The organism is Vibrio cincinnatiensis, assembly GCF_022113815.1.
Classification (GTDB): Bacteria; Pseudomonadota; Gammaproteobacteria; order Enterobacterales; family Vibrionaceae; genus Vibrio; species Vibrio cincinnatiensis_A.
The window spans coordinates 1-57,671 of record NZ_SGOM01000010.1; the positions used below are offsets into that span (position 1 = coordinate 1).

61 protein-coding genes and 2 tRNA genes (1 of these 63 running past the window's edge) are annotated in these 57,671 nt (G+C 43.5%); 20 read left to right on the top strand and 43 right to left on the bottom strand.

What is annotated here, in order from left to right; genetic code table 11:
- Positions 1-556 (top strand): DUF2938 domain-containing protein (locus EXA13_RS12640; RefSeq protein WP_430794489.1); only part of this gene is annotated, 556 nt, incomplete at its 5' end.
- A gap of 107 nt (positions 557-663) precedes the next feature.
- Here the strand turns inward: EXA13_RS12640 and EXA13_RS12645 are convergent.
- Positions 664-740, bottom strand: a tRNA-Arg gene (locus EXA13_RS12645).
- Between the two features lie 303 nt (positions 741-1,043).
- Between EXA13_RS12645 and folD the strand changes: the two genes are divergently transcribed.
- Positions 1,044-1,913 carry a bifunctional methylenetetrahydrofolate dehydrogenase/methenyltetrahydrofolate cyclohydrolase FolD gene (gene folD / locus EXA13_RS12650; RefSeq protein WP_238133483.1) on the top strand — a complete coding sequence of 290 codons (870 nt, stop codon included), beginning with the start codon at positions 1,044-1,046 and terminating at the stop codon, positions 1,911-1,913.
- Positions 1,914-1,982: 69 nt separating this feature from the next.
- On the opposite strand, the gene EXA13_RS12655 is transcribed toward folD, so the two are convergent.
- From EXA13_RS12655 to EXA13_RS12670, 4 genes are all read right to left on the bottom strand, one after another.
- Positions 1,983-3,188 (bottom strand): NupC/NupG family nucleoside CNT transporter, encoded by a 1,206-nt coding sequence (locus EXA13_RS12655; protein ID WP_238133484.1) that lies wholly within the window; start codon positions 3,186-3,188, stop codon positions 1,983-1,985.
- Positions 3,189-3,411: 223 nt separating this feature from the next.
- On the bottom strand, positions 3,412-4,359 hold the full coding sequence (locus EXA13_RS12660; protein ID WP_238133485.1) for a LysR family transcriptional regulator: 948 nt from the start codon (positions 4,357-4,359) through the stop codon (positions 3,412-3,414).
- Positions 4,360-4,427: 68 nt separating this feature from the next.
- Entirely contained in the window at positions 4,428-5,399 is a 972-nt protein-coding gene (locus tag EXA13_RS12665) for a lytic murein transglycosylase (RefSeq protein WP_238133486.1), read from the bottom strand.
- Positions 5,400-5,423: 24 nt separating this feature from the next.
- On the bottom strand, positions 5,424-5,699 hold the full coding sequence (locus EXA13_RS12670) for a YcgL domain-containing protein (RefSeq protein WP_238133602.1): 276 nt from the start codon (positions 5,697-5,699) through the stop codon (positions 5,424-5,426).
- A gap of 264 nt (positions 5,700-5,963) precedes the next feature.
- Here EXA13_RS12670 and minC point away from each other — a divergent pair, with 264 nt between their 5' ends.
- From minC to minE, 3 genes are read left to right on the top strand one after another with little or no spacing between them, the layout of a single operon-like run.
- Entirely contained in the window at positions 5,964-6,626 is a 663-nt protein-coding gene (gene minC, locus EXA13_RS12675) for a septum site-determining protein MinC (protein WP_238133487.1), read from the top strand.
- A 21-nt stretch (positions 6,627-6,647) separates the two neighbouring features.
- Complete coding sequence (gene minD, locus EXA13_RS12680) at positions 6,648-7,460, top strand: septum site-determining protein MinD (RefSeq protein WP_238133488.1); 813 nt, start codon at positions 6,648-6,650, stop codon at positions 7,458-7,460.
- A gap of 4 nt (positions 7,461-7,464) precedes the next feature.
- Positions 7,465-7,728: a cell division topological specificity factor MinE gene (minE, locus tag EXA13_RS12685; protein WP_238133489.1), complete on the top strand. Its 264-nt coding sequence runs from the start codon at positions 7,465-7,467 to the stop codon at positions 7,726-7,728.
- A 136-nt stretch (positions 7,729-7,864) separates the two neighbouring features.
- On the opposite strand, the gene rnd is transcribed toward minE, so the two are convergent.
- The 8 genes from rnd to EXA13_RS12725 all read right to left on the bottom strand — a co-directional run bounded on the left by rnd (position 7,865) and on the right by EXA13_RS12725 (position 15,663).
- Positions 7,865-8,983 (bottom strand): ribonuclease D, encoded by a 1,119-nt coding sequence (rnd, locus tag EXA13_RS12690; RefSeq protein ID WP_238133490.1) that lies wholly within the window; start codon positions 8,981-8,983, stop codon positions 7,865-7,867.
- Between the two features lie 113 nt (positions 8,984-9,096).
- Positions 9,097-10,794: a long-chain-fatty-acid--CoA ligase FadD gene (gene fadD, locus EXA13_RS12695; RefSeq protein WP_238133491.1), complete on the bottom strand. Its 1,698-nt coding sequence runs from the start codon at positions 10,792-10,794 to the stop codon at positions 9,097-9,099.
- A gap of 110 nt (positions 10,795-10,904) precedes the next feature.
- Positions 10,905-11,762 carry an alpha/beta fold hydrolase gene (locus tag EXA13_RS12700; RefSeq protein ID WP_238133492.1) on the bottom strand — a complete coding sequence of 286 codons (858 nt, stop codon included), beginning with the start codon at positions 11,760-11,762 and terminating at the stop codon, positions 10,905-10,907.
- Positions 11,762-12,316, bottom strand: a complete 555-nt coding sequence (locus tag EXA13_RS12705; protein ID WP_238133493.1) for a Slp family lipoprotein — start codon at positions 12,314-12,316, stop codon at positions 11,762-11,764. Before EXA13_RS12705 ends, EXA13_RS12700 begins: the two co-directional genes overlap by 1 nt.
- Before the next feature lie 16 nt (positions 12,317-12,332).
- Positions 12,333-12,629, bottom strand: coding sequence for a chromosome partitioning protein ParA (locus EXA13_RS12710; RefSeq protein WP_238133494.1), 297 nt, complete (start codon positions 12,627-12,629; stop codon positions 12,333-12,335).
- A 94-nt stretch (positions 12,630-12,723) separates the two neighbouring features.
- Positions 12,724-13,431, bottom strand: coding sequence for a tRNA (adenosine(37)-N6)-threonylcarbamoyltransferase complex dimerization subunit type 1 TsaB (gene tsaB, locus EXA13_RS12715; RefSeq protein ID WP_238133495.1), 708 nt, complete (start codon positions 13,429-13,431; stop codon positions 12,724-12,726).
- Positions 13,432-13,439: 8 nt separating this feature from the next.
- Entirely contained in the window at positions 13,440-15,368 is a 1,929-nt protein-coding gene (locus EXA13_RS12720) for an ATP-dependent DNA helicase (RefSeq protein WP_238133496.1), read from the bottom strand.
- Positions 15,369-15,459: 91 nt separating this feature from the next.
- The gene (locus tag EXA13_RS12725) at positions 15,460-15,663 is read right to left on the bottom strand and encodes a hypothetical protein (protein ID WP_238133497.1); all 204 of its coding nucleotides are present in this window, start codon (positions 15,661-15,663) and stop codon (positions 15,460-15,462) included.
- A gap of 179 nt (positions 15,664-15,842) precedes the next feature.
- Here EXA13_RS12725 and purU point away from each other — a divergent pair, with 179 nt between their 5' ends.
- Positions 15,843-16,676 (top strand): formyltetrahydrofolate deformylase, encoded by an 834-nt coding sequence (purU, locus tag EXA13_RS12730; protein ID WP_238133498.1) that lies wholly within the window; start codon positions 15,843-15,845, stop codon positions 16,674-16,676.
- 87 nt (positions 16,677-16,763) lie between these two features.
- Here purU and EXA13_RS12735 read toward each other — a convergent pair whose 3' ends face one another.
- Positions 16,764-18,767 carry an NADPH-dependent 2,4-dienoyl-CoA reductase gene (locus tag EXA13_RS12735; RefSeq protein WP_238133499.1) on the bottom strand — a complete coding sequence of 668 codons (2,004 nt, stop codon included), beginning with the start codon at positions 18,765-18,767 and terminating at the stop codon, positions 16,764-16,766.
- A gap of 184 nt (positions 18,768-18,951) precedes the next feature.
- Between EXA13_RS12735 and sppA the strand changes: the two genes are divergently transcribed.
- Complete coding sequence (gene sppA / locus EXA13_RS12740) at positions 18,952-20,802, top strand: signal peptide peptidase SppA (RefSeq protein WP_238133500.1); 1,851 nt, start codon at positions 18,952-18,954, stop codon at positions 20,800-20,802.
- 128 nt (positions 20,803-20,930) lie between these two features.
- Positions 20,931-21,944, top strand: a complete 1,014-nt coding sequence (gene ansA / locus EXA13_RS12745) for an asparaginase (RefSeq protein WP_238133501.1) — start codon at positions 20,931-20,933, stop codon at positions 21,942-21,944.
- A gap of 130 nt (positions 21,945-22,074) precedes the next feature.
- On the opposite strand, the gene EXA13_RS12750 is transcribed toward ansA, so the two are convergent.
- Positions 22,075-22,359, bottom strand: coding sequence for a YeaC family protein (locus EXA13_RS12750; protein ID WP_238133502.1), 285 nt, complete (start codon positions 22,357-22,359; stop codon positions 22,075-22,077).
- 102 nt (positions 22,360-22,461) lie between these two features.
- Here EXA13_RS12750 and EXA13_RS12755 point away from each other — a divergent pair, with 102 nt between their 5' ends.
- Positions 22,462-23,274 (top strand): DUF2989 domain-containing protein, encoded by an 813-nt coding sequence (locus EXA13_RS12755; RefSeq protein WP_238133503.1) that lies wholly within the window; start codon positions 22,462-22,464, stop codon positions 23,272-23,274.
- Between the two features lie 59 nt (positions 23,275-23,333).
- Here the strand turns inward: EXA13_RS12755 and msrB are convergent, their stop codons facing one another.
- On the bottom strand, positions 23,334-23,738 hold the full coding sequence (gene msrB / locus EXA13_RS12760; protein ID WP_238133504.1) for a peptide-methionine (R)-S-oxide reductase MsrB: 405 nt from the start codon (positions 23,736-23,738) through the stop codon (positions 23,334-23,336).
- Positions 23,739-24,076: 338 nt separating this feature from the next.
- On the opposite strand from msrB, the gene gap reads away from it, so the two are divergent.
- The 8 genes from gap to EXA13_RS12800 all read left to right on the top strand — a co-directional run bounded on the left by gap (position 24,077) and on the right by EXA13_RS12800 (position 30,769).
- Positions 24,077-25,072 carry a type I glyceraldehyde-3-phosphate dehydrogenase gene (gene gap, locus EXA13_RS12765; RefSeq protein ID WP_238133505.1) on the top strand — a complete coding sequence of 332 codons (996 nt, stop codon included), beginning with the start codon at positions 24,077-24,079 and terminating at the stop codon, positions 25,070-25,072.
- 117 nt (positions 25,073-25,189) lie between these two features.
- Positions 25,190-26,074: a D-hexose-6-phosphate mutarotase gene (locus EXA13_RS12770; RefSeq protein ID WP_238133506.1), complete on the top strand. Its 885-nt coding sequence runs from the start codon at positions 25,190-25,192 to the stop codon at positions 26,072-26,074.
- 86 nt (positions 26,075-26,160) lie between these two features.
- Positions 26,161-26,979, top strand: coding sequence for a 23S rRNA (guanine(745)-N(1))-methyltransferase (gene rlmA / locus EXA13_RS12775; RefSeq protein ID WP_238133507.1), 819 nt, complete (start codon positions 26,161-26,163; stop codon positions 26,977-26,979).
- 207 nt (positions 26,980-27,186) lie between these two features.
- Positions 27,187-27,549, top strand: coding sequence for a hypothetical protein (locus EXA13_RS12780; protein WP_238133508.1), 363 nt, complete (start codon positions 27,187-27,189; stop codon positions 27,547-27,549).
- Between the two features lie 103 nt (positions 27,550-27,652).
- Positions 27,653-28,174, top strand: a complete 522-nt coding sequence (locus EXA13_RS12785) for a DUF2058 domain-containing protein (RefSeq protein WP_238133509.1) — start codon at positions 27,653-27,655, stop codon at positions 28,172-28,174.
- 147 nt (positions 28,175-28,321) lie between these two features.
- Positions 28,322-28,412: transfer RNA gene (locus tag EXA13_RS12790), tRNA-Ser, on the top strand.
- Between the two features lie 251 nt (positions 28,413-28,663).
- The gene (locus EXA13_RS12795; protein WP_238133510.1) at positions 28,664-29,008 is read left to right on the top strand and encodes a YajD family HNH nuclease; all 345 of its coding nucleotides are present in this window, start codon (positions 28,664-28,666) and stop codon (positions 29,006-29,008) included.
- A gap of 216 nt (positions 29,009-29,224) precedes the next feature.
- Complete coding sequence (locus EXA13_RS12800; protein WP_238133511.1) at positions 29,225-30,769, top strand: methyl-accepting chemotaxis protein; 1,545 nt, start codon at positions 29,225-29,227, stop codon at positions 30,767-30,769.
- A gap of 122 nt (positions 30,770-30,891) precedes the next feature.
- On the opposite strand, the gene EXA13_RS12805 is transcribed toward EXA13_RS12800, so the two are convergent.
- The 5 genes from EXA13_RS12805 to EXA13_RS12825 all read right to left on the bottom strand — a co-directional run bounded on the left by EXA13_RS12805 (position 30,892) and on the right by EXA13_RS12825 (position 35,642).
- Positions 30,892-31,446 carry a DUF1440 domain-containing protein gene (locus tag EXA13_RS12805; RefSeq protein ID WP_238133512.1) on the bottom strand — a complete coding sequence of 185 codons (555 nt, stop codon included), beginning with the start codon at positions 31,444-31,446 and terminating at the stop codon, positions 30,892-30,894.
- Between the two features lie 346 nt (positions 31,447-31,792).
- Entirely contained in the window at positions 31,793-32,230 is a 438-nt protein-coding gene (locus EXA13_RS12810; protein WP_238133513.1) for a TIGR01244 family sulfur transferase, read from the bottom strand.
- A 16-nt stretch (positions 32,231-32,246) separates the two neighbouring features.
- Positions 32,247-33,110 (bottom strand): MBL fold metallo-hydrolase, encoded by an 864-nt coding sequence (locus tag EXA13_RS12815; protein WP_238133514.1) that lies wholly within the window; start codon positions 33,108-33,110, stop codon positions 32,247-32,249.
- Positions 33,111-33,279: 169 nt separating this feature from the next.
- Complete coding sequence (locus EXA13_RS12820) at positions 33,280-35,223, bottom strand: DNA topoisomerase III (RefSeq protein ID WP_238133515.1); 1,944 nt, start codon at positions 35,221-35,223, stop codon at positions 33,280-33,282.
- 83 nt (positions 35,224-35,306) lie between these two features.
- Positions 35,307-35,642 carry a Grx4 family monothiol glutaredoxin gene (locus EXA13_RS12825; protein ID WP_238133516.1) on the bottom strand — a complete coding sequence of 112 codons (336 nt, stop codon included), beginning with the start codon at positions 35,640-35,642 and terminating at the stop codon, positions 35,307-35,309.
- Positions 35,643-35,951: 309 nt separating this feature from the next.
- Here EXA13_RS12825 and sodB point away from each other — a divergent pair, with 309 nt between their 5' ends.
- From sodB to EXA13_RS12840, 3 genes are all read left to right on the top strand, one after another.
- Positions 35,952-36,536 (top strand): superoxide dismutase [Fe], encoded by a 585-nt coding sequence (gene sodB, locus EXA13_RS12830; protein ID WP_238133517.1) that lies wholly within the window; start codon positions 35,952-35,954, stop codon positions 36,534-36,536.
- A gap of 108 nt (positions 36,537-36,644) precedes the next feature.
- Entirely contained in the window at positions 36,645-37,148 is a 504-nt protein-coding gene (locus EXA13_RS12835; protein ID WP_269136945.1) for a VC2046/SO_2500 family protein, read from the top strand.
- A gap of 183 nt (positions 37,149-37,331) precedes the next feature.
- Entirely contained in the window at positions 37,332-38,000 is a 669-nt protein-coding gene (locus EXA13_RS12840; protein ID WP_238133519.1) for an SDR family oxidoreductase, read from the top strand.
- Between the two features lie 20 nt (positions 38,001-38,020).
- On the opposite strand, the gene EXA13_RS12845 is transcribed toward EXA13_RS12840, so the two are convergent.
- From EXA13_RS12845 to flhA, 22 genes are all read right to left on the bottom strand, one after another.
- On the bottom strand, positions 38,021-38,776 hold the full coding sequence (locus EXA13_RS12845) for an MlaA family lipoprotein (protein WP_430794490.1): 756 nt from the start codon (positions 38,774-38,776) through the stop codon (positions 38,021-38,023).
- A 112-nt stretch (positions 38,777-38,888) separates the two neighbouring features.
- Positions 38,889-40,115, bottom strand: coding sequence for a c-type cytochrome biogenesis protein CcmI (gene ccmI / locus EXA13_RS12850; RefSeq protein ID WP_238133520.1), 1,227 nt, complete (start codon positions 40,113-40,115; stop codon positions 38,889-38,891).
- Positions 40,112-40,594, bottom strand: coding sequence for a cytochrome c-type biogenesis protein (locus EXA13_RS12855; protein WP_238133521.1), 483 nt, complete (start codon positions 40,592-40,594; stop codon positions 40,112-40,114). The genes ccmI and EXA13_RS12855 overlap by 4 nt, the downstream gene beginning before the upstream one ends.
- Positions 40,591-41,145 carry a DsbE family thiol:disulfide interchange protein gene (locus EXA13_RS12860; protein ID WP_238133522.1) on the bottom strand — a complete coding sequence of 185 codons (555 nt, stop codon included), beginning with the start codon at positions 41,143-41,145 and terminating at the stop codon, positions 40,591-40,593. The genes EXA13_RS12855 and EXA13_RS12860 overlap by 4 nt, the downstream gene beginning before the upstream one ends.
- Positions 41,145-43,103 carry a heme lyase CcmF/NrfE family subunit gene (locus EXA13_RS12865; RefSeq protein ID WP_238133523.1) on the bottom strand — a complete coding sequence of 653 codons (1,959 nt, stop codon included), beginning with the start codon at positions 43,101-43,103 and terminating at the stop codon, positions 41,145-41,147. Before EXA13_RS12865 ends, EXA13_RS12860 begins: the two co-directional genes overlap by 1 nt.
- Complete coding sequence (gene ccmE / locus EXA13_RS12870; RefSeq protein WP_238133524.1) at positions 43,100-43,582, bottom strand: cytochrome c maturation protein CcmE; 483 nt, start codon at positions 43,580-43,582, stop codon at positions 43,100-43,102. Before ccmE ends, EXA13_RS12865 begins: the two co-directional genes overlap by 4 nt.
- A complete protein-coding gene (gene ccmD / locus EXA13_RS12875) occupies positions 43,579-43,785 on the bottom strand; it encodes a heme exporter protein CcmD (RefSeq protein WP_238133525.1) in 207 nt (68 codons plus the stop codon). Before ccmD ends, ccmE begins: the two co-directional genes overlap by 4 nt.
- A complete protein-coding gene (locus EXA13_RS12880) occupies positions 43,786-44,535 on the bottom strand; it encodes a heme ABC transporter permease (protein ID WP_238133526.1) in 750 nt (249 codons plus the stop codon). It lies immediately after the preceding gene.
- Positions 44,536-44,612: 77 nt separating this feature from the next.
- Positions 44,613-45,281: a heme exporter protein CcmB gene (ccmB, locus tag EXA13_RS12885; protein WP_238133527.1), complete on the bottom strand. Its 669-nt coding sequence runs from the start codon at positions 45,279-45,281 to the stop codon at positions 44,613-44,615.
- Positions 45,281-45,901, bottom strand: coding sequence for a cytochrome c biogenesis heme-transporting ATPase CcmA (gene ccmA / locus EXA13_RS12890; RefSeq protein WP_238133528.1), 621 nt, complete (start codon positions 45,899-45,901; stop codon positions 45,281-45,283). Before ccmA ends, ccmB begins: the two co-directional genes overlap by 1 nt.
- A 377-nt stretch (positions 45,902-46,278) precedes the next feature.
- Entirely contained in the window at positions 46,279-46,767 is a 489-nt protein-coding gene (locus EXA13_RS12895) for a DUF2802 domain-containing protein (protein ID WP_238133529.1), read from the bottom strand.
- Complete coding sequence (locus tag EXA13_RS12900; RefSeq protein WP_238133530.1) at positions 46,767-47,252, bottom strand: chemotaxis protein CheW; 486 nt, start codon at positions 47,250-47,252, stop codon at positions 46,767-46,769. The genes EXA13_RS12895 and EXA13_RS12900 overlap by 1 nt, the downstream gene beginning before the upstream one ends.
- A gap of 39 nt (positions 47,253-47,291) precedes the next feature.
- A complete protein-coding gene (locus EXA13_RS12905) occupies positions 47,292-48,293 on the bottom strand; it encodes a chemotaxis protein CheW (RefSeq protein ID WP_238133531.1) in 1,002 nt (333 codons plus the stop codon).
- Entirely contained in the window at positions 48,286-49,062 is a 777-nt protein-coding gene (locus tag EXA13_RS12910; RefSeq protein WP_238133532.1) for a ParA family protein, read from the bottom strand. Before EXA13_RS12910 ends, EXA13_RS12905 begins: the two co-directional genes overlap by 8 nt.
- Positions 49,063-49,071: 9 nt before the next feature.
- Entirely contained in the window at positions 49,072-50,187 is a 1,116-nt protein-coding gene (locus EXA13_RS12915) for a protein-glutamate methylesterase/protein-glutamine glutaminase (RefSeq protein ID WP_238133533.1), read from the bottom strand.
- Between the two features lie 33 nt (positions 50,188-50,220).
- The gene (locus EXA13_RS12920; RefSeq protein ID WP_238133534.1) at positions 50,221-52,479 is read right to left on the bottom strand and encodes a chemotaxis protein CheA; all 2,259 of its coding nucleotides are present in this window, start codon (positions 52,477-52,479) and stop codon (positions 50,221-50,223) included.
- 9 nt (positions 52,480-52,488) lie between these two features.
- Positions 52,489-53,208, bottom strand: coding sequence for a protein phosphatase CheZ (locus tag EXA13_RS12925; protein WP_238133535.1), 720 nt, complete (start codon positions 53,206-53,208; stop codon positions 52,489-52,491).
- Positions 53,209-53,333: 125 nt separating this feature from the next.
- Positions 53,334-53,702 (bottom strand): chemotaxis response regulator CheY, encoded by a 369-nt coding sequence (gene cheY / locus EXA13_RS12930; RefSeq protein ID WP_078925277.1) that lies wholly within the window; start codon positions 53,700-53,702, stop codon positions 53,334-53,336.
- A 45-nt stretch (positions 53,703-53,747) separates the two neighbouring features.
- Entirely contained in the window at positions 53,748-54,482 is a 735-nt protein-coding gene (locus tag EXA13_RS12935) for an RNA polymerase sigma factor FliA (protein ID WP_238133536.1), read from the bottom strand.
- Positions 54,475-55,362: a MinD/ParA family protein gene (locus EXA13_RS12940; protein ID WP_238133537.1), complete on the bottom strand. Its 888-nt coding sequence runs from the start codon at positions 55,360-55,362 to the stop codon at positions 54,475-54,477. The genes EXA13_RS12935 and EXA13_RS12940 overlap by 8 nt, the downstream gene beginning before the upstream one ends.
- Positions 55,363-55,375: 13 nt before the next feature.
- The gene (flhF, locus tag EXA13_RS12945) at positions 55,376-56,857 is read right to left on the bottom strand and encodes a flagellar biosynthesis protein FlhF (RefSeq protein WP_238133538.1); all 1,482 of its coding nucleotides are present in this window, start codon (positions 56,855-56,857) and stop codon (positions 55,376-55,378) included.
- Between the two features lie 30 nt (positions 56,858-56,887).
- A protein-coding gene (gene flhA / locus EXA13_RS12950; RefSeq protein ID WP_238133539.1) for a flagellar biosynthesis protein FlhA crosses the window boundary here: on the bottom strand, positions 56,888-57,671 show its final stretch. 1,310 nt of this gene lie beyond the right edge of the window; the window shows 784 of its 2,094 coding nt (coding positions 1,311-2,094); the start codon falls outside the window, past its right edge — the gene reads right to left on this strand; its stop codon occupies positions 56,888-56,890.

Here is a 57,671-nt window from a genome sequence, read left to right on the forward strand (position 1 = left end):
AACTTTAAGTTGTACCATGACTTTCCCATTACAACCAGTTAAACCTAGTGAAACTTTGGAGGAAAGAATGTCACTTTTAGTTTGGTTTCAAATTATAGTTATTGGCCTTGGCGCAACCTTTATTATGGATTTATGGGCTTGGATTCAAAAAAAACTATTGGGTATTCCATCTTTAAACTATGCCCTTGTCGCTCGATGGGTTCTCTATATTCCTAGTGGGCAATGGGTTCACACCCCAATAATGAATACCTCCCCAGCCACCAGAGAAACGGAGTTGGGTTGGTTTTTACACTACGCTATAGGGATAATGTTCGCCCTTATTCACGTGCTGATCATGGGTGCTGAGTGGCTGAAAAACCCAACTATGATACCGAGTTTAGTGACGGGTATCGTCACCATTATTTTTCCATTTTTCATCATTCAACCCTGCTTAGGGTTCGGAATTGCCGCCTGTAAAACACCGCATCCTTGGAAGTCACGCTTATTGAGCCTCTTGGCACACCTAGCTTATGGTGCAGGTATTTTTATTACGGCGTATATGATGAGCTTTTTATGATCATCGTTGTTTTTGCAGTACTGGTCGTGGATGGATCCATCATGCTAACAAAGAACAGAAATGAAAAAGGCGCTAGCAAGAATCTTCTTGCTAGCGCCTGAAATAAATGGCGCGCCCTACAGGATTCGAACCTGTGACCACATGCTTAGAAGGCACGTGCTCTATCCAACTGAGCTAAGGGCGCGCTACAGGGAGGGGATTATACGAGTTCAATGCGTTAAATCAACGGCTTTATCTTAAGTTTTGTGTTAAGTGTCTAAATTAGAAGCAAGAGGACATTCAATTCTCTTTTTTATCGCTCATTTTTCATGCTTTATTCCATCAACTCTTCACCGAGGGTGAACAACAGTATTTATCCATTTTTATCTCATGAATCATCATCGATTAAAACCCCAACAAAGCAAACGATTGCCTGTGGATATTTATTTTGATATCTGCGACAATTCGCGCAAAATTTTTGGCTACCAATGAGTAAGTAAGGAAAGTCATGACGGCTCAAAATATTGATGGAAAGTTAATTTCCCAAACGGTGCGTTCGGAAGTTGCCGCTCGCGTTAAAGCACGGATAGAGGCAGGGCGACGAGCACCAGGGCTCGCTGTGGTACTGGTTGGAGAAGATCCCGCTTCCCAAGTCTATGTCGGTAGCAAACGTCGTGCATGTGAAGAAGTCGGCTTTGTATCTCAATCTTATGACCTTCCGGCAAATACCAGCGAAGCTGAGTTATTGGCCTTAATTGATACCTTAAATGCCGATACCAGTATTGATGGCATTTTGGTCCAGCTCCCCTTACCAGCTGGTATTGACACCACACAAGTACTAGAGCGAATTCTGCCAGATAAAGATGTTGATGGGTTTCACCCCTATAATGTCGGTCGCTTAGCTCAGCGAATCCCAACCTTACGTTCATGTACACCAAAAGGTATCATCACGCTATTAGATCGTTACAACATTCCCTTGCGCGGTAAGCATGCTGTAATTGTTGGCGCATCTAATATCGTGGGTCGGCCGATGACGTTAGAGCTGCTATTAGCAGGTTGTACCACCACAACCTGTCACCGCTTTACCAAAGATCTAGAGCAACACGTTCGCCAAGCAGATGTATTAGTGGTCGCAGTCGGTAAACCTCACTTTATTCCAGGAGATTGGATAAAAGAAGGTGCGGTGGTGATTGATGTCGGTATTAATCGATTAGAAACCGGTAAATTAGTGGGAGATGTCGATTACGATGTAGCGAGCACTCGGGCCAGTTTTATTACGCCGGTTCCAGGAGGGGTTGGCCCAATGACCGTGGCCAGCTTAATTGAAAATACACTGATGGCTTGTGAGCAATTTCATACTCAAGACAGCCACCAATAATTCACTCGCCAATTCGTTACAGGGGCGAAAAAAGAACGGCGACCACATTCAGTGTCGCCGTTTGATGTTTTAAAAAGAAAGAATCACGCCAGCTAAAGCGGCACTCATTAAATTCGCTAACACTCCCGCACTGATTGCGCGAAAACCGTATTGAGAAATAAAACTACGTCGCTCAGGAACCAAACTACCGAGCCCACCAATCAATACGGCCATCGTTGAAATATTCGCAAAACCACATAAGGCAAAAGTCACAATCGCCTGAGAATGTTCACTCAATTGAGACTGTACGTTCATTAACTGAATAAAAGCCACAAATTCATTTACAATGATTTTATTACCAATCAAAGCCCCTGCCGTTATTGCTTCATTCCATGGGATACCCAACAACCAAGCGATAGGTGCGAATAAGTAGCCTAAGATCAGCTCAAAACTGAGCTCGATGCCCACCAAGTTGCCAGCCCAACCGAGTAAACCATTAAGTAATGCAATCACACTGACAAATGCCAGTAACGTTGCCCCCACCGCTACCGCAATTCTTAAACCTGACATCGCCCCATCGGCGACGGCTTCAACCACATTGGTCGCCTTCGGAATTTCAACCTCATCATCGGCCTGTTGCAAAGCATGAAGCTCTGTTTCTGGCACTAATATTTTTGCCATTAATAGGCCCGCTGGTGCAGACATAAATGCTGCCGCAATCAAATAATTCAAGTTAACGCCTAATGAGGCATAACCGACTAAAGTCCCTCCTGCGACCGAGGCTAGCCCACAAGTCATGACCGCAAAAAATTGAGAATCCGTCATGTGTTTTAAATAAGGCTTAACCACCAGCGGCGCTTCAATCATTCCAACAAAAATATTAGCCGTAGCAGATAATGACTCCGCTCGCCCTGTCCCTAAAAGCTTCTGTATTCCTCCGCCAATCAGGTTAATCACTTTAGGCATGATCCCAAGGTGATAAAGGCCAGAAATCAGTGCGGAAAAAAAGATGATAATCCCCAGCACATTAATCGCGAACACAAACCCAATGCTACTACTGGCTAGACCACCAAAAATAAAGTTAATCCCTTCTTGTCCATAATCAATCAGATGTGATACGGCTCCTGTCACCTGATTTAATACCCCTTTCCCCATCGGAACATACAGTACCAATAGAGCAAAACCCACTTGCAGCAAAAATGCTGGAATGACGGTTTTCAATTGAATATTTTTTCTATTTGTAGAAAGCAGCCAAGCGATACATAAAATCGCGGCAACACCAAGAAGTGAGCTCATGAAAAGAATCCGAAAGTTTATCAATAAGGGAAGGCGTGGGATTCTATTCTTCAAATAAGAATGCGCAAGTCGCAAATGTTAATAGAGTAGAAACAAAAATCATCGTCATGACAGTCAAACGCTAACTCATTGAATTTTAAAAAACTAAACGATTGCTTAATTATATTATTTCTATATAGAAACAGTATTTATCAGTGAGGAAATAATGTTTCCTTGCAATACGCTAGGAGAGCCCAGAGCGAAGGTATGGAGCCAGGCGAGCATCCCAATAACAGGGTGAACCAATTTTCGCTTTGATAAATTCGATCACTGCTGTGATTTTTTTTGGCATGTGTTGTCGGCTAGGATAGACCGCATAAAACGGCATGACTTGGTTAGCATGCCAATCTGGCAATAACTGAATCAACTTACCTTGGCGAAATTCATCTCGAATTAAATACGTCGCTAAGTAGGCAATCCCCCATCCTGCAACGGCGGCATCTCGCACAGCCTCAGCAAGATCGACAGAATAATTTCCGGAGACTTGGATGGTTAACTGATGTTGAGCATTCGCAAACGACCAATGGGTATAATCACGTTCCCAACTGCGATAAATTAAACAATTATGCGCGAGCAAATCATGGGGGGTTTTCGGTGCAGAATGTTGCAATAAGTAATCCGGTGAAGCGGCGACAACAAACTGACAATCAGCCAAGCGTTGAGCGACATACCCCTCAGGTATATGTTCATTACTGGTGATCCAGAGATCTAACCCTTCTTGTAACATATCCACTTTGTGATCGAATAAATGCACTTCAACTTGTAATTTAGGATACTGCTGACGCAATGCTTCCAAAGCCGGAAGAATATGCAACGTACCAAAGGATTGTGATAACCCCAGCTTTAATAACCCGGAAACTTCATCACGCCGACTTTCCACCTCAGACTGTGCAGTATCGATGATGTTTACCAGTTGATCACAATGACGATAAAATGCTTGCCCCGTTTCAGTGATCGTAAAACTGCGTGTGGTTCGCTGAATAAGTTTTGCATTTAATGACGCTTCCAGCTGTGCTAACTGCTTGCTGACATGAGACACCGATACACCCAATGTTTTTGCCGCTGCGGTAAATCCTTGTTGTTTCACTAATGCAGCAAAGATAACCATCTGTCCGGCACGTTCTGACAACACATTCACTCCTGCTTTCATGATCAAAAAGGGCTGTCTGCCAGCCCTTTAAATAAAAATACCCGTTTGAGTTAAAACTTAATTCTATCGGCGAGATGGCTAACTGCCAGTGCAAAATAATGTGAACGGTTCCACTTCATCAGTACATTATAATTGTTATAAACCAAATAAATTCGCCCCTGCTCATCATCTGGAATAATCAACCATGCTTGGATATCTTCTTTCAACTTAGGCAAAGGTTGACCGTCATAGCGCGTCACCCCAAGTTGACTCCACTCTTTTAGATACTTGCCTTTTTCTGGCTGCCGCCCTTCTAGGTTACGATCAAAACCTTTCGGGATTTTTACTTGTCGCCCCCACGTGTATTGATCATCCCACCCAGACTGACTCAGGTAATTCGCCGTGGACGCAAATACATCGGCTTTGGTACCCCAAATATCTTTTCGACCATCCCCGTCACCATCGGCTGCATAAGCCAAAAACGAGCTGGGCATAAACTGACATTGCCCCATCGCACCTGCCCAAGAACCTTTCATCTCTTGTGCGCTAATATGGCCTTGCTGCAAAATCTGTAACGCTGCTATCGTTTCTTTGCGAAAGAAAGCTTCTCTCCGCCCATCATAAGCCATCGTGGCCAACGCATCGACCACAGAGTAATTGCCAGTAAAGCGACCAAAATTACTTTCAACCCCCCACAGCGCCACAATAAAGCGAGGATGAACCCCATACTGTTTCCCAATGCGTTGCAGCTCATCATAATGCTTCTCATATAGCGATTGGGCCTGATCAACTTTCCAGTTCGGTACAGCACGAGGAATATATTCGTCTAGTGTTAAACGTTTCTCTGGTTGATTGCGATCAGCGGTCACGGCTCGAGGACGATGCTCTACATTAGCAAAAGCCTCCGTTAAAATAGATTCAGAAATACCTTCTTGACGCGCTTCTTGCTTTAACCCTTCAAGATATTGTTCAAAACTGACTGGATTGGCCAATAATGGAAATGAACACGTCAAACCAAGCATAACTGACAAGATTTTTTTCAAGATATTCTCCTCAAACCTTCCGAATCACGAAAGTTGTTCTTTTTGTTCTTTATAGCGTTCTAGTAAATTTTCTGGTGGTGGTGGCAGTTGTAAAAAGAACCCCGGCTGTTCTAGTGCCACTTTGACTTTTTCCACATCCACATGAGCCAATTGGCGACTCGCAAGGTTTACCAGCATCACAAAAATAGGTTTACCAAAGGTCTGCATTAAAGTGTCAGGAACCTGTGAAAAATCGTCTCTCTTTGGAATATAGAGATAAGTACCTTCTTTTTTAGAACTTTTATAGATAGAACAAAGCATGCCAACCCTTTTCATTGAATTTTCCCACATTGCGTGTGGATTTTCTCTCATTTCAGATATTCCCCACTAAAATTGCGAGGAAATCACTGAATTGACCGCAAGATAACTTGCTGTACCAAGGCGCTGAATATAACATGACACTTATAGTCTCCGACAACGCTAATTGTTGTATACCCAAGTAACCTCGCTATCGCTGGGGTGACTGTGCGCTGAAAATGTGTCTGCTTAGGTATAGAACAAGCGTTTATTGAGGTCAACGTTACGATGTCAAATATACCTGACCTAAAAGGCCGCAGTTTTACTTTGTCTGTGTTACACCTTTCTGATAACCAAGTAGACACCACGGTCGATTTTCTCAAGCAAAAAACCGAGCAAGCGCCCGCTTTTTTTGCGAACGCGCCCATTGTTTTAAATATTGATAAAGTGGTGGGTGACATTGATTTTGCTATGCTAAAGAATGGCATTCTTGAAGCAGGTTTTGTCCCCGTGGGTATTACTGGCTGTAGAGATAAACGTTGCCAAACGGAAGCCTTTAACGCTGGGTTCGCTGTGATGACGGCCAGTAATACCCCATTACAAGCGCCTGCACCAATGACACCGACAAAAATTATCCGAACCCCAATTCGCTCTGGGCAACAGGTGTATGCAAAAGATGGCGACTTGGTCATTTTAAACCATGTTAGCCCAGGGGCTGAGGTTATCGCCGATGGCTCTATCCATATTCATGGCACGCTACGCGGTCGAGCTATTGCGGGAGCCAGTGGGCAAAAAGAGGCCAGAATTATTTGTCATGATTTACAAGCTGAGCTGGTTTCCATCGCTGGAAATTATTGGCTAAGTGATCAAATTGATGGTGAGTTTTGGCAAAAGAAAGTGATGCTAAGTTTAAGCGAAGAATCACTGTATTTTGAATTACTTACGATTTAGATTCGAAAGGAAACTAATTAGATGGCACGCATTATTGTTGTAACATCAGGAAAAGGTGGAGTAGGCAAAACCACCTCCAGCGCAGCTATTGCGTCTGGGTTGGCTTTAAAAGGAAAAAAGACGGCGGTGATCGATTTTGATATCGGTCTGCGTAACCTAGATTTGATCATGGGTTGTGAACGTCGCGTCGTTTACGATTTCGTCAATGTACTTAATGGTGAAGCTACGCTAAACCAAGCGTTGATCAAAGATAAACGCAATGAAAACTTGTTTATTCTTCCCGCGTCACAAACACGAGATAAAGATGCCCTAACAAAAGATGGGGTACAGCGTATTCTTAATGAGCTCAATGATATGGGCTTTGAATTCATTATATGTGATTCGCCTGCTGGGATTGAACAAGGCGCATTGATGGCGCTGTATTATGCCGATGAGGCGATTGTCACCACAAACCCTGAAGTATCCTCTGTTCGTGATTCTGACCGCATCTTAGGGATTCTAGATTCTAAATCCTTGCGTGCTGAACAAGGGCTAGAGCCGGTTAAACAGCATCTTCTACTGACACGTTATAATCCAACACGTGTTAATCAGGGTGAAATGCTCAGTGTTGAAGATGTGGAAGAAATCCTGCATGTTCCTTTGCTCGGTGTCATTCCTGAAAGTCAGGCAGTATTAAATGCCTCGAACAAAGGCGTTCCCGTCATTTTTGATGATCAATCCGATGCAGGCCAAGCGTATGATGATACGGTTGAACGCTTACTGGGGCAAGAAATTGAGTTTCGTTTTTTAACTGAGCCAAAGAAAGGCATCTTTAAACGACTTTTTGGAGGCTAACACGATGTCATTACTTGAATTTTTTCGTCCACAAAAAAAGAATTCTGCAAGTTTAGCTAAAGAGCGCTTGCAAATCATTGTGGCAGAACGCCGCAGCCAAAGTGATCCTGCTCCTACTTATTTACCTCAACTTAAAGAGGATATTTTACAGGTAATCGCAAAATATGTGGCGATTGATCCTTCAATGGTCGAGCTTTCCTTTGAGCATAAAGGTGATGATATTTCCGTTCTGGAACTGAATGTCAAGTTACCAGACGAAGAAAAGTAATGGCGAACTCTCTCGTTACGCTTTTTGAGCTGATGGGATGTAGATTAAGCACGTTATTCTCAATAGATGGAATGCTGTAAGTATTACGCTTACAGCGTCATCCCCGCGCAGGCGGGGAGAGCCATTATGCCTGATATCACTTTATCAGCTTATTTAACCGCTCACCGAGTAACGGCAAACGCCAACTTTGCATTAAGTCGGGTAAATGCTCTGGATCTTGTTGTTTATTCCATACCCAATTGACTAATTGGTTCAACTGTTTTTTCGATGCTAAAAACTCAGTGGCTAATCCTGAAGTATGCGACACCTGTTTTACTTCATCCTTTAATTTCTTAAATAGTTGCTTATAACCTGGATAATCCATTAAAGGCACAATCGGCGCTGGGTATTGTTCAGCTGGGGTTTGCTTTGCCTCTTTCACTATCTGCGAAATTTTAGCACTATGGCGGCGAATAACATGAGAATCGATACCCTCTTCTTCCATCCGTTTAGGAGAATGAAGTGCTAAACGGGCAATGGTTAATAAATCATGTTCCCGAATGACAAAATTAAGCGCTAAATCTCGTTTCACGGCCTCATGGTAACGCCAAGTCGCTAATGGTTTTAATATCGCCAATTCACGAGGGTTCAGTTGCCAAGCCCCTTTGATGTCAAGATAAACGTTATCTGGGTCGGTAATGCGGGATCTTTTCTCTACCTGTAATAAGGATTCTTGCTGTGCGGCTTCCCACCACCCCGCTTGTATCACTTTCTCTAACAGTTGTTCATACATAGGCAAAAGGTAAAAGACATCTGCGGCAGCATAATCAAGCTGCTTTTGTGATAATGGACGCGCAAGCCAATCGGTACGAGATTCACTTTTATCCAATTCAACACTCAGTAAATCTTGCACTAATGCTGCAAATCCGGTTGAAAGTCCATAACCGATAAATGCCGCCATCAACTGTGTATCAACCATCGGGAAAGGGACACAACCGAAACTGTGCTGAAAGACTTCCAGATCTTCCCCACAAGCATGCAGAACTTTGAGTACCGACGTATCTTGCAGGAGTTCAATAAAAGGGCTCATTTCCTCAATCGCTACAGGATCAATCAACGAAAGATTTTCACCGTCAAACAGTTGAATAAGTCCCAATTGAGGATAAAAAGTACGAGTTCGAACAAACTCGGTATCCAGCATTACCACATCCGCTTGACGAGCAAGCGCACACACACGTTGTAGTTCATTAAGTTGGTCAATAATTTGATAATTCACAAATGGCTCACTTTGCCTTGTCTTATTTAGGTTCGACAACCTCAAAAAATAACAATGCCGACGATTTAGGTCGGCATTGTAGCATCATAATGGGTAATTACTTACCGGTTGATCTAAGCACATTTTGCCTTTTCCGCTTGCTGAGCATCATTTTCTTCACGTAATACGCGACGTAAAATCTTACCCACATTGGTTTTTGGCAACTCTTCACGAAATTCAATCAGTTTGGGGACTTTATAACCCGTTAAGTGTTTACGGCAATGCGTGATGACTTCTTCTTTGGTTAAGCTGGGATCACGTTTCACTATATAGATTTTCACAACTTCACCCGAGACTTCATGCGGCTGTCCAATCGCGGCGACTTCAAGCACTTTGCCATGTAATGCAACCACGTCTTCAATCTCATTCGGATAAACGTTAAAACCAGAAACCAAGATCATATCTTTCTTACGGTCAACGATATACAGCATGCCTTGATCATCGAACTTAACAATATCCCCCGTCGATAACCAGCCATCTTCATCCACCACTTCTTTTGTCGCTTCAGGACGCTGCCAATATCCTTGCATCACTTGAGGACCACGAACTTGTAACTCTCCCGTTTGATCATAGCCCAGCACGTTGCCTTCTTCATCAACAATCCGGACTTCAGTAGATGGCACAGGCAAACCAATGGCACCAGAATAATCAGAAAGATCATAAGGGTTTCCTGTGACTAGGGGTGAACATTCCGTCAACCCATAACCTTCAAGTAAATGGATACCGGTGATCTTTTTCCACTTATCCGCAACCGCACGTTGAACGGCCATTCCACCGCCGACTGAGAGCTTCATATTGCTAAAGTCGAGTTCATGGAAATCTTCATTGTTGACTAAGGCATTAAATAAGGTATTCACCCCAGTGAGGGCTGTAAACGGATATTTTTGCAGCTCTTTAATAAAGCCAGGAATGTCTCGTGGGTTAGTAATCATTAAATTACTCCCCCCCATTTCGATGAACAGCAATAAGTTTACCGTTAAAGCAAAAACGTGATATAGAGGCAGTGCCGTAACCACTAACTCTCGCCCTTCACGCAATACGGGCCCATAAGCTCCTCTTGCTTGAAGTACGTTCGCAATCATGTTGCGGTGCGTTAAAATTGCCCCTTTTGCAACCCCCGTCGTCCCTCCGGTATATTGTAAAAAAGCAATATCTTCACCCGACATAAAAGGTTTCACGTATTGCAAACGGCGGCCTTTATGTAAAGCCTTACGCATAGAAATCGCGCCCGGCAGATCATATTTAGGCACCATACCTTTAACATACTTAACGACAAAATCGACCAAAGTACCTTTCGCACGAGGAAGCATTTGCCCAAGGCTAGTTAAGACCACATGTTTAACTTGAGTATTGGCAACAATTTGCTCTAACGTATTCGCAAAGTTAGAGACAATCACAATAGCGCGAACGTCAGCATCATTCAGTTGGTGTTCTAACTCTCGAGGAGTGTAAAGAGGGTTTACGTTAACAGCAATCATGCCCGCACGCAAAATCCCAAACAGAGCGACTGGATACTGCAATAAGTTAGGCATCATCAGGGCGACTCGGTCGCCTTTTTTTAACTTAAGCTCATTTTGTAAATAGGCAGAAAACGCTCGACTGCGTTCTTCCAATTTACGAAATGTCATCACTGAGCCCATATTCATGAAAGCAGGCTGATCCGCATACTTGTGTACTGACTGCTCAAACATCTCAACCAATGATAAATATTGGTCAGGATTAATGGTTTCCGGTACATCGGTGGGATAACGTGAAAGCCAAGGTTTATCCACGGTAATACTCCTCGTAATTGGCTGGCATGATTATCATTGTCTTTGTTATAGAAATGATCTCTATTACAGCACAGCCAGAGCACTTGAGCACGAAACACTCAAACACTTGTTTAAATTTTGTTAACTAAGCCAAATATTAGTTCTGCGACCGGCAAAGGTTGCTGAAGATGACAATGATGGCCACCTGAAATGACATGTTTTTCCATCTTTGCATACGCATCGCTTGCTGCGTCTTGCTGAAGAGATTCAAAACCGTGTTCCCCCAATATCAGTTGGTGGGGGCAAATAATACTCTCAAGCACCTTTTGCGCATAAGGGTATGACGGACGATAAAGTGACTCACTGGTTAGCTTTTTATCATACCGCCATTGCCATTTATCTTTCACTTGCACAATTCCCCTTAGAACGATGGGTTCGATTAAGTGAATCGGCAGTTGATTAACATATGCTCGATGTTGAAGAGCATCAGCTAGGCTTGAGTAATAACGTTCGGCTTTACGTCGCAAACGATGACGGCTGACGATCCCTTTTCGCAAACGTGCAAGGCTATTGTCTGGAGATTCCACCAAAGGTGCCAGGCCTTCAATCTGAACTAATCCTGCAACTTGGTCAGGAAAGGCGGCACTATAGCAACTTGCGATTAAAGCACCAAGTGAATGACCCACTAACACTAGTCTGTTTGGTGAAATAGTAAGCAAAAGTTGGTAAATATCGTCAATATAGTCGTGAAATGGGTAGTAACAAGCGGTAGATTTGTGACAAGAAAGGCCGTGACCCGGTAAATCGATTGCGCAAAGACACCAATCTGGCGCGAGTGAATGTAACGCCTCCATCACCGTTTGAAAACTGGCCGCATTATCTAACCAACCATGCAAAAAAACGATGGTCACGTCCGCCTGTTTCGGGCACCCCACGGTTAGCCCAGCCAGTTGCCCATATTCAAGATCATAGGATTGAGATTGCAGCATTACTTCACTTCTTGAATCACACGCCCACTGCGTGGATAGTCATCCATATGACGGCAATGAAAATTGCGGCAAGGAAAAAGATAAGGCCCCCTATCATCAACTATGATCCGCTCTTCCACTCGCCATAAATAGTAGCCATTGACCTTCATGACAGGAAAGAGGTAATCATACTCACCAATGCTTCCTCGTTCTGAAGGGGCGGAGGTGCCAATCACTGAGATTAAGCGACCAGGACTATATGTCACAGGGTCAAGAAACCCATCGACATAGCCAATAAAGCGCCCTTCTGGCTCACGAGCTAGGTTCGGCCGACCTGATGCGTCAATCGGCAAGTTGACAATCTCAATTCGGGTTCTATCCGCTAAGTTAGTCGTTTGAGCAATCACGCCTCCCAAACGAACATCCCTTTCTGTATGACCGTCCTGTTGAGACCATAGCGTGTAATCCGAGATGACCGATTCTTGATCACTGGCTAATTGAGGAGGAAGCGAAGCACAAGCCGTTAGCATCGCAAATATCGAGAGTAACAATAGACGAACTAGATTATGTATCATGGAGTTACCCCTTTTGTTAGATATACATATCGACACCGAGCATTTGGGCCAGTTCCTCTTTTCTCGCTTGATTCATTACCCCGAGATACTCTTCCAACGCTTTACGAGCATGACCTTCTGGCAAATCATATTGAAGTCGTGCACGATGAATATCAGCAGGATCTACCTGGCGAATAGAGTGAGAAACCGCATCTGCAACTTTGCTGGTTTGACTAACCGACGATTGCCCTTTTGTCCCTTCTTTTTTCTTCGATTTGGAAGTTCGATGCGTATTCGATATTCGAGCGGGGGGCAATCCATTTATTGAAACCATACTGATCCTACCTAACTCACAGAGTGAACGAATAACTCAAAACCGGGCCAGCTTGTTATCCGTTCAAAATTCTAGATGTGATGGTACTTGCCGATTACTCTCGACCCGGCAATTTTTTCCAAGCCACGGTATCACGCAAGTAAATCGGGCTTGTCTCTTCAACAGGGAGCGTTCTACCTTGTTTCCATTCCTGTTGTGCTAAAACCACCATATCTTGTGCTTGGGGATAGAGTAGCCCACTGTCTTGCAGAACAAATGGTAAAGTCGATAAGCTTTCTTGATAGGCAGCCCATCCCGTTCCCGCGGTTGCCCATGCTTGATCCACATCTTCACTTGCCAGCGTCTCTACCAACAATTCCGGTGCGACCACACATTCAGCATCAACTTCACGCCAAGTGCCATTGGATTGACGCTCAAAGCGAGCCCAATAAACTTCACTCATGCGCGCATCAATCGCACAAGCTACTTGGGTTAATCCTTGTTCCCGATAAGCGCCTTGTGCTAATGCCGCTAAGGTTGAAATTCCTATCATTGGCAAATTCGCTCCAAACGCTAAACCTTGTGCAATTCCAATGCCAATTCGTACCCCAGTAAAACTGCCTGGGCCTCGACCAAACGCTAATGCATCCAGATCTTGCAAGGTTAACCCGGCTTCTTTTAAAACTTCATCAACCATAGGTAGAATTTTTTTGGTGTGATCACGAGGAGCCACTTCGCTACGGGAATAAACGTCATCACCCACCATTAAAGCAACAGAGCAAGCCTCTGTTGCGGTATCTAAAGCTAGAATTTTTGCGCTCATGAATGTCTCTAATTGATTGCGGTTTTAGATAGAGATTGCAGAAAGTCTGTTACCACGGCTAAATCCCGTGTTCGGGGAATGGGCGGTAAACTGGCAAGAAAAACGCCACCATAATCACGAGTGACTAAGCGATTATCACAAATAATCAATGCGCCTTTATCTTTCTGATCTCGAATTAGTCGTCCTACACCCTGCTTCAAAGTAATCACCGCCTCTGGCAGTTGGACCTGAGAAAATGGGTCCCCTCCCCGTAAGCGACAATCTTCAATACGGGCTTTTAACAGTGGATCATCCGGTGCAGTAAACGGAAGTTTGTCGATAATAACACAGCTTAGGGTATCGCCTCTAACATCAATCCCTTCCCAAAATGCCCCCGTGGCGACTAGCAGTGCATTCCCTAACTCCATAAATTCCGCTAAGGTTTTCTGCTTACTCGTCTCTCCTTGCAGTAAGACAGGTAAAGTTAAACAAGTACGAAACCGTTCACCTAACTCCCGCATCATACTGTGGGAAGTGCAAAGGAAAAAACAACGCCCTTGGTTTTGTTCAATCACTGGCGCTAACATACGCACCAATTTATCCGCAAGACCTGGGCTATTCGGTTCAGGCAAATACCGAGGCACACAAAGCTTCGCTTGTCTCTGATAATCGAATGGGCTCGGTAGAGAAAATTGATCACTGGGCACCAGCCCAAGTCGTTGAGTAAAGTGGCTAAAATCATCGTTCACCGCTAAGGTTGCAGAAGTAAATATCCACGCCCCTTGTTTAAGGGTGATCTGCTCTTGAAATTTATCTGCAACCGACAGTGGCGTAATATGCAGGCTAAAATGGCGGGGGGTTGTATCAAACCAGTAAGAGTACCCCGTGACCGATACATCACAAACTCGATCAATTCGCCCTTTGATGGTATTCGCTCGCTCAAATGCCGTGTCAAGTAACTGGCTTCGCCCTAACGCTAACTTAAGTACCTCGATGGCAAAGTCTAAACTTTCCTGTAATCGCTCCATTTGCCGAGCTATCGCAACCGATACCATCGCCTCTCGCCAGTTTCCTCGAAAACCGGAATCCCCCAGCAAAAGGCGTAAATCCATCGCTGTTTGGAGCAGCTTATCCCCAACTTTTTGTAATTGGCGCATATCCTTGGCTTCGGTGCGATAACCAATTTCAATATCTTTCGCTAACTCCTGGATTTGTCGGCTTGAGACTGACTGGCCAAAATACTGGCTAGCAATATCCGGCAATTGATGAGCTTCATCAAAAATAAACACATCCGCTTCAGGGATCAATTCACCAAATCCTGTCTCTTTAATAGCAAGATCAGCAAGGAATAGGTGATGGTTGACGACCACAACATCTGCATCCATGGCTTTGCGACGAGCTTTAGAGACAAAACAATCCTGATAGCTCGGGCATTCTTTCCCTAAGCAATTGTCGTTCGTTGAAGTGATGGTTGGGATAATCAGGCTGTCTTCCGGTAATGCATCACACTCTCCAAGATCACCGGTTTTCGTTTCTGAAGACCAACTACGCACTTTAACCAATTGGGTTAATAAGGTGGGATCGCTCTCGTTATTGTGGCTTTCAACCATTTGCCGACTGAGTCGATCGAGACAAAGGTAATTGGCCCGCCCTTTTAATAACGCGACTTGGCCATGAAAGCCCAATGCATTAACCATCAGCGGTAAATCACGATGAAAGAGTTGCTCTTGCAGGTTTTTTGACCCTGTACTGATAATGATTTTTTTACCACTCAGTAAGGCCGGAACTAAATAAGCGAAGGTTTTGCCCGTTCCCGTTCCCGCTTCAACCACTAATTGCGATTGTTGCTCAATCGCCTTCGCCACGGCCTTCGCCATATCGACTTGCGCTTGACGACCTTGAAAGCCGGGAATGGCTTTACCTAAAGCGCCATGTTGAGAAAAAGTTTTCGCGATCATCCTAAAAACAAGTCCCGTGTAGAATGCCGCGATTATGGCAGGTTTCCCATCCTAGCGCGAACTCAAATCGAGTTCACACTAGGGTAAGGTTTTATTTGCGATTCAGATAACGAGACAACCAAACCGGAGCATCATAACCATGGCTGGCAGAAGAGAGCATCGCCTTAGCGGCATCCACAGGAGAGGCTTTGTTTTCCCACATCGTATCGAGTAATGCGCCATCGATTGGATTGTCGCCCACCAGAGCATGCACTCGCTCAACATACAATTTACGTGCAAGTAATTCTTTATCCATAAACACCACCTTAAATGCGCTCGGTTTGAGTAGAAAGAGAAAGCCTTTAGTGTCTAGCCATGATTGTTGTTGAATCCAACTTGATAATAGATTAATTATAGACGTCACAGTGTGGGCTACATCACCGTTCTGGTCGCCCCTTTTATTTTTGCACCAAAAAGTATTCATGGAAGTTATTGATGGAAAGAAAAACCCTCCTGACGCATTGCACTGATGCCCCAGGTCTTATCTCAAAAATCACCAATATTTGTTACAAGCACCAACTCAATATTATTCATAACAATGAGTTTGTGGATAACACCAGCGGCCATTTTTTTATGCGGACGGAACTTGAGGGGTATTTCAATGACACCACGCTGCTTGCCGATCTGAATAATGCCTTACCCTCTGGAGCGAAACACAAACTGATCGACTCTGCACGTAAACGTATTGTGATTCTGGTGACCAAAGAAGCGCACTGTTTGGGCGATATCCTCATGAAAACCTATGATGGCAGTTTAGATGTCGAGATTGCAGCCGTTGTCGGTAACTATGACAAACTGCAAAACTTAACCGAAAAATTTGAGATCCCTTACCATCACGTTTCACATGAAGGTTTAAACCGCCAAGAACATGAACAGAAAATGCTGGAAGCGATAGAACCTTACCACCCTGATTTTTTGGTGCTCGCAAAATACATGCGAGTTTTGACACCAGGGTTTGTGGAACAGTTCCACCATAAAATCATCAACATTCATCACAGTTTCTTACCTGCCTTTATCGGGGCGAAACCCTATCAGCAGGCTTACGAACGTGGAGTTAAGATCATTGGTGCCACCGCTCACTTTGTGACCAATGATTTAGATGAAGGACCAATTATTAAGCAAGATGTCATTCCTGTCGATCACACATTCAGTGCTCAAGATATGGCGCAAGCGGGCCGAGATGTCGAAAAAAATGTATTAAGTAAAGCCCTCAATAAAGTGATTAATGATCATGTTTTTGTCTATGGCAATAAAACGGTCATTTTATAATTTCACATACTCCATTATCTAAAGATGATGAAGGGCCGATCTCGCTATCGGCCCTTACGAAATGCTCCGTTACTGTGATGGTAATAGCTACAGTTTCAGAGCCAACTCAACACCTTGACGGATAGCGCGAACCGCATCCAGTTCTCCAGCATGATCTGCGCCACCAATAACGTGTAATTTATTCCCAAACTGGGCCCACTTATCCTCAAACGGTCGAACCGATTCTTGGCCTGCGCAGAGAATAATATGGTCTACGGCTAAGAGCTGAGGTTTTCCATCCTGCGTGATATGCAGCCCCTTTGCATCAACCTTTTCATAGCTGACGCCCCCCAACAGATGGCCCCCCCGTTTTTCTAATGTACGCTTATGGATCCATCCTGTAGTTTTTCCCGGCCCCCGCCCGACTCGGCCTTTACGTCGTTGCAGTAACCAAACTTGCTGTTCACTTAACACTTCCGGATAAGGGTACAAACCACCTGGGTGCGCCATCTCTTTATCAATGCCCCACTCATGCAACCAATCTTCTAAGCTATTTTCTTCAGGCTCAGTCAACATAGTTGCTACATCAATGCCGATCCCACCTGCACCAATGATGGCAACCTTGTGACCAACAGGGGGCTTTTCACGAATGAGCGTTTGATAATTCATGACTTTCTCTGAATTATTAACCCCATTTAACTGAACATTTCTCGGTTCAACCCCAGAAGCCATCACGACCTCATCATAGTCAGCTAACATCTCAAAGGTGGCTTCACTAGCCAGGTGTAAATGAACGCCAGTTTGATCAATCCGGTTAGCAAAATAGCGGATGGTTTCTCGAAATTCTTCTTTCCCTGGGATTTGCATGGCTAAACGAAATTGCCCTCCAATTCGATCATGCCGTTCAAATAAATCTACCTGATGCCCACGTTCAGCTAATGTTGTCGCACAAGCAAGCCCGGCTGGCCCCGCGCCAATAACCGCAACTTTTTTCTTTATCACCATGGGTTGAACAGTCAGTTCCGTCTCATAACAGGCACGCGGGTTCACCATGCAGGAAGCTCTTTTTGCCTGAAATATATTATCTAAACAGGCTTGATTACAGCCAATACAAGTATTGATCAACGCGGCTTTCCCTTGCTCAGCTTTCGCCACAAATTCCGCATCCGCAAGAAAGGGTCGAGCCATCGAAACCATATCGGCTTGCCCACTGGCGAGAATTTTCTCTGCCTGATCCGGCGTATTAATTCGGTTACAAGTGACTACAGGAACACTCAAGTATGATTTAATCTTTTCCGTGACCCAACTAAATGCAGCTCGCGGCACTTGGGTTGCAATAGTAGGGATCCGAGCTTCATGCCAGCCAATACCCGTATTAATAATGGTTACTCCAGCCTGCTCTAACGCTTTAGCCAGTTCAATAACCTCTTCAAAGGTGCTTCCCTCTTCCACTAAATCCAGCATAGATAAGCGAAAAATAATAATGAAATTTGGACCTACCGCAGCACGAATAGCACGTACAATCTCTAAAGGAAGACGAATGCGGTTTTGATAACTGCCACCCCATTCGTCATAACGAACATTGGTTCGTTTACAAATAAATTGGTTGAGAAGATAACCTTCCGACCCCATCACCTCTACGCCGTCATACCCAGCAAGCTGAGCGAGTTCCGCACTATTAGCAAAAGCATCAATGGTTTTACGGATTTGTCTGGCACTCATTTCACTGGGTGAAAATTTGGCTATTGGGGCTTTAATGGCAGATGCACTTTGGGCAAAAGGATGCATGGCATAACGACCTGCGTGAAGTAGCTGTAACGCGATTTTTCCACCATGACGATGTACCGCATCAGTCACCACTTGGTGTGCTTTGGCATGTTTAGCTTTACTAAATTCAGCACTAAAGGGATGCAACCGACCGCGTAAGTTCGGAGAAAAGCCCCCAGTGACAATCAAACCGACCCCGCCTTTGGCTCGTTCTTCATAAAATGCAGCCAGCTTGTGCAAACCGTCTTTGTGTTCTTCAAGCCCGGTATGCATTGACCCCATTAATACGCGATTACGCAGTTGGGTGAATCCTAAATCTAATGGCTGTAATAAATGTGGGTACATAGCGACATCACTTTTGCTGTTCTCATTATGGTCGGACCAGAATAATCTTGCCCTTAATAAAAATCAAACAAGCGTTTACATTTTTGTAACACCGATCAATCTTGTAGTTGTTTGGGTATGGCAGATCACGTAGGATGTTACACACTATTTTCAGGACATCATCCACGGTTGCATTGGAGAGACAATGAGACAACTATTCCGATTTATTGGGCTGATATTTAAAGGGTTTTGGAAAATTATTACCTTTATCCGTTTGGCGCTCACTAACCTTATTTTTTTATTAAGCATCGCTATTGTTTACTTTTTGTATCTGAATGCCGACTCCCCCACTCCTGTCGTAGATAAAGCCTCAGCTCTTGTGCTTAATCTCTCCGGTCCAATTGTGGAACAAAGCTCTTACCTTAACCCAATGGATTCCGTCAGTGACTCATTATTTGGCCGTGAATTACCACGAGAAAATGTCTTGTTTGATATTGTTGACACACTGCGTTATGCAAAAAACGATGACAACGTTACTGGGCTAGTGCTCGCCTTACGAGAACTACCTGAAACCAATTTGACGAAATTACGTTATATTGCCAAAGCCATCAATGAATTTAAAACCTCCGGCAAACCCGTCTATGCGATTGGTGATTTTTATAATCAAAGCCAATATTACCTTGCAAGTTATGCTGATAAAGTTTATCTCGCTCCCGATGGTGCTGTCATGCTACACGGCTACAGCAACTATAACTTGTACTATAAAAGCTTACTGGAAAAACTTGATGTCAATACCCATGTGTTTCGGGTGGGTACCTATAAGTCTGCTGTTGAACCCTTTATTCGTGATGACATGTCTGATGAAGCCAGAGAATCGGCAAGCCAATGGTTAAGCCAACTCTGGGGCGCTTACATTAGTGATGTTGCAACCAATCGTCAGTTAGATCCGCAAGTGCTAAATCCAACAATGGAAGAATTTTTAGCATTACTCAAAGATGCCTCAGGTAACTTGGCTGAACTCTCACGCACTTTGGGATTGGTCGATCAACTGGCTACTCGGCAACAAGTACGCAGTGAACTGGCCCAAGTTTTTGGTAGTGATGGTGAAGACAGCTATAACGCGGTGAGTTACTACCGTTACCGTAATACGATGAAACCTACATTTACCCCTAATGCGGATGATATTGCGGTTGTCGTAGCAAGTGGCGCGATTATGGACGGAACTCAATCTCGTGGAAATATTGGCGGTGATACGACCGCAGGGTTGCTTCGTCAAGCCCGTAATGATGAAAAAGTTAAAGCGGTCGTCTTACGAGTAGACAGCCCTGGGGGTAGTGCGTTTGCATCCGAAATCATTCGTAATGAAATTGAAGCCCTGAAAGCAGCAGGAAAACCCGTTGTGGTTTCAATGTCGAGCCTAGCAGCATCAGGAGGATATTGGATCTCAATGAGCGCGGATAAAATCGTTGCGCAACCCACCACTCTCACCGGTTCTATTGGCATTTTTAGTGTCATCACCACTTTTGAAAAAGGGCTAAATAAACTCGGTATTTATACCGATGGTGTGGGCACTTCCCCTTTCTCTGGTGTTGGAATTACCAGTGGACTCAACGACAACGTTAAAGATGCGATCCAAATGGGTATCGAAAATGGCTACCAACGCTTTATCTCTTTGGTTAGCGAAAATCGTAACCTAACCATTGAAGAGGTGGACAATATTGCACAAGGACACGTCTGGACAGCCAAAGATGCGCAACAATATGGTCTCGTCGATACCTTAGGGGATTTTGATGATGCAGTAGTAATTGCCGCGCAATTAGCCCATCTAGAACACTATAATCTTTACTGGGTTGAAGAACCACTTAGCCCTGCTCAACGTTTTCTTCAAAACCTACTGAGTGAGGCACAAGCAAGGTTTGATATCAATTTATCGAGCTTGGTGCCTGCGGCTTTACACCCTGTCACGCAACAATTAATACAAGACGCTTCTATGCTCAATCAACTCAATGATCCCAAAGGGTATTACGCACTGTGTTTAACATGCCAAAGCAACTAACACACTAACATTAATTCCCCTTTTGCAATGCAAAAGATGAAGAGGCACTTTCTAGGACTGTGCCTCTTTTTATTGCAGAAGTTTCCGCTATAATTTTGCGCCTGTTCCCTACAATAAGTGATACCCCTATGACTAGAAAGCATATTTATATTGCCTACACTGGCGGTACTATTGGTATGAAAAAATCTGATCACGGTTATGTTCCTGTGGCTGGATTTATGGAAAAACAATTGGCTGGCATGCCTGAATTTCACCGCCCAGAAATGCCTCAATTTACCATCCACGAATATGATCCCCTGATTGATTCCTCCGATATGACGCCAGAAGATTGGCAAGTCATTGCCGATGATATCCGTGATAATTACGATAAATACGATGGTTTTGTCATACTACATGGTACGGATACCATGGCTTATACAGCCTCAGCTCTATCGTTTATGTTTGAAAACTTAGGCAAACCCGTCATTGTCACTGGCTCACAAATCCCACTTGCTGAAATTCGCTCGGATGGGCAAGCCAACCTACTGAATTCATTGCATATTGCTGCAAATTACCCCATCAATGAAGTCACCCTATTTTTCAACAACCAATTGATGCGTGGAAACCGAAGCACCAAGTCACATGCAGATGGTTTTAGTGCCTTTACCTCTCCCAACTTACCCCCCTTGTTAGAGGCAGGTATCAATATTCAGATCAGCAATAATGTTAACGTCGATGAAAAACCGCAGGGTGAATTTTTTATACATAACATCACTCCACAGCCAATAGGTGTGATCACTATGTATCCTGGCATTTCGCATGAAGTGATCCGGAATACTTTACTTCAACCTGTAAACGCAATGATTTTGCTGACTTTTGGGGTTGGTAATGCCCCACAAAACCCTGATTTATTAGCCCATTTACACGATGCCTCTCAGCGGGGAGTTATTGTGGTTAACCTGACCCAATGCCTTGCAGGTAAAGTGAATATGGGAGGTTACGCAACAGGATGTGCACTGGCTGATTCAGGAGTGATCAGTGGCTATGATATGACACCAGAAGCTGCCCTCGCTAAATTGCACTTTTTACTTAGCCAAAATCTTTCTTACCAAGAAGTGAAAGAGAAAATGCAGCAAGTACTGCGGGGAGAAATGAGTTTGTGAGATCATAACCAAGACCTCACGCTCTAAATGGGTTCTTTTTTCCCGACAATACCCAATAGGTGTTGTCGGGTTTGTAGCATCATCCGTGATTTATAGAAATTCAGAGATCTCTTACCTAAGTTCAAGCCAATTATTCTTGATTAGGATTAATACGCACGATATCTTCCTGTCCTGTTCGAAAACGCTTTTTAAGCTCAGCTTTCGATTTCAAAACCATCTCACCACCAATCGCTATACTCATGTGGTCAGCATCAAGATTATGCTTTGATTGATACAACATCACAGCTTGCATACAATAATCTCGCTGTGATGAAGAAAGTGGTGTACCTTCAGGCCACTTACCCGTTTCTACTGCGAAGAGTAAACGCTCATATGCTTCTGGGGTGATAGCATCAATCAACTGATGTGCATTCATGACCTTTTCCTTGACGACTAAAACTGGGGCTACCATAGCGACCCAATATAGTGAGTCAAGAGTTGCTAAATAAATAAGTGTATCGGATCACAAGCTACGACTATGAATTGGATAAAAGCCTTACCATTATTGTTACCTGTATTACTGAGCGGCTGTCTTGAAAACCGTAAAAATACAGAAAAACTTTGTCTCGACAATCCTGTGTTACAGTGCGAGAGATTAAACATTCATGATGGGCAATGCCGAGTCGCTCGGACCGACCTCATCTGGCATCGTTACGATGCCTTATCAAACCCGAGTATTGATAATAAAATTACCGAATATCAGCTAACCCAAACCTACCAAAAATGCTTAGAACTTGCCGCCCAAATCCAAGTAATTGACCAAACTGAGCTGAAACAAAAACGGTTCTCAGCTCTGATCAATTCGGGAGAAGATTTAAAGCGCTTAACACAAGAGCTACACCAATTGCGCACGCCGAAAGCGCTCTATTTTCTTTGGAGTCAAACTGGAGATAAGCAAGCTCGCCGTGAATTTTTACAATTAGAAGGGAAACCTGAACTGGATAATGCAGAGATGCAATATGCATTAGCGACCTTCTATACCACAAGAGATAGAGAGAAAACCTTACGCCTACTGATACGAGCATTGGAACTTAGCCCTGAAAATAATATCAATCCGGAGATTTTCCAATCACTCGCCAGCACCTACCAAACGTTAGGCCAGAAAGAAAATGCCTACCTTTGGGCAATGGTGGGTAAGCAGTTTGGTGTTCAAATCGCCTCTCAAGCGGAATTAAAATTGATGTATCCCTTTACGGATGAGAAGTTTTCTCAGATCAATGGGTTAGCCGATCAATTAGCAAAAGCTATTCGTAAAGGTGAATTTACCCATCGTTTAGTTCCCAGTTCATAGCAGTTCATCAGGTGAATGTAAGCTTTCAACAACACATGCTGAAATTATCACCACTTTTTTCACTTTTTGTTGAAAATTAACGACACCGAGTTAACACAGAATCGTTCCCCTGTGGTCTTCGGGCCATCGGGGAATACATGTCCTAAATGGCTATCACACACCGCACAACGAATTTCAGTACGTACCATTCCGTGACTATGATCCTCTAAATAGCGAATAGCCTGTTCATTAATTGGCGCATCAAAACTTGGCCAACCACATCCAGAATCATACTTGTTATCAGAACTAAATAAGGGGGCTTCACAACAGGTGCAATGGTACAAACCTGTTTGTTTATTGTGCAGTAACAGGCCACTAAATGGGGCTTCTGTCCCTTGCTGACGACAGACGTGATAAGCTTCCTCACTGAGAGTCTCACGCCAGTATCCATCTGGTTTTACAATACTTTCTTCTTTTTTAATCATGACGTTATTCTCCTATACATCCCCTGATTTTTATGCTTTTTTTATGAAAAACTTGCGCATTTTATATTTTGTAGCACATACTTTCTCACCATGACACAAGGAATAACTAATAAGCCACCACACTTCGGTGACTTGGGTATATTTTACGTCAATCGGTAGAGATAAAAAGCAGCACCCAGGCTAAATCTTAACCAGTTGCAACGGATTGTTAAAAAAAGCGCTGCTTTTTTTTGACTTTAAACAAGTTAAGTCCGATTATCTGTTGCAGACACTTACTGGATTCTGTAATTTTACTACCAGTTATCTTTAATCAGAAATTAAGTTGTGGAGCAACTATAATGACTATCAAAGTAGGTATTAACGGTTTTGGCCGTATTGGCCGTTTCGTATTCCGTGCAGCACAAGAGCGTAACGACATCGAAGTTGTAGGCATCAACGATCTAATCGATGTTGAATACATGGCATACATGCTAAAATATGACTCAACTCACGGTCGTTTCAACGGTACTGTTGAAGTAAAAGACGGTAACCTAATCGTTAACGGTAAGACTGTTCGCGTAACTGCAGAACGCAACCCAGCTGACCTTAAATGGGATGCCATCGGTGTTGACGTTGTTGCTGAAGCAACAGGTATCTTCCTAACTGACGAAACTGCACGTGCTCATATCACTGCAGGTGCAAAAAAAGTAGTTTTGACTGGTCCTTCTAAAGACAAAACTCCTATGTTCGTTATGGGCGTAAACCACGAATCTTACGCAGGTCAAGACATCGTTTCTAACGCCTCTTGTACTACTAACTGTCTAGCACCTATTGCTAAAGTTCTGAACGATAACTTCGGTATCGAATCAGGTCTAATGACTACAGTTCACGCAACAACTGCAACTCAAAAAACTGTTGACGGTCCTTCTGCAAAAGACTGGCGCGGTGGTCGTGGTGCTTCTCAAAACATCATCCCATCTTCAACTGGTGCAGCTAAAGCAGTAGGCGTTGTTCTTCCAGAACTAAACGGCAAACTAACTGGTATGGCTTTCCGCGTACCAACAGCAAACGTTTCTGTTGTTGACCTAACTGTTAACCTAGAAAAACCAGCTTCTTATGAAGAAATCAAAGCAGCAATGAAAGCCGCTTCTGAAGGTGCTCTAGCTGGCGTACTTGGTTACACTGAAGATGCAGTTGTATCAACTGACTTCAATGGTGACACTCGCACTTCAATCTTTGATGCAGCGGCTGGTATCGCACTAACTGACAAATTCGTGAAAGTTGTATCTTGGTATGACAACGAAATCGGTTACTCAAACAAAGTTCTAGACCTAATCGCTCACATCTCTAAATAATGTAACGATTAGCGAAGAAATTCGTTGAGAAGAAAGGCGACCTTTGTGTCGCCTTTTTGCTTATCTGGAATATAAAATATCCTAGATATCTAGGAGTTAATCCCTCAGGAGCTACACATGGACTTAACAACTCTCCCTACTTTAACCGCACTCTCTGACTGTGTGACCATTGTTGAAAAAGATGACGTTAAAATTGTTCGTATTATCCACGATAAGGCCGTAGCGGGTATTGCACTGCACGGTGGCCATGTCCTTTCTTTTCAACCAAAGGGGCAACCTGATTTGATCTGGATGAGCGATAATGCCCTTTTTGATGGAAAGGCTGCTCTTCGAGGTGGTATTCCGATCTGTTGGCCATGGTTTGGACGAATCGCAGCTCCTGCTCACGGGTTTGCTCGTTCAACAGAATGGACATTGATTGAACATAGAGAAAATGAGCAAGGGGTTATTATTTCCCTTGGACTGGAAACCTCAGAGCAAACGCTGGCAATATGGCCTCACCATTTCCAAGTTCGCTTACTAGTCGAAGTCCGTGAGACCTTGCAGATCACTCTCGAAGTACTCAATACAGATCAAAAAGAATGGACCTTCTCTGGAGCATTACATACTTATCTAAATGTGGGCGATATCCGTCAAACGGAAACAACGGGGATGGGGCTTGAATACCTCGACAACCTTAACCATGGACAAAAAACAGCGGGTACCAATAGCCTTGTTCTCACCGATACCATTGACCGAGTATACACTCAGCCAAACGAACAAATTCAGGTGAAAGACCCGGTATTGAATCGGACTCTAGTGGTTAAAAATCATGGTCATAATTCAGCAGTTTTGTGGAACCCGTGGTCACAAGGTGCACAAACCATGGCTGACATGAAGGATGATGGCTACCAAACCATGCTTTGTGTTGAATCAACATGGCATGCCAACCGTCTAGAAGATGGTAAAATTTTACAACCGGGTGAGCGTTATCAACTATCCACAACATTATCGGTTCAATAATCTTGAGGACAGCATCGGCTGTCCTTTTTATTTCGTTCGCTTACCGTTAAACTTGACCTCTTTATTTTGCTGATTATTGGATCCCTATGGCTTACGTCTGCCCCCTTTGCCATCACCCCCTATATTTACAAGAACGCAGTTACTTTTGTGATAATCGACATCAATTTGATGTTGCCAAAGAAGGTTATGTCAACTTAATGCCAGCTCATCATAAACGTTCTAAAGATCCTGGTGATAATAAGGAGATGATGCAAGCAAGACGCCGCTTTTTACAAGGCGATCATTACCATCCAATGCGAGAGGCGGTCAGTACGCTCTGCGTTCAAGCACTAGCCAATACCTCCCACCGATTACTTGATATTGGATGTGGTGAAGGCTATTACACTCAGTATATTGCCGCCGCCATTCAAGAGCATACAGCTAGCGCTAAAACGTACGGTTTAGATATTTCAAAAGTTGCCATTCGTTTTGCCGCTAAGCGATACCCAAAGGTAGATTTTGTAGTGGCATCCAGCCACCGACTTCCTTTTGCAGATCAATCATTGGATGCCATTTTACGGATATACGCCCCTTGTAAAGCGGAAGAACTTGACCGAGTACTCACTAATCATGGAGTGATCATAACGGTGACCCCCGCAAGCCGGCACCTCTACCAGTTAAAAGAAAAAATTTATCAACAAGTTCAATTGCATGATGAAACACCAGAACAAATTGCAGGTTTTACCCTCGAACACCAACAGCCACTACATTACACCATGTCCTTATCGGGTTCTGAAGCTTTTGATCTTCTTCAAATGACCCCCTTTGCTTGGCGCGCTACAGACGCTCTTCGTGAAGAGCTTAAGTCCGCACAACAGGTTGAATGTGAGGCCGATTTTATAATTCGCCTCTACAGAAAACTATAAAACACCACAACAAACAGACAAAGGATGATTCAACCACAAGATGTGGGCACACTCTTTGCTTATTAATTATCGACCATTGATAGATACAAAAAATACACACAAGTTTTTAGATAAACAGTCGATATCATTAATATTCAAGAGATCAATAGGGCAAAGAATTTGCCCTATTCCGGCAAAGGTCTGCAGCACTGAAGAAGGAGAAGCCATATGAACTCAGTTAGTACGGGAACCACCGCCCACTCTTCACCCAGTACGGTTCACTCCCCTTCCGCCCTCAACATTAATGATGAAATAGAAAAAAAAGCACCACTTAAAACAGAAGGTACAAAAGTCACGCTCTCAGAAGAAGGGAAAGCCTTACTTGCCGCCTTAAAAGAACTGGATAAAGAAAACCAAGCTGAAGAACTAAAATCAAAAACGGTGGGAGACAAAGTAGAAGCTTTTACTCATGGAGCACTCGGCATGGAGCACCCTAAAAAACCAGAACAACCCGATGATACCCCTTATACTGCGGGGAAATACCTTTCAGCTGCCGCAAAAGTCGGAGGTATGTTACTGCTTTTAGTATAAGCGAACCTTACCCAGTAACATCACGCTTATTCTCCCTCTCTCCTCTTTCCTTGCTGGCAGCGAGTCGGTACACTTAGCCATTATTTCTTGAGTGGAACGGACCATGACACGATTATCTCTTCAAGAGCAAATGCTCAAAGCTGGCCTTGTAAACGAAAAAAAATTAAAAAAAGCCAAAAAAGGTTCTAAGAAGTCACGAGTTCAAGCTCGTGAAGTAAAAGCGGCCGTTGAAGCCAATAAGCAACAACAACAAGAGCGGGATAAAGCACTCAATAAACAACAGAAAGAACAACTGCTAACCAAAGAAATTCGATCTCAAGTCAAACAGTTAATTGAAATGAACAAACTCCCTTTAAACAGTGGAGACATCCAATACCATTTCACGGATGGAACTTTAGTGAAAACGCTTTATATTGACCCACAAACCCGAGATCAACTGATTAAAGGCCTATTAGCAATCGCCCGTTACGAAGAAAGCTATGCCATCATTCCCAATATTGTAGCTCAAAAAATCTGGCAACGTGATGAGCAAAGCATTATTAATGCGCCCTGCGAGTCAGATGCAACCATTGATGAAGACGACCCTTATGCCGACTATGTCGTTCCTGATGATTTAATGTGGTAACACGCTTTAAACTTAAAAATTTTATGTAAGGCATACCGATAAATTCCAATCGGCAATCAAAATCACCCAATACGAACAAAATTACAGCAAACAGCATCGCTAGCACTTTACAAGCTGGAGGAATCCCTTTACTATTCGGCCCACAACGGAGAGATGGCTGAGTGGTTGAAAGCACCGGTCTTGAAAACCGGCGTACGTTAATAGCGTACCTAGGGTTCAAATCCCTATCTCTCCGCCACATTCAAGCCCTTGATTTATCAAGGGCTTTTCTCGTTTTAGTACCTAAATCATTATCTCTCTCAACCTGAGCAAAATCACCAACTAAACCGACTCCAAAATAAGTCTATCTTGCTTCTTTTTCTCTGTAGCCATACAACCAGCCACTGCTCAATCTAAAACCTTTTCGATAATTTTTTCATTCAAGCTTTGCTCAACGAAGCATTTTCGTCTTTAATATCGTCGTGTTCAATAACAGATTGGGGAAAAATAATGTCATCCGACTTTTATGGTTCTAGCGCTGAATATGCGCGTAAAGAGAGTGGTTACCGAGAGAAAGCACTAAAACTTTACCCTTGGGTATGTGGTAAATGTGCCCGTGAATTTGTTTATTCAAATTTACGTGAATTAACCGTCCATCATAAAGATCATGACCACACGAATAACCCTGAAGATGGCAGTAACTGGGAACTATTATGTTTGTATTGTCACGATCATGAGCACTCGAAATACACAGAACATGAGCGTTACGGCGTCGACCCTGTTGCACGGTTAGATGAGCATAAAAGTGCCACCTATAACCCCTTTGCTGACCTTGCAAATATGATGAAAAAATAGCAAAAACACAAGAAAAGATACTGGCCATTTAACGCTTGTTTTATATACAGATATTTTATTAGTCTTGTGTCAATTTGATAGCATATTAATGATACACATCAAGTTTTTGTCATCTTTGTCTGATAGTGTAGCTCTCTTAATCTTACAGGCATCAATTTCCACTCTTTGATAGCCTGTATGAATCATTGTTAATCAATTAGCATTAAAGAGATGAATATGGCAGATAAAAGAGTACGATATTCAGACAAAGATAGCCTGATATCCACCACAACCCCTGATAGCCATATCACCTATTGTAATAAGGATTTTTGCAAGGTTTCGGGTTACCAAGAAGAAGAATTGCTTCACCATCCCCACAACGTAATTCGCCATGACGATATGCCTAAAGCGGCGTTTGGCCAGTTATGGCAATATATTCAGTCTGGAAAAAGCTGGATGGGATTAGTCAAAAATAAATGTAAAGGCTCTGGACATTACTGGGTTTCAGCTTTTGTGACTCCTATCATGGATAAAGACGGTAAAGTCTTTGAATACCAATCCGTTAGAACACAACCAAGTGATGCACAAATTTCACGTGCCTATTCACTCTACGCTAAACTTCGTAAGGGAAAAATATCCATACGGCGAATCAAGTGGATGACACTCGCTTTGAGTGTGGTCATCGCAGAATTCGTTGCTCTTGGTGTCTTCACGATGTCATCGATCTCTCCCATTGAACTTCTAAGTACACTGGTTCCGCTAACCCTTGCTCAATTTGCATTATTAGCTGTGATTCAAAAACGCCTTAATGCGATCAATATATTAGCGAAAAATGATTACGATAACCCTCTAATGGAACAACCATATACTGGGTACTGTGATGATGTTTCGCGTATTGAGTTGGCGATATTAATGAAACGAGCCGAGTTAAGAGCAGCAACAGCTCGGGCAAATGAAACCGCCACCTATCTACTACAATCTGCCAATGAAGAAGTGGATAACTGCCAATCGATTGATAATGAATTGGGTGAGCAGAATGTAGCTACAGATGCCATGGCAGTGTCGGCTGAAGAGATGCTAGCGTCCATTGATGAAGTCGCCAAGCAAGCAAAACAAAGTGCTGAATTTGTCAATCATGCCAGAAATAAAGCACAAGAAGGAACGCAGACGATTGATGAAGCCGTCAAAACCGTCCTTGAGCTTAGTCAACATTTAGATAGCTCTAAAGTGGCACTGGAGCGACTCTATACCGATGTCAATGGCATTGAAACGATTCTCGAAATGATTCAAGGTATTGCAGAACAGACCAATTTACTGGCCCTAAATGCTGCAATTGAAGCCGCCAGAGCAGGTGAACATGGCCGAGGTTTTGCTGTTGTCGCCGATGAAGTCAGAGCTCTTTCGAGTAAAACCAGTGCCTCCGTAGAAGAGATCCATGAAAAGATTGAATTATTGCAAACAGCTGTAAATCAAACGGGCAACCTAATGGAAAATGGTATTCAATCATCTGAACAATGTGTGATTAAATCTCAAAAAAGTAAGGCTTCTTTTGAAGCGATCGTCAATGATTTAGCCTCAATTGGAGAGCAGAGTGCTCATACATCACAAGCACTGACAGAGCAAGTACAAGTAACACAAGGTATGAATGAGCATGTACTCAGAATGAAAGAAGCGATTCAGTCAACCAAATTACTGTCCTCCACTTCTGTCGAGCGAACACATACTTTGGTGGGTAGTCTAGAAAGCTTACAACGTTTAGTGAAACAATTTAGTGCTAAATAAGCTAAAGGAGTGAGATGTAAATGCCAATCTAGAAGGGATCGTTCACTTTTGGCAACCTCTTACCGTTGGTAGAGGTTGCCAAAATAAACGAAGGAAAGATGCCAACGCTTATGTCGGTATTCTTAGCTTAACGCGACTTCTGGATCCGGCTCTTTGGTCATTTTTTCACGCAGATAACCACGAATCATTTCAATAGACCAGAACCATACAATATGACCAAAGATCTCTGAAATGTACTCGCTTGCAGGAAGGTGAGACCAAGTCGGAGTCAGCCCTAGCCACACAAAAACCGTACCATGCGTACAAACAGTGACGATCAAACCCGCCATTACACCTTGCCACATTTTTACTTTTGGAAAAATTTCAGCAATCACACAGTAGCCGATGGCAAAAGTCAGAGAAAAAATGATATGAGTAACCATTACTGGGTTGATGATATGTTCAGCAAAAGTATAGACCGTTTGTGTTGGGTCAATACCAAGATAATCTCTTAAGAAAATATAAGGAGGGTTAAATTCAGCACGACCATCGCTAATGGTTCTCGGTGGTAATGGGACTTCTGCCCCCCACTTAACAAATGCTGACATAACGCCACTAATGATACCGATAAACAAAGCGACAACATAATGACGACGCTCTTTCGGTGTTCTAACAAAAAGGGAGCGAATAAATTCCACGTGAAATACCTCTTAAATCATACTGACTACAATTAGTCTGAGACATCATACATGAAACATTTTGAAACATCCTTATTTTTGTGACATGAGTCTCATATGATGATGTTTTATTACACTGATTTACAAAAATCCGTATTCCGGATTCATCAGAATGACGTGATGTGCTTAATCGATTCATTCCAAAAACTTCGGATGCTTATTTAGAAGCCCTTTTACTGTCATTATGGAGATAGCATGAGAAGTACATACTTGCTGTTGGGAACACCTGTTGAATATGGCAAAAAATAGAGCCATACCATTACCCTTGGCCCTCATTCACTCGCGTTACTCTTCGACAAATAAAGGATCAGGAAAGTGGCGAAGTGCCATCTTTAAATTCACCTTGTATTAATCGGCTGAGATCAAATCCTTTCTCTTTTGCCTTCGCTACACGAGCTGTTAGCGTGGAAAAATCTTCACTGCCCATCGACCACAACATACTGCAACGCGTGCCTGTACGACAAAAAGCAACAATAGGTTTAGGTGCTTTTTCCAGTAAATCGGTAAACATCGCCACTTGCTGTGAAGTGATCTGCCCAGAAATGACTGGCATGTGATAATACTCGAGACCATATTTTTCCGATTCTTGTTCAATGTCGCCATTTAAAGGCTGCCCCACTTCTTCACCATCAGGACGATTGTTAATCACCGATTTAAAGCCTAAATGTGCAATTTCACGGATATCGCTAGGTAAAATTTGCGGAGCAACGGTGATGTCATTGCTTAACGCTATCAATGTCAGCATAAAAAACCCTTATTCATTAAATCTGATTGACTGGAATTTTAAGATATTGAATACCATTGTCCTCAGCAGGAGGGAAAATACCCGCTCTCATATTGACTTGTACTGACGGCAAAAGAAGGGTTGGCATCTTCAACATGGCATCTCTTGCCTGCCGCATTGTCACAAACGCCTCTTCACTCATACCGTGTTTAACATGAATGTTATGTAAACGCTCTTCAGCAATCGTGGTTTGAAATGAAAAAGTTTCCCGCCCAGGAGCTTTATAATCATGGCACATGAAAACTCGCGTTTCATCTGGCAAAGTAAATAGCTTTTGAATGGATTGATACAGCATTTTTGCATCACCACCCGGGAAGTCACAACGAGCCGTACCGTAATCAGGCATAAATAGTGTATCGCCAACAAAAGCACTATCACCAATAACATAAGTCATACAGGCGGGAGTATGACCAGGGGTATGAATTGCTGTAGCTGAAATCGCCCCTAGCATAAAGGTTTCTTGATCGACAAAGAGGTGATCAAATTGACTGCCATCCATCGAAAAGTCCGAACCAACATTAAATAGCTTGCCAAATGTATTCTGCACAACCGTAATATGTTGGCCAATGGCTAATTGCCCCCCGACATGTTGCTGAATATAAGGTGCAGCAGTCAAATGGTCGGCATGCACGTGCGTTTCCAAAATCCACATAACGGACAAATGACGTTGATTGATAAAGGTAATCAGTTTATCTGCTGACGCATACGATGTTCGCCCTGAAGCTGGATCGTAATCAAGTACAGGATCAACCACTGCACATTGCTGAGTTTTGGGATCAACAACAAGGTAGCTATAAGTAAAAGTATTTGGATCAAAAAACTCATAGACTTTTGGCTTCATGGCATACTCCCGACTTTAAATTAGGCAATTCTAATTTAAAGACATATTGTCTGAAAGACCAACCACAATCCCCATTAATGTGATAACTTTCTCTTATCTAATGATATTAACCCAATATAACAAAATTGTTTTTACGCCTCGTGATACCGTCCCATTCGAGCATAGACTTCTACTGACGCACACGGTTAGGGCGTTTTTTAAATGGCCGTTTCCGACGTTTAAACGCCGGGCGAGAGGTTGTGGGCAATGAGCATAAAGAACGGGGGACAGGTTCAGCCTTCACCTGATTCATCCATTGGTTAATCTGTAATTCTAATGCTTGCATAAAGGGTTGATACGCTTGACCTCGTTCAGCCATAGCCTGAAGCTGATGCTCCCAATGTGCCGTCATGTCCGGGTAAGTCGCTTGAAGAGGAAGTGCATGGATCAAACCCTTTCCTGCCGCCGAGCTTTGAATTAACTTCCCATCTCGCTGTAAGAGCTGACGTTTAAATAATGTGTCTAAAATGCCTGCTCGGGTTGCTTCCGTGCCTAAACCATCGGTATCACGGAGAATTTTCTTTAACTCTTTATCTTCAACAAATCGTGCAATCCCGGTCATGGCTTGCAGTAAGGTAGCTTCTGTAAAATAACGTGGTGGCTCCGTTTTACACGCTTTAATTTCTCCTTCTCGACAGGTCAACACCTGATCGATTGCAAGAGGTGGCACACTATCAATTCCCTCTTCTTGCTGTAGGTTCTGCCCCATCAATATTTTCCATCCCGCAGATATTAACTGGCGACCTTTCGCAACAAATTTCCCCCCTGCAATATCAAACCCTAATTTCGCTTCAGCATACACAGCAGGAGGGTAAAACTGGATAAGGTATTGTCGAGCAATTAAGCCATAGATTTTCTGTTCAGTGGCAGATAACCCATTGACCGAAGCGGTTTTCGGCGTCGGAATGATTGCATGGTGAGCATCAACTTTTTTATCATTCCATGCTTTAGATTGACGAGATAAATCCGCTCCCTCCACAGCATGATGCAGCTCACTCAGGTTATGAGCAATAGCCAAGGTGACTTGCTTCGCCTGTGCAAAGTGATCTTTAGGGAGATATCGGCAATCAGAGCGTGGATAGGTAATCAGCTTGTATTTTTCATAAAGAGATTGACACGTATCCAACACCTGCTGCGCACTGAGTTGATAGCGCTTAGCCGCATCAATTTGTAACGCTGATAAAGAGTAAGGTAACGGTGCAGCTTGTTTCGTTTGATTTTGTTCAGACTCAATCACCTTTGCAGCTTGCCCGGCAATACGTTTAGCCACATTTTCAGCTAACTGGCGGTGAAGCACTCTCCCCTCTTCATCTTGCCAAGGTTTACACGCCTCACTCGGTTGCCAGCGAGCTCGAATATCAAAGCAATGATCTCCATCTTGGTAAGGAATTAAGGCGTGCAAAGTAAAGTAGTCTTTGGGTACAAAGTGGGCGATCTCTTCATCACGGCGTACCACAAGCCCTAGCACCGGCGTTTGTACTCGTCCAACCGATAATACACCTTGATATCCCGCTTTCTGGCCTAATAGCGTATAAGCACGGGACATATTCATGCCATACAGCCAATCGGCACGAGAACGTGCTAATGCTGAAACGGATAGCGGAATAAATTCTCGATTACTGCGCATCGAAGAAAGTGCTCGCTGAACCGCTGGCAAATTAAGATCGCTAATCAATAGACGTTGTATAGCTTGCTGCTTACTTTTTGCCACCTTACAGTAATCAATCACTTCATCAACAAGCAACTGTCCCTCGCGATCAGGGTCTCCCGCATGGATAATTTCCTGCGCTTCTTTTAACAGTTTGCGGACCACTGAAAGTTGCTTACTGGCGCTTTTTCTGGGCCTTAGTTGCCAGCGTTCCGGCACAATAGGTAAGTCGGCGAGGTTCCATTTTTTATAACGTTCATCATAACTATCTGGCTCAACTTGTTCTAATAAATGGCCAATACACCAAGTGACAACATCTCCGTGACCACAGCGGATAAATCCTTGCTCTTTTTTGTGAGGTTTAGGCAACGCATCAGCAATCGCTCGCGCTAAACTGGGCTTTTCAGCAATAAATAAGCGGCTCATAATACTGAATCGATAAAAAAAGTAAGGCCACATTACTCAATGTGGCCTTACAAAATCAAGAAAAACTGTAATTTTATACAGTATTACTCATTACTATCCGATGCGCGCCCTGCTGCTTCTTTGATAAGCGGTTGCAATTCACCTTTTTGGAACATTTCTAAAATAATGTCGCAACCACCAATCAACTCACCTTCAATCCATAATTGGGGGAAAGTCGGCCACTGAGCGTAAATAGGTAGCTCAGCTCGAATATCAGGATTTTGCAAAATATCTACATAAGCAAATTTTTCACCGCACGCCATTAAAGCTTGTGCGGCTTGAGAAGAGAAACCACAGCTTGGTAGTTTTGGGGACCCTTTCATATATAGGAGAATCGGATTTTCTGCGATTTGCTGTTTGATTTTGTCAATGGTTTCCATTGCTTCCTCTTAATGGATGGCTAGTTTGATTCCCCCATTCTAAATCATTAAGTCAGAATAAAAAGCACAATATATTTATGGTTTTTGATGAATAACTCTAAAGGTGTAGTCTAGAAATAAAATTTTTCTTAGCGATAGGGTGTTAATAAAGTAAAAAGTTGCTAAAATAGCTAGCAAGTCAGTCGTATCGACGAAATACAATAATACTGGAAGCCATCGAAGGAAGGGTATTGGTCTGTCGAGAGCTCTAATTTCCATCTACCTCGTCAGCTAAGCCGCTTCTTTCCTCGAAAAACGGAGAATAGAGCAATGGCATTTGAATTACCTGCGTTACCATACGCAAAAAACGCACTAGAGCCACATATCTCAGCAGAAACATTGGAATACCACTATGGCAAACACCACAACACTTATGTGGTTAAACTCAATGGACTGATCCCTGGAACTGAGTTTGAAGGCAAAACGCTGGAAGAGATCATCAAGACCTCAACAGGTGGTGTCTTTAATAACGCTGCACAAGTCTGGAACCACACATTCTACTGGCACTGCTTATCCCCAAATGGTGGCGGTGAACCGACCGGTGCCGTGGCGGATGCCATCAATGCAGCTTTTGGTTCTTTTGAAGAGTTTAAAGCGAAATTCACTGATTCTGCGATCAATAACTTTGGTTCATCTTGGACTTGGTTGGTTAAAAAAGCCGATGGTTCACTGGCTATCGTTAACACTTCAAACGCAGCAACACCGATCACTGAAGAGGGTGTAACCCCACTATTGACCGTAGACCTATGGGAACACGCTTACTACATTGATTACCGTAACCTACGTCCAGACTATATGAATGGTTTCTGGGCTTTGGTTAACTGGGACTTTGTTGCTCAAAATTTAGCAAAATAATGCTATATAAATAAGTTATGATGCTCTTAAGCCTGCATATATTGCAGGCTTTTTTTATTAAAGTTTTTTGCCTTGATGCCGCTATTAAAAATGCATCGAGGAGAAATAATGCAAGTACATACATTAGACAAAGCTGGAATTATTAATGAACTGCATATTGGCTCAGGTATTAGCCAAGCGGTTCAGCAAGGTCGTCACGCCGACTTTGCTTTATTCATGGCTCTATTTTCTAATGATGTGCGCGATGGATGCCCAATAGAGCCCATTGATGAACAAGTCACTACTGAGCAGTTACTTCGCCAACGGTTTGAACTGCCTGAATTACAACCGTTACGTAATGATCAAAGCTCTTACCAAATATCTGCTCAACAAGCTCGATACTTCCATGCGGGAGGGCTAGCCAGTGCCAAACTCTCACATTATTTAAAACCGGAAGCTCTCACTTACCTTCCTGAAGATACACAAGGTTTCCCAGAAGAGGTCTACCTCAACCTTTCTGGCCACGAGCGGAGAAGTTTAGCCACAAAATCGCCAAGATCCTTACTCACAACGGATCTCTATCCACAACTTAATATGGCTTTACGCCATGATCAGCTACGAGCTCAAATCTAGCAAATACATAAAATTCACATATGACAAACAAAAATGTGAACAGCGTCTAACATTCAAACATCAACACTTTATTTAAAAATTTTCTTTGACCCCATTCACACCATATTTTGCTCTCTTCTACCATGCTTCTCATTCTGATTCATATGCTTTGTGAATTTTAAGAAATAAAAAGGACAGCATAATATGAATATTAACCGTGCACTTGTTTTAATTACGTCAGCGGGATCATCATTAGGCAGTACGTTGGCAATCCACTTTGCTCGGCTAGGAGCAAAAGTGATACTCTGCGATACCGATCAACATAAACTGATTGAAACTTGGCAACGATGCCAATCCGTTGTCGATGATGTTCATTACTACCCCCTAACTGACCACTCCCTCGCAAGTATTGATCAATTGTTTACTCATATCGAAACCATGCATCAAACGGCTCCTGATGTGTTGATCAACTACTGGCCCACGACTCCATTTCCATCGGTGATCGATGACCGTCCAACAGAGCAATTTATTCAACAAATGGTTACTATGGCTGCCTCACTATTTACGTTTGGGCAAGCGTGTGCAGAACGCATGCGTCAGCATCAAACCAAAGGGGTCATTGTTAATATGGTTTCCTACTCCACCTTGGAAGAAAGGTCTGGAATTGAAAATGCTAACTCGATGGTGTCCGGTTTTACCCAAAGTTGGGCAAAAGAATTGACTCCCTTTAATATTCGGGTAGGAGGGGTCATTCCTGTAATTAGTGAGCGAGGTAACCCAGAGCATTGGGCCGAAATGCAAGATGAATTGATTCGTAATACTGAGTACATTGTCGCTAACGAATATTTCAGTGGCAGAGTGATGTCGGCTTAGCTAGGCCAAGCCGAGTTTAATCAAAAACCACCATCAAGATAATCATCCAGATAATCTTCTTCGTGTTCATCATAAACACTGGTGTCGATCTCTGCTTTGAAATCACGGCGCTGCAAATAAACTTCTCGCGTTAACGCATAAGGATCTGGAGAATTTTCTAGCATAACTTCTTGTGGTACGAGAGCAGCTCGCGTTTCCATTCCTTCAATAGCCCATTTGCCTAAACTGGCCCAAATATTTAAGTAGGAAAGTGGAGCATACAAACCATCAACCACATCGGTGGTTTCTCGCACAGTAAAAGGGCCATAACCTGGCACCATCACATAAGGGCCATTCCCTACCCCATAATGGCCAACAGCGTCACTAAACTGTTTCTCATCATGCTTATTGATTCCCGCCTCTGAAGCAATATCAATCAAACCTAATAAACCAAAAGTACTGTTAAGCCAAAATCGGTTGAAATGATCGAGCGCCTTTTCGCCATTACCCATAATCAAGTTATTAATCATGCTGGCTGGTTCATCTAAGTTTGATAAGAAGTTTGCCAAGCCTCGTCGAAGCGGTGAAGGAACATAGTCAACATAAGCCATTGAAACGGGTCGAACCACATAAGGATCTAAGTAATCGTAATTAATTGTCCACATCGTTCGGTTAAACCCTTCAAACGGGTCACTAGCGCTGGCGTCAGCATCAATTTTGTCATCGGGGACAGAGCTGCACCCGACAAGTATTAACATAAACAAAAGGGTCACAGACCGTGATAAACGGCTTATCATGTTGGTCATCCATCTTTTATCAGCCAAAGATTGAATCCTTAGCCTTTTCCTACCATAAACGGTGCTAACAAAATTCGACAATGTTAAGTCACCCTAATTAAACCAATAAGCATCAAGGATATTGAGTATCAATGGTTAACTCAACGTGTTCGCCAAGCTCAACCACCGCACTTTCCCCAAACCAATCTTCTTCTCGTGTGGCTACATTGCCATCACTATCTAAACGAGCTCGAACAATCAACGTCTCTAAATCAGATAAATCGCGTCCTTGTAGCATACTGTTGCTATTATCAAGCACAACGGTAACCGGAAACTGGTTTAAAGGGTAACGTCCAGCTGCAACAGGAACAGGCGCACCATCGGCACTATGAACCGAGACGATCAGCACGCCATTATTAGGTACTATCACCTTATCCGCTAAATGAATCGTCACTTTTACTGAAAGTTCAGCCTCCGTACTTGCTGACAGACTTCGCTTAGCACTTTCAATACTGCGCGTGAGCATATCATAACGGGCATCATTCGGCCCAATCATCTCTTGCATCTGCTGCCAGTAATGGATGGCATTGGTATAATCGCCATTTTCAAAGGCATCAAACGCTAATAAAGAAAAAACTCTCAGATCGACATAATCCGCTTGAGCCAACTGAAGTAATAACGTTCTCGCTTGATTTTGATCCCATTCATCATTAGACAGTATTAAGGATTGTGCATACCCAAGCTGCACATCGCCGTCTTGAGGCTCAAGCTCATACGCTTTTCTTGTTGCACCAATAGCTGTTTGCATATCTCGATTGGCCATACCTATCCGCCCGAGCAAAAGCCATCCCGTCGCATCATCGGGTTGATAATGCAACCGAGTCCGTAAAGATAAGGTTAGGTCTTGCATCTCTTGATCGGTCAGTTCAACACCATTCGGTGTAGGCGTCATCAGTTTCTTACTTAGCTCTGGTAGATTTGCACTCACTTGTTGCCAATGCTTGACTTGAGGATAGTAGCCATACCAAGCATAGAGCCCATAACTCAACACTACCACCAATAAAGTAGCCGAGATAAATAGCAAACGACCGGATACTACTGATTCACGTGATAACGCCGAACGGCTGGGAACGTCATCCAATAATGACTGTTTCAAATCAGCAATAAGCTCTTGTGGATTGTCAACTAACCCTTCTTGGGTTTCATCTTCTAATTCAGCTAAACGATCTTTGTAAAAGGCTTTGTTTAATTCATCACGTAGATACTGATCATTATTTACTTTTTTCTGAATCATCGGGAGAGCAATAAAAAGGCTTGCTATGGTCACTAAAATAAATGTTGAGAGCCAAAATAACATCATGCTTGCTTATCTCCTCGGCTTTCATCTTTCAGTAATGCCTTTAAGCGCGCTTCTTTTTCTTGATCCCAGTTGACTACCTGAGCCGGATTATGTCTATTGCGCCGACTGCGCACAACCAGAACGCTGAACCCCATCATTAACACGAAAAGGGGAGCAATCCACAAAATGGCCGTACTAAAGGTAAAAGGGGGATTATAGGTAACAAAATTTCCATATCGTGCGATCATGTAATCAATGACCTCTTGCTTTTCATGACCTTGTTTTGTCATTTCATACACTTTTTGCCGCAAGTCCTGAGCCAGTTCCGCGTTAGAATCAGCAATTGAGTTGTTCTGACATTTAGGGCACCGCAGCGTATTGCTCAGTTCATGAAACTGTTTCTCTTGTTCCGGTGTATCAAAGTCATAGACATCAATCACAGCCCAGCTAGATAATGAAAAAAGTAATGTGGCAAGCGTAGCCCAACGAATCAATTTCATGGTTGACTCTCCTGCAAAAGCTGCTGATACATAGGCTCAAGTTGGTTTTTCCAATTATTAGGATTCACGTCACCAACATGGCGATAACGAATGACGCCTTGTGCATCAATCAGAAACGTTTCCGGTGCACCATAAACCCCAAGATCCAACCCTAGCATGCCACTCCCATCAAACAAGCTGATTAAATAGGGATTGCCTAATTCATTTAGCCATTTCACCGCTTTTTCACGTTGATCTTTATAGTTTAGACCAATGATTTTCACCCCTTGCTCTGCCAGTTGATTTAAGTATTGATGCTCGGCATAGCATGTTGGGCACCAAGTAGCCCAGACATTCAGTAATAAAGGCTCACCTATAAAAATGGATTGATCATACAAGCGGCCTGGTTCTGCTAAATCTTCCAATTTAAATTCAGGTACGACTTTACCAATCAAAACCGACTCTAATTTTGTTGGATCGTCCCCAACGGAATTTTTCATCAGCTGAGTGGCAAAGATGCCAACCAATAGCAGAAAAGCCAACAAAGGAATAAACAACACCTTTTTATTCATTATTCCCCCTCCCGCTGGGTAGTCTTTCTAAAACGATAACGTTTATCGCTAATCGCAAACACACCACCAAGCGCCATAAGCAAACTGCCCGCCCAAATCCAGCGAACGAAAGGTTTATGATAAATTCGAACCGCCCAAGCATCGCTACCTTTTAGCTGCTCACCCATTGCAATATAGAGATCTCGGGTCATCCCCCTATCGATTGCGGCCTCCGTCATCATAGAACGAGCGGTACGGTAAAAACGCTTTTCTGCATGTAATGTATTAATATATTGACCATTTTTAGTAATATAGAAATCTGCAATATAGCCATCGTAATTGGGGCCATCTTGATCTCGTAACTGCTTAAAATAAAAGTCATAGGCATCTAAGGTAAAGTGTTCACCAGGGGCTAACCGTACATCACGTTCAACGCTATAGTTTTGAACCATAGCAATACCAATTACTGTGACGGCCATGCCTAAATGCCCAAGAAGCATCGCCCAATGGCTACGAGGCAATTTTTTCACCCCCACCCCAAATGTGTGTCGATGGGTGGCTCGTTGGTATAACTCCACACCATGTAAACAGATAATCCATAGCGCCATAACCCAGCCTAGGTAGGCCATCGGTCTGAATTCATCCGTAAGAAGATGAATCAATACCGAGCTAAGCAGTAATGAAAACACGCCAGAAATAGCCATGGGTTTCACTAGGCTAGATAAAGAATCGCGCTTCCAACGAATCAACGGACTGACCCCAAGGAAGAAAGCAAAAGGCACCATTAACCAAGCAAAAACAGTATCAAAAAAGGGAGCCCCGATAGAGACCGAACCCAATCCAAGCTGCTTATGAACCAACGGTAGTAGCGTCCCGATCAGCACCACAACTAACCCAGTGATCAATAAAATATTATTGGCTAATAACGCATTTTCACGAGAAACAAGTTCAAAGTTACCGCGTGAACGTATCGCTCCTCCCTTAAGAGCATACAGCAGTAAGGAGCCACCAATGACTATTACTAAAAATGCTAAAATAAACATGCCTCGGGCGGGATCTGATGCAAACGCATGAACCGAAACTAAAATACCCGAACGAACTAGAAATGTTCCTAACAGACTCAGTGAAAAGGCTGAGATGGCCAGTAATACCGTCCATGCTTTAAACGTTCCACGTTTTTCTGTAACAGCAAGAGAATGCATTAACGCCGTTCCCGCTAACCATGGCATTAAGGAGGCATTTTCTACGGGATCCCAAAACCACCACCCTCCCCAGCCTAATTCGTAATAAGCCCACCATGATCCTAATGCAATACCTAACGTTAGAAATAGCCATGCCGCCGTTGTCCAAGGACGAGACCAGCGAGCCCAGGCTGTATCAAGGCGTCCCGTCATCAAAGAAGCAATCGCAAAGGCAAAGGCAACAGAAAAGCCCACATATCCCATGTACAAAATAGGAGGGTGAACAATTAATCCCGGATCTTGTAACAAAGGGTTTAGATCTCGCCCATCGATGGGAAAGTGTGGCAAAGTACGAATAAAAGGGTTTGAGGTAACAATAATGAACAGTAAAAAGCCGACAGTAATCATCCCCATAATGGATAACACACGAGCTACCGACTCTTGTGGCATCCCTCTGCTAAAACTTGCCACTGCGACGGTCCAGCCAGCCTGAATCAATGCCCATAATTGTAAAGAGCCTTCATGCGCTCCCCAAGCGGCAGTTAAGCGATAATACCAAGGCAGTTGGCTGTTAGAGTTACTTGCAACATACAACACCGTAAAATCATTGACGTAAAATGCCCACAATAAAATAGCAAAGGATAAAGCAAGCATTGCCAGCATTCCCCATGAAAGCGGGCGAGCGCTATTCATTAATAGGCTATTACTGCACTGAGCACCAACCATGGGAAGAATGCTTAATAAGGCAGCAAACGCCAGAGCGAGTATCAATGCAAAATGGCCAATTTCAACGATCATTGCAGGCTCCCTTGTTGCTGTTCATCGGTATAAGTCAATGGAGCATGATTTTTTTGCATCGCTTCCGCAATTTCTGCTGGCATATAGTTCTCGTCATGCTTTGCTAACACTTCAAATGCCTCAACGGTTGTCGCATCTTTTAATACTCCTTGAGCGACAATACCTTGCCCTTCTCGAAATAAATCAGGAAGAATTCCCTCATATTCCACTTTTACCTCGGGCCCTACATCGTGCAATAAAAAGCTGACTTTGAGTGAATTCGGATCTCTTGCTACCGATCCCACCGTTACCATGCCGCCAATTCTTAGCCGTTGACCAACCTCTGGTTTTTTACCATCTTTACCATTAACCAGTTCTGTTGGTGTATAAAAAAGATCCATATTTTGACTCAATGCATAAAGGATTAGCCCGGTCGTTGCCCCTAAGCCAATCAAAATGGCTAAAACCATGGTAAGCCGTTTTTTTCTTCTCGGATTCATAGGGTATTCTCCATTTTTTTAGCCGCCTCAATACGAGCTTGGCGATTCACTTTCTTTTGAACATCATCAAGTAGCTTTCTACCTCGGCGTACACTCAACACCCACAAAATCCACATCGAAAAGAAGGTAATACCAAATGCACTCCACACATATTCAGCATATCCTCCCATCGCCCAAAACTCACTCCAAGAATTAAAATACATTTATTTCACTCCCTGTGATTGTGTGGCTAACTGTATGACCCAAGGGCGATGGCTCTCTCGTTGAATAATCTCATTACGTAAACGAATCAAGGTCAAAGCGGCAAAGAAAAAAGCAAACCCCAAAATGCTCATCAGCAAAGGCCAAAGCATGTCTGCGGATATGGATGGTTTGGCAAACTTAGTAATGGTGGCTCCTTGATGTAAGGTGTTCCACCACTCCACAGAAAAATGAATAATAGGTAGATTTATAACGCCAACAATAGCAAGAATACCCGCGGCCTTAGCCGCCATTTTGGGGTCATCAAACGCTTGGTATAAAGCAATAACACCTAAATACAAGAAAAGTAAGATAAGCTCTGATGTTAAACGCGCATCCCATACCCACCACGCACCCCACATCGGTTTTCCCCAAATCGCCCCCGTAATTAAAGCAATAAAGGTAAATACCGCTCCAATCGGTGCCATCGCTAAAGCAGCCATATCTGCCACTCTGATTTGCCAAACAAGGCCAATAAAAGCAGCAATCGCCATGGATAGATACACCCCCATGGACCAAATTGCCGATGGGACATGAATGTAGATAATCCGAAAACTATTACCTTGTTGATAATCTGAAGGGGCAAAAGCCAACCCCCAGATTGTACCAATAGCTAAGCACAATAACGCAAATATAGAAAACCAAGGTAGAAGCTTACCGCATAGTTGATATACCGTTTCAGGCTTGGCATAAGGATGAAGCCATTTCCACATTGTTTAGTCTCACTCTTGCTTCAGTAACCGAACCTTTTCTGTTCGGATTGTTATTCATTTAATTGAGAGATATCTCATTAATTCACACTAATGCGTAAAGCTGCACTGATCGCTAATGGCGTTAAGGTTATCGCCCCCATCAGCATTGCACCTAAAATGGCCAGTTGCCCAGAATAAGGCATTCCCAGCATTGCAGCATCAATCGCAGAGGTAGCAAAAATGAGAATTGGGATATACAGAGGTAGCACCAATAAACTCAGCAAAACACCGCCTTTTTGTAACCCTACTGTTAGTGCAACCCCAATAGCACCAATAAAGCTTAAGGTTGGAGTCCCCAATACGAGAGTAAAAACCGCAGCGACCCAAGTATTAAAATCCAGCGATAGCAACACAGCCAGTAAAGGAGTAATCAAAATAAGTGGAATACCGGTTAATAACCAATGAGCAAATACTTTTGCCATAACCGCAATAGGGAGGGGAACAGGCATTAACATCAGTTGCTCTAATGCCCCATCTTGAAAATCATCACGCAATAATCGCTCTAATGAAAGCAATGCCGATAATAGGGCTGCAACCCAAAGAATGCCTGGTGAGATCCGAGCAAGAAGGGCGGGATCTGGCCCAATACTCAGAGGGAAAAGAGTGATCACGATGATAAAAAACCACAATGGATTTAAAATATCCGCTTGACGACGATAAGCAATCAATAATTCTCGGCGAATAATGGTTGTCAGAATCGAGAGCATTACTCCTCTCCCAATTTAATTTTTCTCAGATTAGCATTATCCGCAAACATATCTTGGTGAGTTGTTAAGATCACGACTCCCCCTTCTTCTGCGTGGTGTAAAAATAGCCTTTCCAGTACCTTCACTCCCTGCTTATCGATCGCGGTCAGTGGTTCATCCAAAATCCACAACGGCTGCGAACTCAACCAAAGACGTGCTAAAGCAACTCTTCGTTGTTGTCCTGCAGACAACTGTGCAACCTGAACCTCTTCATACCCCGCAAGCCCCACTTTCGTCAACGCACGATACAAATCTTTATGACCAGCCGCACCTCTGTTCACCTTTTGATAGAAATGCAGGTTTTCTAGCGCAGTCAACTCACGTTTAATGCCCGTTTGGTGGCCAAGAAAAAGTAAATCACGATGAAAACTTTCTCGGTCTTGATCAATATTCTCTCCCTTCCAGAATATCTGACCACCATCAAGACTACCCAGCCCGGTAATCATCCTCAACAGCGTCGTTTTACCTGTTCCATTTCGACCTTCAATCTGGACCAAATCACCCGCTTGAATGTTAAAAGACAATCCTTCAAAGAGCACTCTATCATCTCGAATTGCCGTGAGATTTTTCGCTTCCAGCATGAGCTTCTATATCAATATTTTTGGGCGACCATATTAACACAGCCAAGAATAGACAAAATAGAATAAGGGCATTACTGGTCACGAAACTAAGTAAGAATCTGTTAAATTTTCCACAAATAAAGGCAAATTAACCCTTTAGGATTATATGGTTATTAAAGATAAGCCTAATGAAACGGTGAGAGAGACTCACCGCTTAATACTAAATGCTTCCCTCTCAATGGGGATACAGATTCCAACAAAAAGAAATAGATTGAATACGAATGGATAACAGTAACTAGCAATGAGAATGAGAGCCCAAAAAAGACAGGAGATGGTAGAAATAACCGACAAACAAAAAAAGGAAGCTTACGCTTCCTTAAATAAAAGAGAGGGTTATTTTAGCGCTGCTTTCCAACTGAATAAGGTTGTTTTCGATCTGGATCACTACTGAGTGGTGGAACCGCTTCTTTACCAGTCAGCTTCTTCTGTAATGAGAGCATCAGCTCTGCTTCTGCCTTAGGTAATTCACACTCTTCAATCAACTCATTAATATCGGCCCCCAGTTTGGCCATTTTACTGGCTCGACTGTACAAACGGGCATCGGTATCCACATTTTCCAACTGTTTCAGTCGTTCATTTAGATGAGTAATCATCTCTTGTTGCTCTGTCACCCGTTGCCCAAGCCCAATCGCAGCTGAGCGAACTTCTAACAACTGTTTTGCCGATTTTTGTAACTCTTTATCTAAATGACGAGTCTGTTGACGAAAGTGATCCGCCTGACGAATCACTGCACGATGCAATGAAATCAGAGCAAGTACCAACAATAACACTACCAACAGGCCACCTCCTGCTAAAACAGGAGGCGTTAAATTGAGAAAATCACCCATTATAGATGAGCCATTTCATCCCATTCTTCTTCTGACAATAGCTTGTTTAGATCAACCAAAATCAAAAGCTTGCCATCACGGTTGCTAACGCCTTGAATAAATTTAGAACTTTCATCGGTACCAACACTTGGCGTTGTATCAATTTCAGAAGAGCGTAGGTAAACCACTTCGGCGACACTATCAACTAAAATACCAATCACTTGGCGCTCTGATTCAATAACAATGATGCGTGTATTATCAGTCGTTTCGCCAGACATCAGACCAAAACGTGAACGAGTGTCAATCACAGTTACCACATTTCCGCGTAGGTTAATAATACCTAATACATAGTCTGGTGAACCTGGAACTGGGGCGATTTCGGTGTAACGTAAAACTTCACGTACTTGCATTACATTGATGCCATACGTCTCTTCTTCTAGCTGAAATGTCACCCACTGAAGCACTTCATCGTTTGAGTGTTCTTTTCTCACTTTTACTTCAGACATACCGTTTCCTCTCTAAGTCGTTACCGACAAACATATAAATTATTTATCGAGTGCTTTTACATCAAGTCCAGCATTAAGCATAGCGATTAATGCTTGAACATGGATAAGTGCACACATTTTTTCTTTAACCATTCCGGCGAGCCAAGGGCGTTTGCCCACTTGTTCCCGCCAACGTACTTTGTCACTACTCAGCCACTCGGTACCCAACAATTGAGTACAAGCAAGCCCCCACAGGCTTTCATCTAGCATGACAATGTATTGATACTCTTCTTTGTATGAATCATCACGTAGCTTTTCTGCCATAACCCACTTAGCAGTATCCACAACATCCAATTGATGTTCTCGACTCGTTTGTAGCCCTAAATACCATGGAGGTCGACCAATTAAATGGTTGAGGGCAGTTTTACGGTGAATACCACCGAGTTCATCAAGAGGGACCGCAAAAGTGACACCATTCACTTCAAAGTACAGTACTTGAAACTTCGCCTCTCGGACTGGGCAGTCCCACTGACCAATGCCTGAAGCTCCTGCTTGCGCTACTAGCGCAGACGCCACCTCTTCAACATAGTCCGTTCGTACTTCTTCAACTTCTAGCTCATCTGGTTGGGAAGGTTCAGTCTCTTCTACCACAACGTCAACAGAGAGAGGGACGATCTCTTCTTGATAAGGTTCGACCTCCCACTCTTGAATCTCTTCTACTTCAGCGACATAAGGCGCCTGTACTGCCTGAGCGATTTGTTGAGTATTTTGCTCTAAAATCTCTTCAATACCTAGATCCTCAACGGGATTCCGGCTTTCCAATTGACTCAGTAAACGCTGTACATCCTCTAAATTTGGCAACTCAAATTCAACTAAAGTTTGATCAACATAACTGACTTCGCTTTCTACCTGAAGAGCAGGAGCAAGCTGAGGCTCTTCAGGTTGACTCAATTCCAGAGGCGGCGAAGTAGGTTGCCACGCTTGCTCTTCAAACTCGTCTTCTAATAAGGCCGTAAAGTAGTCTTCTAATGCTTGTTCACTGGATAATAATGGACTACTCATTAATGGCCAACCTCTCTAAAAACAGCAGTAACTGCTTATAGGCAAAGACTCCACGACACCCTTCCGCAAAATGGGAAACCGGTAAACGTTTTAAACTGGCATCTCTGAATTTAGTATCAATGGGTACCGCTGATGTCCACACTTGATCAGGATAATCTTTTTTTAATTGATTCAGCGTCTGCAATGAAGCACGAGTGCGTTTATCATACATGGTAGGCACAATAGTAACTTTAAATTCACGACTACGTGATTTTTGCATAATGGCTAACGTTCGAACCATGCGTTCTAGCCCTTTCATTGCAAGAAATTCCGTTTGAACTGGTATTAAAATACGATCACTGGCAGCCAATGCGTTAACCATCATAACGCCTAAAATAGGAGGACAATCAATCAAAACATAATCATAGCGCGCACGTAAGGCAAGCAATGAACGTTTAAGGATAAGCCCCATTCCACTGCGGTTACCCATAACACGATCCAGTGTCGCCAAAGACATATGGGCTGGAATAAGATCAATACCTTCAATATCGGTATTCAAGATAAGTGGCTCAACACTTTGCTCTGTAAATTCTCGTAATTGAAAGAGATCAAATAAGCTGGTGGGTATCGCATCAGAATCATAGCCTAGATACGTTGTTAACGACGCATGGGGATCGGTATCCACCAACAACACGCGTTTGCCTTGTTTACTTAACAAGCCCGCTAGTGTGATGGTCGTAGTCGTTTTACCTACGCCCCCTTTTTGGTTCGCAACGCTCCAAACAATCATGATGTTTCCTTAATTCAGACCGACTTCAACCAACATCCGCTCGGCAATACGCTCAAGAGGAAGATCTTCAGATGAAATGCCTGCTTTCGCCACCGCTTGAGGCATACCATAAACAACGCAACTTTCTTCATCTTGTGCCCAGATAGTTGAACCAGCGGCTTTTAGCATGCGAGCGCCTTCTCGTCCATCAGCCCCCATCCCGGTTAACACCATAGACAAGACTTTATCACCAAAAATTTTTGAAGCAGAGCCAAAGGTAATATCCACACAAGGCTTATAATTCATTCGCTCACCACCATCAATAATGCGAAGACGAGCGGCACTTGGACGGCCATCAAGCATCATCTGCTTACCCCCCGGTGCAAGGTAAGCCACACCTGGGCGTAAAATATCCCCATCTTCGGCTTCTTTTACTTCAATCTTACACAGTGAATTAAGACGGCTAGCAAAAGCCGCCGTAAATGTGGCAGGCATGTGCTGAATCAACACAATGGGATGAGGATAATTGGCTGGCAATTTGGTCAAGATTTTCTGCAATGCAACAGGGCCTCCTGTCGATGTCCCGATCGCCGTTAGCTGATATTTTTTCCCTGATGCTTTAAAACGAGCAACAGGCGCACTCGGACGGCTAGCCACACTGGGATTTGGTGTAGACGTCGATACCTGACGCGTCGAACTGCTTGATGTTGCTGGCGTTTTAGCAAGCAGGCTCCGACGCATAAAAGTGCGTTTACCTGCAATATCCAATACTTTTTGCTGTAGCAGTAAAACGGCTTCATCTCTGTTACGAGCAATGTCTTCAAATTTTTTCGGAAGAAAATCGAGAGCTCCAGCATCTAACGCATCTAACGTGGCTTTTGCTCCGTCGTGCGTGAGTGAGGAGAACATCAAAATAGGCGTGGGATTATTAGCCATAATCTCACGCACAGCCGTAATGCCATCCATAATCGGCATTTCGATATCCATCGTGATGACATCTGGTTTTAAGCGCAGAGCTTTGTCTACAGCCTCACGGCCATTAGTCGCCACATCAATGACTTCTAAACGCGATTCGGCGTTGATGATCTCACTCACTCGACGTCGAAAAAAGCTCGAATCATCAACAACTAATACTTTAATCGCCATAGTTATCCTTATTATTAAGTAGCGAAGCTGCTACTAAAAACGCGATGCTGCCGCGTAATTTTTCAGTAAATCTGAGATATCCAGTATCAGAGCAATATGCCCATCACTGGTAATGGTCGCACCTGCCATACCTGGCGTTCCCTGCAGGAGTTTATCTAGCGGTTTGATAACGACTTCTTCTTGACCAATTAAGGTATCCACCACAAAGCCGACACGTTGGTTACCGATCTGTACAATAACAACATGCCCATGACCTTTACGAGCTTCTACCATACCCGCTTGCGGAGCGAGCCAGTTTTGTAGATAGAACAGAGGGATGGATTTATCACGAACAATAATGGTCAATTGCCCATCAACAACGTTAGTACGACTTAAATCAAGGTGGAAAATTTCATTCACACTCGCCAAAGGTAAGGCAAAAGGATGCCCTGCAACACCTACCATTAAAGTCGGTAGAATCGCTAATGTTAACGGAACCTTAATCGTAATTTTAGTTCCTTTACCCAACTCAGAATCAATATCAATCGAGCCATTTAAAGTATTAATCGCTGTTTTCACAACATCCATTCCGCCCCCACGGCCAGAGATGTCTGAAATTTTCTCTTTACTGGAGAAACCAGGCATAAAAATGAGATTAAAACATTCTTTATTGGTCAAACGTGATGCGGCATCTTCATCCATCATGCCACGTTTTACGGCAATACCTCTGAGTTTATCCGGGTCCATACCGCCACCATCATCAACGATAGCAAGTTCAATATGATCCCCCTCTTGCGAGGCAGATAAAATCACTTTACCCGTACGCGGTTTACCTGATGCGACACGGTCATCCGGCATTTCTATACCATGGTCAACAGAGTTACGGACTAAGTGAATGAGAGGATCTGCAAGTGCTTCAACCAAGTTTTTATCTAGATCTGTTTCTTCACCGCGTAATTCCAGCACAATGTCTTTTTTTAGCGTTCGAGCCAAATCACGAACCACACGAGGGAAACGACCGAACACCTTTTTAATCGGCTGCATGCGAGTTTTCATCACCGCGCCTTGTAAGTCGGCAGTAACCACATCAAGGTTAGACACCGCTTTAGACATTTCTTCATCGTTGCTGTTTAGGCCTAAGCTTAACAAACGGTTACGAACCAACACCAATTCACCGACCATATTCATGATGGTATCGAGAGTTGAGGTATCAACACGAACCGTAGCTTCTGCTTGTGGTTTTTTCGCAGCACTCACCGCTGTCGTTGCTTCACGCTTTTCTACTGTTTTCGCAACAGGAGCAGATTTTTCAGGTGCGGATGCAGCCGGTGGTGCGATTTTTTTAGCCGCTGGATCTGCTGCTGGTTTTGTTTCTGCTGGTTTATTCGTAACCACTGGTGGTGGATTTGATGCACCAACCGGCTTCGTGGCTATCTCAAGTTCATCAACAGAAGGGCCTTTACCTGTGCCATGTAATTCATCTAATAAGCGTTCAAACTCTTCATCCGTCATTAGGTCACTATCGGAGCTAAAACTGGAAGTAGCTGCAGGGTTTACAGGGGCTTTATCTGCTGGCGCTGATGAAGCTGGAGCATCATGTACAGAAGGGCCTTTGCCTTTACCATGTAACTCATCAAGCAGCTTTTCAAACTCGTCATCCGTAATGTCGCCATTGGCCTCATTATTGACTGGCGTCGATACCGGAGCGGTAGGCTCAGAAGTCGCTTTCGTTTCCGCTCCCGGAGCTCGGCCTTTGCCATGCAGTTCATCTAGCAGTTTTTCAAACTCATCTTCACTAATATCATCAATTGAGCTATTCACTGCTGCACTACTGTCTGGCATGTCTGCCGCCGGAGTCGTGATCACTTCTTCAACCTCAACAACGGGGTCATTTTGTTCATTAGAAGAAGGTTCATCTTCAGACTCTGGTTTGCATAAATCATGCAACTCTTCAATTAGTTGAGGATCAGCAGGCTGCAGAGGTTCGCGCTCTTGTACCGCGCGAAATTGTTCGTTGACCGTATCAAGGGCACGAAGCATGGTATCCATCAGGCTAGGTGTAACACTTCGTTGCCCATTACGTAGATAGTCAAACACGTTTTCAGCGCCATGACAGGTTTCCACTAACTCCGTCAGCGCTAAGAAACCAGCGCCGCCTTTGACAGTATGAAAACCGCGGAAAATAGCATTAAGAAGGTCGCGATCTTGTGGATTATTTTCGAGTTCCACTAACTGCTCTGATAGCAGTTCTAAAATCTCACCGGCTTCAACCAAAAAGTCTTGAAGAATATCTTCGTCTAAATCGTAGCTCATACGTTACCCCTAAAATCCAAGACTCGATAATAAATCATCGACCTCGTCTTGAGATGAAACTGCATCAATGCGCTCATGAGGGTTCATAATCGGCCCTTCAGGTTCGCAAATTGCTTTTTCAACTTTCTCTGATTGTTGTTCTAATTGACTCTTGCCAAATACTGTCAAAATATCCACTAAACGGCCTTCGACTTCGCTCACTAATGTGATCACCCGTCGAATAATTTGTCCGGTTAAGTCTTGGAAGTCTTGCGCCATTAAGATTTCAGTGAGTTGCCCACGTAATTCACTGCTATCCCCTTCGACTTGAGAAAGAAGATCGTCGATACGATGACACAGTGCTTTGAATTCACTCAATTCAATTCTACCTTGCATTAATTGATTCCACTGAGGTCGAACAGACAACAGGCTTTCGTGTAAGTTGTCTGCCATCGGCATACAACGTTCCACGGCATCCATGGTTTTATTGGCTGCAACTTCTGTTTTATCAATGACATAATGCAATCGGTCCCGAGCATCAGGAATCTCATCATTAGCAATCTGAGTCATTCGTTCATCCACGTGAAACTCTCGCATTGAATCATGAAGATCCCGAGTTAATGCACCGATTTCCTGTAGCACAGGGTTACCCTCAGATCCGTAAATCTGCTTAACCAGTTGGTCGGCACTGTCTTGCTGTCCAGTCTCTAGTAGTTGAACGAGTTCTTTTGCTTGTTCTAATGAAATCATCCTGTTTTAGCCTTGCTCGCGTAATGAATCAGATACCTTTACCGCTAACAAATTTCTGCATATACAGTTTATTCGTTTGGCATTCACAATTTTTGCCTTCATAGCCATCACTACATTAATGGAAGTTATAGACGCTCAAAGATCTTCTCTAGCTTCTCTTTCAATGTGGCAGCCGTAAATGGTTTAACGATATAACCATTAACTCCTGCCTGTGCTGCTTCAATAATTTGCTCGCGTTTCGCTTCCGCAGTAATCATCAACACTGGCAAGTGTTTCAGTTCTTCATCCGCGCGAATGTTTCGCAGTAAGTCGATACCCTGCATACCTGGCATATTCCAGTCAGTGACGACGAAATCAAAACCACCTTTTTTAAGCATAGGCAACGCCGTCAACCCATCATCTGCTTCTTGCGTGTTATTGAAACCCAAATCACGAAGTAGGTTTTTAACAATACGGCGCATTGTTGAAAAATCATCAACAATAAGGATCTTCATGTTTTTATTCAAAATTGCCTCCACTGAGTTCAAAGTCAGTGATATTTAGTCGTTTTGTGTCCAGGAACTTAACTTGGTTCGCAGACGTTGCATGGATTGGCTCAGTATTTGGCTCACGCGGGACTCACTCACACCAATTACTTCACCAATTTCTTTCAAGTTTAGCTCTTCATCATAATAGAGCGAAAGTACTAAAGCTTCACGTTCAGGAAGTGATTTTATTGACGCAACCAATGCTTTACGAAAAGCCTCGTCAGCCACTCCCTGAAAAGGAGAATTATCTTCACCATCTTCTAACGGTGAAAGGGCGTCATCCGACACGCCCAGATCTTCAATGCCCACAATCCTAGAGCAATTAATATCAGTTAAGATACTGTGATAATTATCGAGAGACATTCCCATATGCCGAGCCACTTCTGAATCCGTTGGATCCCGACCTAGCTCACCTTCCAGTATGGCAATGGCTTGGCTGATTTCTCGATTATGTTTATGCACAGAGCGTGGCACCCAATCCCCACGCCGTATATCATCCAGCATCGCACCACGGATGCGAATCCCGGCATAGGTTTCAAAACTTGCCCCTTTACTTCCATCATAGTTTTTTTGTGCCTCAAGCAAACCGATCATGCCAGCTTGGATTAAGTCTTCAATCAACACGCTTGGAGGTAAACGGCCAATTAAGTGATGAGCGATACGCTTGACCAATACCGAATATTTGTCCAGAAATAGCTTCTGGCTCGTCATATGTCCGTATTGATCGTAAGTAAGCGCTTTATTCACCAAAAGGTTCCCCTACTGTTTCTGTTCGGTTTAGTAACCGTTCCACAAAAAATTCTAAATGACCACTTGGCGTCCGAGGAATTGGCCAAGTTAGAGCCTTATTGGCTAATGAACTAATTGCCAATGAGGCTGGCGAGCGTGGAAAAGCATCGACAACGATTTTTTGTCTTTTTACAGCCTGGCGTACATTATCATCTAAAGGGATACATGCAACGAGTTCCAAACTCACATTTAAGAAGCGTTCTGTTACTAATGTCAACTTAGCAAACAGCTCTCTCCCTTCACGATAGCTTCTCACCATGTTAGCGACAATTTTAAATCGCTGAACTTGGTGTTCTCTGCTTAAAAGTTTGATCAGCGCATATGCATCGGTGATAGATGTTGGCTCATCGCATACTACCACAACCACATCCTGTGCCGCACGTGAGAAACTCACGACCATATCAGAAATTCCAGCCGCAGTATCGACAAGAAGGATATCCATCTCATCTTCTAGGGAACCAAATGCACGAATTAACCCAATATGCTGAGCATGAGATAGTTCTGTCATCGACTGAGTCCCCGAGGTAGCTGGGATGATTTTTATGCCATGAGGCCCTTCGACGATCGCATCTTTTAGCTCACACTCCCCAGCTAAGACATGTCCTAGGTTTTTTTTCGGGCGAATACCCAACATTACATCGATATTTGCTAGACCTAAATCGGCGTCCAGTACCATGACTTTTTTCCCTTGGCGAGCCATACAAATGGCCATGCCAAGCGTCACGTTTGACTTGCCCACCCCACCTTTACCACCTGTGACGGCTATCACTTTGGTGACTGAAGGTTGAGTTAAACGGCGTAAGCCACTTGCTTGATCATATATCATATTATCCGTCATATCTGTCCGCCGCCTAGAATCTCTCTGAATCACTATTCCAGTAATGAGGTTCATTTTCTGTCGACTGCTCAAGTAGCTCATTCGCTTTGGCTACCATGTATTTAGGCTGAGCAATCACTATGTCTTCAGGAACACGCTGCCCATTAGCGATATACGCAACCGGTAACGCGTTTTGAACGACAACACTGACAAATTCACCTAAGCTCAAACATTCATCAAGCTTAGTCATGATGCACCCTGAAAGAGGGATCCTCCTAAAGTGCTCAATGGTTTCTTGCAATACTTTGCGCTGTGCGGTAGCTGGTAACACTAAATAACTGTGAATGACATCTCCACTTTCTTGCATCAAAGTATCTAACTGTTCGGAAAGGCGCACATCACGCTGCCCCATTCCAGCGGTATCAACAAGAATTAACCGTCGATTGCGTAACTGAGAGATTACATCGGCTAACTCTTTGGAATCTTTAGCAACTCTTACAGGGCAACCCATAATTCGTCCATAAATAGACAGTTGCTCATGCGCTCCAATCCGATATGTATCGGTAGTAATCAAAGCGACATTATCTGAGCCATACTCCATCGCTGCACGCGCTGCCAGTTTGGCCACGGTGGTTGTTTTGCCCACGCCAGTTGGGCCAAGTAGTGCAACAACGCCCCCTCGTTTTAAAATGTCTTTTTTAACGACAGGGATTTGATCTGAAACTAAGCCTAATAAGGCTTTCCAAGCTTTGGGTGGCGGTGTATCTTCAGGAATATAGCAGGCCAATTGATCAGCGAGATCCAACGATAATCCCATCCGCTCTAATCGTTTAATTAACATGGCTCGCAACGGCTCTCGTCGCTCAACTTCTTGCCACATCAATCCGGAAACTTGATGCTCTAACAACCGACGAATAGAGTTCATCTCTTCTCGCATGTTTTCAAGCTCACTTGGCGTTAAGATGATGTCTTCACTCGCTTTTTGTTCATAGCGAGTCGGATCGAGCCGAGAGCGTTGTCGTGATGATGAACTATCATCACCGACTAATTTTGATAACGTAGATTCATTGGCTTTTTGATGCGTAGAACCTGAAGCCTTATTTCGGTTAAGCAATGCTGCTAGTGAATCCTCACTTTCTTGGCGAGATTCAGTTCCAGTGGTTTGATTGTTGCTGTATTGCTTAAGCATACTCGCAAAACGCTGAGTCATTGAACGACTGTTCGCGTCATTACCTTGTTGTAAACTAACGCGATCTTCTTCTAGCTCTCGTTTGGATTGTCGAGCAGACGCAGAAGCCAATGAAGCAAGTCGATTGTCATGCTGCGGTGACTGAGCTCGATATTGCTTAGCGGCTAAAGGCGCATTTGAAGCGGGCTCACCATCAACAGCAGCCACGATTTCGACGCCCCCTGCGACTTTTTTATTCGACATAATCACAGCCTCTGCACCTAGCTCTTCTTTAACTTGCAGCAAGGCCATTCTCATGTCTTTGGCAAAAAATCGTTTTATTTTCAAAGCAGATATCCGTACTTTACGTTAAGGTGGTTAATTGCCCACCGCTTGCACAATTCGAATTTGTTTTTCATCTGGAATTTCTTGATAGGAAAGAACTCGCAAATTCGGGATTGTATTTTTGACAAACTTCGCCAAGGTCGAACGTAACACTCCAGAAGTCAGTAACACTGCGGGCTCTCCTTTGAGTTCTTGCTCTTGAGTCGCTTGACTCAGTGCCATTTGCAAACGTTCTGCTAGACCTGGCTCTATACCGGCTGACTCCCCACCTGAGGCTTGCATGGTTTGATGCAAGATTTGTTCCAGTTCTGGGACAAGTGTAATAACAGGAAGCTCTGGCTCTATCCCATTGATTTCTTGAACAATTAGTCGTTTTAATGAGATACGCACCGCTGCTGTCAAAATGTCAGGTTCTTGACTCTTACTCGCGTATTCAGCCAACGTCTGCACAATGGTTCGAATATCTCGGATTGGAATCGCTTCATTAAGCAGGTTTTGTAATACCTTAACCATGGTTCCAAGAGGGAGTTGATCCGGTACAAATCCCTCCACTAATCTTGGTGCGGTTCGACCTAACATTTCCAATAAGTTTTGAACTTCCTCATGACCAAGTAGCTGAGAAGCATTATTGGTTAATAACTGGCTAAGATGGGTTGCCAATACCGTTGAAGAATCCACGACGGTATAGCCCAGAGCCTGAGCATGCTCTCGTTGGTCTTCACGAATCCAAATCGCTTCCAACCCAAATGCGGGATCGACCGTTTGCTCTCCATCAATCATGCCATACACTTGCCCAGGGTTAATCGCAAGCTCTTGA

What these genes read in the sequence shown, in the direction of transcription:
- ccmD (WP_238133525.1), bottom strand. Translation starts at nt 43,785, where the DNA reads ATGTATTTTAATTCTTGGAGTGAGTTTTGGGCGATGGGAGGATATGCT.
- minD (WP_238133488.1), top strand. Translation starts at nt 6,648, where the DNA reads ATGGCACGCATTATTGTTGTAACATCAGGAAAAGGTGGAGTAGGCAAA.
- EXA13_RS12835 (WP_269136945.1), top strand. Translation starts at nt 36,645, where the DNA reads ATGCAAGTACATACATTAGACAAAGCTGGAATTATTAATGAACTGCAT.
- EXA13_RS12865 (WP_238133523.1), bottom strand. Translation starts at nt 43,103, where the DNA reads ATGATCGTTGAAATTGGCCATTTTGCATTGATACTCGCTCTGGCGTTT.
- rlmA (WP_238133507.1), top strand. Translation starts at nt 26,161, where the DNA reads ATGGCTTACGTCTGCCCCCTTTGCCATCACCCCCTATATTTACAAGAA.
- minE (WP_238133489.1), top strand. Translation starts at nt 7,465, where the DNA reads ATGTCATTACTTGAATTTTTTCGTCCACAAAAAAAGAATTCTGCAAGT.
- EXA13_RS12725 (WP_238133497.1), bottom strand. Translation starts at nt 15,663, where the DNA reads ATGGATAAAGAATTACTTGCACGTAAATTGTATGTTGAGCGAGTGCAT.
- tsaB (WP_238133495.1), bottom strand. Translation starts at nt 13,431, where the DNA reads ATGAGCGCAAAAATTCTAGCTTTAGATACCGCAACAGAGGCTTGCTCT.
- EXA13_RS12920 (WP_238133534.1), bottom strand. Translation starts at nt 52,479, where the DNA reads ATGAGCTACGATTTAGACGAAGATATTCTTCAAGACTTTTTGGTTGAA.
- ccmB (WP_238133527.1), bottom strand. Translation starts at nt 45,281, where the DNA reads ATGCTCTCGATTCTGACAACCATTATTCGCCGAGAATTATTGATTGCT.
- EXA13_RS12700 (WP_238133492.1), bottom strand. Translation starts at nt 11,762, where the DNA reads ATGCTGCAATCTCAATCCTATGATCTTGAATATGGGCAACTGGCTGGG.
- EXA13_RS12705 (WP_238133493.1), bottom strand. Translation starts at nt 12,316, where the DNA reads ATGATACATAATCTAGTTCGTCTATTGTTACTCTCGATATTTGCGATG.
- EXA13_RS12815 (WP_238133514.1), bottom strand. Translation starts at nt 33,110, where the DNA reads ATGAAGCCAAAAGTCTATGAGTTTTTTGATCCAAATACTTTTACTTAT.
- EXA13_RS12710 (WP_238133494.1), bottom strand. Translation starts at nt 12,629, where the DNA reads ATGGTTTCAATAAATGGATTGCCCCCCGCTCGAATATCGAATACGCAT.
- EXA13_RS12820 (WP_238133515.1), bottom strand. Translation starts at nt 35,223, where the DNA reads ATGAGCCGCTTATTTATTGCTGAAAAGCCCAGTTTAGCGCGAGCGATT.
- EXA13_RS12915 (WP_238133533.1), bottom strand. Translation starts at nt 50,187, where the DNA reads ATGGCGATTAAAGTATTAGTTGTTGATGATTCGAGCTTTTTTCGACGT.
- EXA13_RS12825 (WP_238133516.1), bottom strand. Translation starts at nt 35,642, where the DNA reads ATGGAAACCATTGACAAAATCAAACAGCAAATCGCAGAAAATCCGATT.
- sppA (WP_238133500.1), top strand. Translation starts at nt 18,952, where the DNA reads ATGAGACAACTATTCCGATTTATTGGGCTGATATTTAAAGGGTTTTGG.
- EXA13_RS12750 (WP_238133502.1), bottom strand. Translation starts at nt 22,359, where the DNA reads ATGAATGCACATCAGTTGATTGATGCTATCACCCCAGAAGCATATGAG.
- EXA13_RS12910 (WP_238133532.1), bottom strand. Translation starts at nt 49,062, where the DNA reads ATGATTGTTTGGAGCGTTGCGAACCAAAAAGGGGGCGTAGGTAAAACG.
- EXA13_RS12855 (WP_238133521.1), bottom strand. Translation starts at nt 40,594, where the DNA reads ATGAAATTGATTCGTTGGGCTACGCTTGCCACATTACTTTTTTCATTA.
- EXA13_RS12880 (WP_238133526.1), bottom strand. Translation starts at nt 44,535, where the DNA reads ATGTGGAAATGGCTTCATCCTTATGCCAAGCCTGAAACGGTATATCAA.
- EXA13_RS12755 (WP_238133503.1), top strand. Translation starts at nt 22,462, where the DNA reads ATGAATTGGATAAAAGCCTTACCATTATTGTTACCTGTATTACTGAGC.
- gap (WP_238133505.1), top strand. Translation starts at nt 24,077, where the DNA reads ATGACTATCAAAGTAGGTATTAACGGTTTTGGCCGTATTGGCCGTTTC.
- EXA13_RS12735 (WP_238133499.1), bottom strand. Translation starts at nt 18,767, where the DNA reads ATGTACCCACATTTATTACAGCCATTAGATTTAGGATTCACCCAACTG.
- EXA13_RS12670 (WP_238133602.1), bottom strand. Translation starts at nt 5,699, where the DNA reads ATGCTTTGTTCTATCTATAAAAGTTCTAAAAAAGAAGGTACTTATCTC.
- EXA13_RS12840 (WP_238133519.1), top strand. Translation starts at nt 37,332, where the DNA reads ATGAATATTAACCGTGCACTTGTTTTAATTACGTCAGCGGGATCATCA.
- EXA13_RS12900 (WP_238133530.1), bottom strand. Translation starts at nt 47,252, where the DNA reads ATGTCTGAAGTAAAAGTGAGAAAAGAACACTCAAACGATGAAGTGCTT.
- ansA (WP_238133501.1), top strand. Translation starts at nt 20,931, where the DNA reads ATGACTAGAAAGCATATTTATATTGCCTACACTGGCGGTACTATTGGT.
- EXA13_RS12845 (WP_430794490.1), bottom strand. Translation starts at nt 38,776, where the DNA reads ATGATAAGCCGTTTATCACGGTCTGTGACCCTTTTGTTTATGTTAATA.
- EXA13_RS12770 (WP_238133506.1), top strand. Translation starts at nt 25,190, where the DNA reads ATGGACTTAACAACTCTCCCTACTTTAACCGCACTCTCTGACTGTGTG.
- EXA13_RS12940 (WP_238133537.1), bottom strand. Translation starts at nt 55,362, where the DNA reads ATGACGGATAATATGATATATGATCAAGCAAGTGGCTTACGCCGTTTA.
- EXA13_RS12795 (WP_238133510.1), top strand. Translation starts at nt 28,664, where the DNA reads ATGTCATCCGACTTTTATGGTTCTAGCGCTGAATATGCGCGTAAAGAG.
- EXA13_RS12800 (WP_238133511.1), top strand. Translation starts at nt 29,225, where the DNA reads ATGGCAGATAAAAGAGTACGATATTCAGACAAAGATAGCCTGATATCC.
- sodB (WP_238133517.1), top strand. Translation starts at nt 35,952, where the DNA reads ATGGCATTTGAATTACCTGCGTTACCATACGCAAAAAACGCACTAGAG.
- EXA13_RS12785 (WP_238133509.1), top strand. Translation starts at nt 27,653, where the DNA reads ATGACACGATTATCTCTTCAAGAGCAAATGCTCAAAGCTGGCCTTGTA.
- EXA13_RS12860 (WP_238133522.1), bottom strand. Translation starts at nt 41,145, where the DNA reads ATGAATAAAAAGGTGTTGTTTATTCCTTTGTTGGCTTTTCTGCTATTG.
- ccmA (WP_238133528.1), bottom strand. Translation starts at nt 45,901, where the DNA reads ATGCTGGAAGCGAAAAATCTCACGGCAATTCGAGATGATAGAGTGCTC.
- EXA13_RS12895 (WP_238133529.1), bottom strand. Translation starts at nt 46,767, where the DNA reads ATGGGTGATTTTCTCAATTTAACGCCTCCTGTTTTAGCAGGAGGTGGC.
- ccmI (WP_238133520.1), bottom strand. Translation starts at nt 40,115, where the DNA reads ATGATGTTATTTTGGCTCTCAACATTTATTTTAGTGACCATAGCAAGC.
- purU (WP_238133498.1), top strand. Translation starts at nt 15,843, where the DNA reads ATGGAAAGAAAAACCCTCCTGACGCATTGCACTGATGCCCCAGGTCTT.
- EXA13_RS12655 (WP_238133484.1), bottom strand. Translation starts at nt 3,188, where the DNA reads ATGAGCTCACTTCTTGGTGTTGCCGCGATTTTATGTATCGCTTGGCTG.
- folD (WP_238133483.1), top strand. Translation starts at nt 1,044, where the DNA reads ATGACGGCTCAAAATATTGATGGAAAGTTAATTTCCCAAACGGTGCGT.
- EXA13_RS12780 (WP_238133508.1), top strand. Translation starts at nt 27,187, where the DNA reads ATGAACTCAGTTAGTACGGGAACCACCGCCCACTCTTCACCCAGTACG.
- cheY (WP_078925277.1), bottom strand. Translation starts at nt 53,702, where the DNA reads ATGAAGATCCTTATTGTTGATGATTTTTCAACAATGCGCCGTATTGTT.
- EXA13_RS12905 (WP_238133531.1), bottom strand. Translation starts at nt 48,293, where the DNA reads ATGAGTAGTCCATTATTATCCAGTGAACAAGCATTAGAAGACTACTTT.
- minC (WP_238133487.1), top strand. Translation starts at nt 5,964, where the DNA reads ATGTCAAATATACCTGACCTAAAAGGCCGCAGTTTTACTTTGTCTGTG.
- msrB (WP_238133504.1), bottom strand. Translation starts at nt 23,738, where the DNA reads ATGATTAAAAAAGAAGAAAGTATTGTAAAACCAGATGGATACTGGCGT.
- EXA13_RS12720 (WP_238133496.1), bottom strand. Translation starts at nt 15,368, where the DNA reads ATGATCGCGAAAACTTTTTCTCAACATGGCGCTTTAGGTAAAGCCATT.
- EXA13_RS12925 (WP_238133535.1), bottom strand. Translation starts at nt 53,208, where the DNA reads ATGATTTCATTAGAACAAGCAAAAGAACTCGTTCAACTACTAGAGACT.
- EXA13_RS12810 (WP_238133513.1), bottom strand. Translation starts at nt 32,230, where the DNA reads ATGCTGACATTGATAGCGTTAAGCAATGACATCACCGTTGCTCCGCAA.
- ccmE (WP_238133524.1), bottom strand. Translation starts at nt 43,582, where the DNA reads ATGAATCCGAGAAGAAAAAAACGGCTTACCATGGTTTTAGCCATTTTG.